Genomic DNA, 47,225 nt, shown 5'->3' with positions numbered 1-47,225 from the left:
CGCGCTTGACTGCGAGACAGACACGTCGAGCAGGTACGAAAGTAGGTCTTAGTGATCCGGTGGTTCTGTATGGAAGGGCCATCGCTCAACGGATAAAAGGTACTCCGGGGATAACAGGCTGATACCGCCCAAGAGTTCATATCGACGGCGGTGTTTGGCACCTCGATGTCGGCTCATCACATCCTGGGGCTGAAGCCGGTCCCAAGGGTATGGCTGTTCGCCATTTAAAGTGGTACGCGAGCTGGGTTTAGAACGTCGTGAGACAGTTCGGTCCCTATCTGCCGTGGACGTTTGAGATTTGAGAGGGGCTGCTCCTAGTACGAGAGGACCGGAGTGGACGAACCTCTGGTGTTCCGGTTGTCACGCCAGTGGCATCGCCGGGTAGCTATGTTCGGAATAGATAACCGCTGAAAGCATCTAAGCGGGAAACTAGCCTCAAGATGAGATCTCACTGGGATCTTGAATCCCCTAAAGGGCCGTCGAAGACTACGACGTTGATAGGTGGGGTGTGTAAGCGTTGTGAGGCGTTGAGCTAACCCATACTAATTGCCCGTGAGGCTTGACCATATAACACCCAAGCAATTTGCTTAGCGCAAATTGACGGTGTGAAGACGATACAAACCGAAAATTCGGCAAACACACAAATTACCCGCAACACCATCACATACCCAATTTGGAGCTGCGCTAACGCGACGCTCCACCCGAATTGCTTGACGACCATAGAGCGTTGGAACCACCTGATCCCATCCCGAACTCAGTAGTGAAACGACGCATCGCCGATGGTAGTGTGGGGTCTCCCCATGTGAGAGTAGGTCATCGTCAAGCTTAAATTCCAAACCCCCTACTCGTGAAAACGGGTAGGGGGTTTGTTTTTGGGCGCGGAAAAGTGAAGCGGGGGCGACGGCCCCGATAGGCGCCTCGTTTCCAGTAAGGAACTGAGGAATAGAACCAGTCGTGCTTTCGACCCCAACTGCGCAGAACTCAGCAGTTCTGCCACCCTATCGGTCCAAAGACACAACGCAACGGTCGCCGCGCTCACCTTATTGCGTCTACGATTGCCAGCAACCGTTCGTAATCGTTCATATCCCATTGTTTGGCACGTTCACTAGAGCTCTTTCATGTCTGATGCTGCAGATGCTCGCGAGTTGCCCGAGATGCCATTGGAGGCGTTAACCGCCTGCCATGAATGTGATTTGCTGATGCTCAAACCCGAGCTCAACGTCGGCGACAGCGCGCATTGTCCGCGCTGCGGCTTTGAGCTGTACATGAGTCGCCCCAAAGTGGTGAAGCGCAGCATGGCGCTCGTGATCGCGGCGTTGCTGTTGTATTTCCCCGCGAATTTTTTGCCGATCATGGAGCTCAGCTTGCTCGGCCAGCGCAGCGTCGACACAGTTTGGAGCGGCGTACTCGCGCTCTACAATTCCGGCATGCAAGGCGTCGCCGTGGTCGTGTTCCTCTGCAGCATGGCGGTTCCCCTGCTCAAGCTGCTTTGCCAATTTCTAGTCCTGCTCTCCATCCAACTGAAGTTCGGCCGCAGCTACGGCCTGCTGCTCTACCGCATTTATCACCATATGCGCGAATGGGGCATGCTCGAGGTGTACTTGATGGGCACCCTCGTTTCCATCGTCAAACTCATCGGCCTGGCGGATGTCACGCTCGGGTTTGGTCTTGCCTGTTTCGTTGCCCTGTTGCTGATACAAGTCTGGCTTGAAGTCACCATGACGCCCCATCAAATCTGGGAAGCGCTGTCCGGGGAGAGCGACCATGCGAGCCATTGATGCCGGCATCCTGGTGTGCCACGAATGCCAACAGCTCAATAGAGAAGAGCCCGACACCCACTCTCAGTTCTGCACCCGCTGCGGTGCTAGCGTCCACGCCCGCAACCCCAACAGCCTGAAGCGCACCTGGGCGCTGTTGGTGACATCGGCAATCTTGTACATCCCGGCTAATCTTCTGCCGATCATGACCGTCAGCACCCTCGGCAAAGGCGAGCCCGACACCATCATGTCTGGCGTGATCTCCCTGGTGCAGTACGGCATGATCCCCATCGCCGCCGTGGTATTTATCGCCAGCATTCTGGTGCCCACCTTCAAGCTGGTTGGCATTGGCTTGCTGCTCTACTCGGTGCAGCGCCGCCTGCCGATGACGCCCCGCCAGCGCATCGTGATGTACCGCTTTATTGAATGGATAGGCCGATGGTCGATGCTCGACGTGTTCGTCATCGCCATTCTGGTGGCCTTGGTCAACTTTGGCAGCCTGGCCAGCATCGAGCCTGGTTACGGCGCCGCTGCTTTTGCCAGCGTGGTGATTCTGACCATGCTGGCCGCTCACACCTTCGACCCGCGCTTGCTCTGGGACAACACGGAAACGGATGACAATGACGATGAATGATCTGCCCAAAGCCAAAATCCGGCCGGCCTCAAATTGGTCTGCCATTTGGGTGCTGCCCCTGATCGCACTGTTGATCGGCGGCTGGCTGGCCTGGCGCGCCTATGAACAGGCGGGCATCGACATTCAGATCATTTTCGCGTCCGGCGATGGCATTCAGGCTGGCAAAACCGAGGTCATCTACAAAGGCATGCCAGTCGGCAAGGTAAAGACCCTCACCCTGGATGACACCGGCGCCCGGCGTGGCGTTATTGCCACGGTCGAAATGGACAAAGACGTAGAGCAGTTTTTGCGCACCAACACGCGCTTCTGGTTAGTTAAGCCGAGCGTGAGTCTGGCCGGCGTCACCGGGTTGGAAACCCTGGTGTCAGGCAACTACATCACGGCAGCGCCAGGCGACGGCGAGCCCGAGCGCAAATTCACGGCACTGAACGAAGTGCCGCCAATCGCCGACTCTGTGGCCGGTCTGCATCTGACCCTGAAGGCCGAGCGCCTGGGCTCGCTCAATCGCGACAGCCCGGTGTTCTACAAGCAAATCCAAGTCGGCGTGGTGAAGAGCTACAGCCTGGCCGCCGACCAGACCACCGTTGAAGTGAAGGTGTTTATCCAGCCGCAATACGCTTCATTGGTGCGAAAACACACGCGCTTCTGGAACGCCAGTGGCGTGACCGTGAATGCGGATCTGGGCGGCTTCAAGCTGCGAACCGAATCGCTCGCCAGCATCGTTGCTGGTGGCATCGCGTTCGCTACACCGGAACATCGCAAAGACAGCCCGCCCACCGACCCAAGCCTGCCCTTCCGCCTGTATGAAGATTTTGATGCCGCCCAGGTCGGCATCAAGGTCAATGTGAAACTCAGCGATTTCGAAGGGCTGCAAGCGGGTCGCACACCGATTATGTATAAGGGCATTCAGGTCGGAACGCTGAAAACCCTGAAGATGAACGACGACCTTGCCACCGCTTCCGCCGAGCTTGCTCTGGACCCGCGCAGCGAGGACTACCTGGTGGAGGGCACCGAATTCTGGGTGGTCAAACCGGTTATCTCCCTGGCTGGCATCACCGGTATCGAAGCCTTGGTCAAAGGCAACTACATCGCCGTGCGCCCGGGCGAGAAGGGCAACCCGCCGGCCCGTGAATTCGTTGCCCGCGCCAAGGCCCCACCGCTGGACCTCAGCGCCCCTGGCCTGCATCTGGTGTTGTACAGCGATGTACTCGGCTCGCTCGAAGTCGGCAGCCCCGTGCTCTACAAACAAATCAAAGTCGGCACCGTGCAAAGCTATCAACTGGCGCGCGACCGCAAGCGCGTCGCCATTGGCGTCCACATCGAACCGGAGTACGCCAATCTGGTGAACAACTCCACCCGCTTCTGGAACGCCAGCGGCATCACCCTGAGCGGCGGCCTCTCTGGCGTCACAGTAAAAAGCGAATCCCTGCAAACCCTGCTCGCCGGTGGCATCAGTTTTGAAACGCCAGACCCCAAAGCCGCGCCGACCAAACGGGTACAGCGCTTCACCCTGCACCCCGACCGCGAAAACGCCTTACAGAAGGGTACCGTCATCAACATCCGCGTCGACTCCGGCGATGGCCTGAAGCCCGGCACCCCCATTCGCTACAAAGGCATAGATCTAGGCAAAGTCGAAACCGTGGCCCTCACCGACGACCTGCAAGCTGTTCAGTTGACGGCACGAATCACCGAAAGCGCCGACAAAGTCGCCCGCGTCGGCTCGCAGTTCTGGGTCGTCAAACCCGAGCTCGGCCTGATCCGCACGGCCAACCTCGACACCCTGGTCAGCGGCCAATACCTGCAAGTACAGCCGGCCGCCAAAGCCACTGCGGCGCAGACCAACTTCGTCGCGTTGAACGAGCCGCCGGTGTTGGCGACCCAGGAAAGCGGTTTGAAACTGACCCTGAGCGCGCCGCGTCGTGGCTCGATCAAAGCCGATGTGCCCGTCACCTACCGGGAAGTTCAGGTGGGCAAAGTCACCGGCATCGAACTGGGCGCTACGGCGGACCGCGTGTTGATCCGCATCCTGATCGAACCGCGTTATGCCGCCCTGGTTCGCGGCGGCAGCCGCTTCTGGAGCGTTAGTGGGTTCTCAGTGGATTGGGGCTTGTTTAAAGGCGCCAAGGTGCGCACGGAATCGGTGGAATCGTTGCTGCAGGGCGGCATTGCATTCGCTACGCCGGAGGGCGATCAGATGGGTGCGCCAGCGAAGGCGGAGCAGACGTTTGTCCTCAACGAAGAGGCGAATGATGAGTGGCTCAAGTGGGCCCCCAAAATTTCTGTGGGGAAATAAGCGATCGGCTGCGCGTCGGCATAGCTGCGTTGAAAACGTTATTTGAATGCTCATTGGCTTGAGCCAACTCCGCTTCAAAGAACGTTTTCGCCTTGCTCTGCTCTAGCTCGCTCGATCTGGATTTGTGGTCGGGCTGAAAAAAAGAAGGGCCGCTTATGCGGCCCTTTTTTGGGTCAAGAGCATCGCGGCTGAAGCCGCTCCTACAGGACTGTGCAATTTGTAGGAGCGGCTTTAGCCGCGATTGGCCCTCAATCCAATCACAATTTCCGACGCCTCAAGCCGGCTCAACCACCGCCTCAACCTTCACCACCGGCTCATGCCGGCGGATGTATTTCCAGTCCGCTTCATCAATGTAAATCCCGTTCGGCCCGCTACCGCCTTCCAGGTCGATGGCTACATGTGCGCACACCTGCGGTTTAACGCTGGCCAGAATCGGCACGAAGCCTAGCTGAAGGCTGGTTTCGATCAGGGCTTGCTGGTTGCGTTCGTCGATGTCGGCGGCTTCGTCGAGGTAATACGGCAGGCGCACTTTGCCGGCTTGTTCGCGGTCCATCAGGTGCAGCAGCAGGTACATGTTGGTCAGCGCTTTGATGGTCATGGTCGTGCCGTTCGAGGCGGCGCCGTCGATGTCGGTGTGCACGATTGGCTGGCCGCCGACTTTGGTGATTTCGAACGCCAGCTCGAACAGGTCTTTGAGCCCCAGCTGGTTGTGGTTGGCGGCTACCAGGCGAGCCAGGTATTCCTTGGCTTCCTCGTTGCGCACGTCCTGATCGGCCGACTGGTTGAGGTCGAACACCGACAGGGTTTCGCCTTCTTCGTACTGGCCGGCGCTGTGGATGATCTGGTCGATGTGTTTGAGCGCGTCTTTGTTTGGCGCCAGCACGATGCGGAAGCTTTCGAGGTTGGAGACCTGACGGCGGTTGATTTCGCGGTTGAACAGGGCCAACTGGTGTTCGAGGTTGTCGTAGTCGCTGCGGATGTTGCGCAGGGTGCGGGCGATATCGGTGACGGCTGCACGACGGGCTTTGGCCAGGGTCAGCGCTTCATCCTGACGGTGCGCGTAGGCGTTGATCAGCAAGTGCAGGCGCCGCTCCACGTCATCTTCGCTGTCGAACTTGGCCACGCCCTTGAGGCGAATCTGCGCGTACAGCGCGTCAATCTGCCCGTCGATGCGCTGCAGGCTCTGCCACGCATCCTGATAGTCGTTAAGCAGCGGCAGCAGGTTGTCGAGCGAGTCGTCCACCGGCTCCATAAACGGCGTGCCGAAGGGCAGGTTGGCCGGCAGCAATTGGCGACGACGCAGGGCGTCTTCCAGGGTGCGTTCCTTGGCTTCCAGATCGGCCAGCTGACGGCCGACCAACTGCAGCTTGGCCGAGAGTTGCTGCACGCGCTCGGTAAACGCATCGCTGGCGCGCTTGAGGTCGTCCTGCGCGGCTTCGGCCTGGGCCAGTTGTTCAAGCTTGCTCGGTTCTTCGACGGCCAGGGTCTGGCTGCGGCGGAAGTCTTCCAGTGCCTTCTGGGCGTCAAGCACCTGGTTGTACAGGGTCTCCGCCTGGGCTTTGCTGGCGGCGCGGTCGGAGGCCACGCTCTGTTGCGTCTTGAGCTGTTTCAGCTCTTTTTCCAGACGCTCTTTCTGATCGCGTAACGCGGCGCGGTCGGCCAAGGCTTGCAGCGCAGGCGGTTCGATATGGCTGAGGTCGATGCTCAAGCCCGGCACTTCAAAACGCTCGGCTTTGAACCCGTCGAGAATCACTTCCAGCGACTTCACCCATTTGCCGTCTTCGTCCAGGCCGATGCCATGCTCGCCCAACGGCAGGCTGAACAGCGCGCCGTTGAACAGGCGCATCAGGCGCTCGACGTCTTGCTGGCTGAACTCTTCACGTAAGCGCGCGTAGCTGTTGTTGTCGGCGTGTTCCAGTTGTTGGCGCACGGACTTCAAGCGTTTTTCCAAGTCGCGCAGACGTTCGTCCAGGTCTTCGCTGGAGAACTGCCGCGACTGCGCCAGCGCGCCGGCCAGTTCATCGTGGGCATCTTTGGCAGCGAGCAATTGTTGCTCCAACACCTGAGCGTTCTCGACCAGCGCGAAGCGATGTTTCAGTACGCCGAACTCGCCGAGCCAGCGCTGAATTTCGCTGATCTCACGTTCCAGGCGCATCAGCTCCTGGGTGCCACCGCGCTGTTCGTGTTGCAAGCCGTCTTGCTCGCCACGGTAATGCTCGGCCTGAATCACCAGCTCTTCGCGGCGGGCGCCGGCATAGTCTTGCCACGTGCCGAGCAGCGAATCGAGCAACGGCGAAATGCGGTGCAGCTTACCGCGCAGCACTTCACGTTGCGCCACGCCGGCGCTCAGCGCTTCCACCAGCGGCCCGGCCGCGACCAGTGATTGGTAATCGGCTTCCATGCGGCGCACGTCGCGGAAGGCTTCTTCGCACGCGGCAATGTAATCGACGCTACCCGAACGCAGGCTGTGTTCGAACGCATCAAGGAACAATTGCTTGAGCTTGGCCGCGGTGATTTCGCGCATGTGCAGCAGGTTGATAAAAAGCGCGCGGAAGGTCTTCAAACTCTGCTCGCTGGTGGAGCGCAGCGGGATCAGGGTCAGGTCCAGCGGAATCGAGGTGTGGCCGCCTACGAGCAACCGGCGCAGTTCTTCCGGCTTCAGTTCATAAGCCTTGATGTTCTCCCGCTCCAGATTGGCAAACAGCTCGCGCTGGCGCAGGCAGGTGCCGTTCTTCTGGTAATGCTCTAGGTGCAACTCGCCGGCATAGGCGAAGAACTGGTGGCCGAAGCCGCCACCCGGACCGCGCCCGGCAACGCCGATTACCTGCGGGCCGTGGGGCAGAGCCACTTCAACGAGGATGTAACTGGTGTCGCTGGCGAAGTAGAACTTGCGCGACGCTTCGAGGCTGTATTTGCCGAAGCTCATGTCTGACATACGCGCCAGAATCGGGAATTGCAGGGCGTTGATCGAGGCGCTTTTGCCCAGGTTGTTGGCGCCGTACACCGACAACGGTTGTTCCAGCGGGAACAAACCCAGGCTGTAACCGGCGGTGTTTAGCAGGGCAAAGCGGCGGATACCGTAGCGTTCCTGGCTCATGCATCGATCTCCTGATTGGCACGCTCTTCAGCCAAGGCGCGGGCCAGGGCTTGTTCTTCGCTTTCTTCTTCAACAGCTACCGGCGCGTCGACGATGGCGGGCAGCGGCGGAATGTCGTCGTCCTGCTCGCCGTCGATCAGCAGAATGTCGTCGCCGCTGTCGTCGTCAACCAAGGCCGGCGTTGGCAGCGGCAATACGCTGTGCAGGCTGGCGGCCAGGTCGCGGTCTTGTTGCACCGAGAGGCACACGTCGAGGAAGCGATGCATCGGCGGCAGGAAGCGGTACACGCCGTTTTCTTCGTTGGCGAAACCCAACTGCGTCATGCGGCGCATCACCTTTTCTTCCAACTCTTCCTGGGTGGTGACCTCGGCCTGCACAAACAGGTCGCGGTATTTCTCCAGCAGCGGTGGCAACTCATCGCGGCCCAGGCTGCCGCCGTCGAGGACGGCCAGCGGGTCACGGCCCTGGTCGGCCAGGTGCTCCACCAGAATGAAGGTGAACAGCGCCAGGCGCTGGGCGGTTTTGTTTACCTGCGCGCCCATTTGCTCGGGCACGAAATAGTAGAAACCACGGGTGTCGCACACCAGCTCGAAACCCAGCGCGCGGAACAACGCGCGGTAGGCGTCCTGCTGGTTGGAGAGTTGGCTGTACAGCTCGGCGTCGCGGTGGCTGACGTGATAACCCTTGAACAGCTCGCGGAAAATCGGCGCCAGGTGGCTGAGTTCGGACAGGTCGATATTCATGCGCAATAGTCTTCAAAAAGAGTGGCGACGGGCTCAAGCATGGGTGCTGGCCACCAACGCAAAGGAGCACAGGCTGACCTGGTGCTCGGCGGTGTAATAGTCGCGGCGCTCAAGGCGCTCACGCTGGAAACGGCCGTCGCGCGACAAGCGCGAAAACCAGTACAGCAATTCGTCGGTGGCGCCTTCGGGCTCCTGCTCCAGCAGCCACACCATGAGGTCGGGCATCGGCAAGGCGCTTTGGCAGCGCTCGAGCATTTCCCGTGCGGTGCGGGGCGCTTTTGGCGCTTCGCCTTTGCGCGCGCCGCTGGCCTTGGGGAACTGCGTGGGTTTGGGCTCGAAGCGAGCCAGGGCGTAAACGTACGACTCCACCTGACTGGTGCTGCCGAGGAAGGTGCTCTGCGGGCGTGTGAAAAGCGGCAGCGCCGCCTGCGGCACGGCATCCAGCCCTTTGCGGCGGATGGCCGACAACGCCAGCGCGGCGCCACGGGTTACGGCGTTATGCCGGCGCGCTTCTTCACGCAGCGGCAGCAGCAATTCGCGGGCGCGGCGCAGCGTTAGCTGGGCGGTGGTTTGCATTTCCAGAATGCGCGCGTGGGTGCGCAGCAGCAGGTCGTCGTCCACCAGTTGGCCGAGGCGATGCTGTTCGCTCAGTAACCGCAACAACACTTGCTCAACGCGGCGCACGCCTTGCTCGAACGCGCCGTCGGCGTTTACCAGTTGAATCATCGGCTCGACGTATTCGTCCCAGGTCGCCAGCACTTCGGCATAGCGCTGACGCAGCGGAATCTGCCGGTCGCTGGTCTTGGCGCGGTCGGCCACGCCCACCAGTGCCTGCTCGTCGTTGGCGAGTTTTTTCAGCACGTCGCGTACACGCATGTCGAGCAGGCGCAGCTGGCGGGCCAGGTCGTTGGCGTCGCGAATCTCGAAGGCGTCCTGAATGTAGCCAGCCAGGCGTTCGAGGTGGCGCAGGTACGCTTCAATTTCCAGGCACAAGCCCAGGCGGTGCTCGCGGCGCAGGTAGGCGAGAAAGTCGTGGATTTGCGCGTTGAGCTCGAAGCGGTTCGGGCTCTTGGCCACTGGCACCAGAATGTCCAGGCGGATCCAGGTGTCCAGCAGGCCGGTGATGTCGGCGGGGGTGCTTTGCACCAGTTGCACCGCCAGTTGGGCGCGCAATTCGATCAGGCTCATGGTGCCTTGGTCGAACCGTTCGCAGAGCGGCTCGAGTAACGTCCAGTGTTCAGCGAGGGCGCGCAGTACGCGCTTGGGCTCGATCATGTGGGCTCAGTCAAATCAGGTTTAGGCAGTCAGGCGCCGGGCAAAGGTCGCGATTGTACTGCATGCACAGCGGTGCGTTTCATTCTCGGCTGATCAAAGGCAGGCCACGGTTTTCGAGCGAAACCACGGCGAATCGAATGTTCGATAATCGAACGGATAGTCGATTATCGGATTGTTCCGCCACCCCTCGCGGCGTACTGTTTTCTCACCCGGCGCCTACCCCCTTTCCGAGGCGCCCCGGATAACAAGACGAGATCGAACATGGCTGAACTCCTGTCTCTACGCGAAGCGGTCGAGCGCTTTGTCCATGATGGTGACACCGTCGCCCTCGAAGGTTTTACCCACCTGATTCCGACTGCCGCGTCCCATGAATTGATTCGCCAGGGCAAGAAAGACCTGACCCTGGTGCGCATGACCCCCGACCTGGTCTACGACCTGCTGATCGGCGCCGGCTGCGCCAAGCGCCTGGTGTTCTCCTGGGGCGGCAACCCCGGCGTGGGTTCGCTGCATCGCCTGCGCGACGCCGTGGAAAAAGACTGGCCGCACGCCCTGGAAATTGAAGAACACAGCCACGCCGACCTGGCCAACTCCTATGTGGCCGGCGCGTCCGGTTTGCCGTTCGCGGTGCTGCGCGCCTACGCCGGCTCCGACCTGCCCAAGGTCAACCCGCTGATCAAATCTGTTACCTGCCCGTTCACCGGCGAAGTGCTGGCGGCGGTGCCGTCGGTGCGTCCGGACGTAACCGTGATCCACGCGCAAAAAGCCGACCGCAAAGGCAACGTGCTGCTGTGGGGCATTCTTGGCGTGCAGAAAGAAGCAGCGCTGGCGGCCAAGCGCTGCATCGTCACCGTTGAAGAAATTGTCGACGACCTGCAAGCGCCAATGAACGCCTGCGTGCTGCCGACCTGGGCGCTGACCGCCGTGTGCCTGGTGCCAGGCGGCGCACACCCGTCGTACGCCCACGGCTACTACGAGCGCGACAACCGTTTCTACCAAGCCTGGGACCCCATCGCCCGCGACCGCGAAGCCTTCACCGCGTGGATCGACGAATACATCCGAGGCACCGAAGACTTCGCCGCGTTCCAGCACAAGCTCGCCAGCAAGCACCACGCGGAGGCCAAATAATGAGCGACTACAGCACTAACGAAATGATGACCGTCGCCGCCGCCCGCCGCCTGAAAAATGGCTCGGTGTGTTTTGTCGGCATCGGTCTGCCTTCCAAGGCCGCTAACCTTGCGCGCCTGACGTCATCGCCCGACGTGGTTCTGATTTACGAGTCCGGCCCCATCGGCGCCAAACCCACCGTATTGCCGCTCTCCATTGGCGACGGCGAGCTGGCCGAAACCGCTGACACCGTGGTGCCCACCGGCGAGATTTTCCGCTACTGGCTGCAAGGCGGGCGCATTGACGTCGGCTTCCTCGGCGCCGCCCAGGTCGACAAGTTCGGCAACATCAACACCACCGTCATCGGTGATTACCACAAGCCGAAAGTGCGCCTGCCCGGTGCCGGTGGCGCGCCGGAAATTGCCGGCTCGGCCAAGTCGGTGCTGATCATTCTCAAGCAATCGCACCGCACCTTTGTCGACAAGCTGGCCTTCGTGACCTCGGTCGGTTTCGGTGAAGGCGGCGACCATCGCCAGCGCCTCGGCCTGCCGGGCAAAGGCCCGGTCGGCATCATCACCGACCTGTGCATCATGGAGCCGGAAGCCGGCAGCAATGAATTTATCGTGACCTCGCTGCACCCGGGCGTAACCCGCGAGCAGGTGGTGGAAGCCACGGGCTGGGCGATTCGTTTCGCCGACCAAGTTGGCGTCACCCAAGCGCCGCAAGCCCACGAGCTGGAAGCGCTGCGTGCGCTCGAAGCACGCACGGCGGCCGCCCATGGTCAGGCCGGAGGTGAGGAATGACCCGCGACGTCTTTATTTGCGATGCCGTGCGCACCCCGATTGGTCGCCTCAACGGCGGGCTGTCGCCGGTGCGTGCCGATGACCTGGCGGCGATTCCGCTGAAGTCGCTGATCGAGCGCAATCCGCAGGTCGACTGGAACGCTGTGGACGAAGTGTTCATGGGCTGCGCCAACCAATCGGGCGAGGACAACCGCAACGTCGCGCGCATGGCCGCGTTGTTGGCGGGCCTGCCCGAAAGCGTGCCCGGCGTAACGCTCAATCGCCTGTGTGCCTCGGGCATGGAAGCAGTGGGCGCGGCGTTTCGCGCCATCGCCACGGGTGAAATGGAACTGGCCATTGCCGCCGGCGTGGAGTCGATGACCCGCGCGCCCTATGTGATGGGCAAGGCCGCCGGCGCCTTTGGCCGTGGCCAGAAACTGGAAGACACCACCCTCGGCTGGCGCTTTATCAACCCGCTGATGAAAGAGCAGTACGGCGTCGACCCCATGCCGGTCACGGGCGATAACGTCGCCGAAGACTACAGCGTCAGCCGCGCCGACCAGGACGCCTTCGCCCTGCGCAGCCAGCAGCGCGCCGCCGCCGCACAAGAGGCAGGCTTCTTCGCCGAAGAAATCGTGCCGGTGGTCATCAAGGGCAAAAAGGGCGACACCACCTTCAGCGTCGATGAGCACCCGCGTGCCGACACCTCGGCCGAAGCCCTGGCCAAATTGAAACCGGTTAACGGCGCGGATAAAACCGTGACCGCCGGCAACGCCTCGGGCCTCAACGATGGCGCGTCGGCGATGATTCTTGCCTCGGCCGACGCCGTGAAAAAATTCGGCCTTACGCCGCGCGCCAAAGTGCTGGGCATGGCCAGCGGCGGGGTGGCACCACGGGTGATGGGCATCGGTCCGGTTCCCGCCGTGCGCAAATTGCTCGAACGCCTGAACCTGTCTATCGACGCTTTTGACGTCATCGAACTCAACGAAGCGTTTGCCGCGCAAGGGCTGGCGGTAGTTCGCGAGCTGGGGTTGGCTGACGACAGCGCCAAGGTGAATCCCAACGGCGGCGCCATCGCTCTGGGTCACCCGCTGGGCATGAGCGGCAATCGTTTGGTGCTGACGGCGGTGCATCACCTGCAGAAGACCGGCGGCAAGCTGGGCCTGGCGACCATGTGTGTAGGCGTGGGGCAGGGGTTGGCGATTGCCTTTGAAGCGGTGTAACGGCTGCAAATATCGCGGCTAAAGCCGCTCCCACAGGGATGCGGTTCTTGTGGGAGCGGCTTTAGCCGCGATGGCCATTGCACAACCACCGCTGCGCTTAGGTTTGAACGGGGCGCTGTTACGTGGGTCTAGACTCACGCATACACCCAAACGAGTAACAAGATATGACCACCATGCATTACACCGGCGAAGAACGTCGCAAACGGATCTTCGCCATTGTCGGTGCCTCCTCGGGCAACCTGGTGGAATGGTTCGACTTCTACGTCTATGCCTTCTGCGCCATCTACTTTGCCCCTGCGTTTTTCCCCTCGGACGACCCCACGGTTCAACTGCTCAACACGGCCGGCGTCTTCGCGGCTGGGTTTTTGATGCGGCCGATTGGCGGCTGGCTGTTCGGCCGGGTTGCCGACAAGCACGGGCGCAAGAACTCGATGATGATTTCGGTGCTGATGATGTGCGCCGGCTCACTGGTCATCGCCTTTCTGCCGACCTACGCCAGCATCGGCGCCTGGGCACCGGCGCTGTTGCTGATGGCGCGCCTGTTCCAGGGGCTGTCGGTAGGCGGCGAGTACGGCACCACGGCTACCTACATGAGCGAAGTGGCATTACGCGGCCAGCGCGGCTTCTTCGCCTCGTTCCAGTACGTAACCCTGATCGGCGGGCAACTGTTGGCGGTGTCGCTGGTGGTGGTGCTTCAGCAGTTGCTCACTGAAGAAGAACTGCGTGCCTGGGGTTGGCGTATTCCGTTCGTGGTCGGTGCCGTGGCGGCGGTGATTTCCCTGTTGCTGCGTCGCAGCCTTGAGGAAACCACCACCGCCGAGCAGCGCGCCGACAAAGACGCCGGCAGCATGGCCGCGCTGTTCAAGCACCACAAAGCCGCCTTCATCACCGTGCTCGGTTACACCGCTGGCGGCTCGCTGATTTTCTACACCTTCACCACCTACATGCAGAAGTACCTGGTGAACACCGCCGGCATGCACGCGAAAACCGCGAGCTACATCATGACCGGCGCGCTGTTCCTGTACATGTGCATGCAGCCGCTGTTCGGCATGCTTTCCGACAAGATCGGCCGCCGCACGTCGATGCTTTGGTTCGGCGCGCTGGGTACGTTGTTCACCGTGCCCATTCTGCTCACGCTGAAAACCGTCAGCAGTCCGTTCCTGGCGTTTGTGCTGATCACCCTGGCCTTGGCCATCGTCAGTTTCTACACCTCGATCAGCGGCCTGGTGAAAGCCGAAATGTTCCCGCCGCAAGTGCGCGCCCTGGGCGTGGGCCTGGCTTATGCCGTGGCGAATGCCATGTTCGGCGGCTCGGCGGAATACGTGGCGCTGGGGCTGAAAAGCATCGGCATGGAAAACACTTTCTACTGGTACGTCACCGCCATGATGGCCGTGGCCTTCCTGTTCAGCCTGCGGTTGCCTAAGCAGGCGGCGTATTTGCATCACGATCACTAGGTAAGATTGGGCACTTGTTATGTAGGAGAGGCTTTAGCCTCGATGCTTTTCGATCGAAAGCATCGAGGCTGAAGCCTCTCCCACAGTTACCCTGCGCGCTTCCCTTTCTTGCCCCCGACGGTGATCTTTTAAGGACGATGTATGAGCAACAAGTTGTTCGACACCTACTTCACCCAGCCCGCCATGCGCGCGGTTTTCTCCGACGCCGGGCGGCTGCAGGGCATGCTCGATTTCGAGGCGGCGCTGGCCCGCGCGCAAAGCAGCATTGGCCTAATTCCCGCTGAAGCCGTGGCGCCCATCGAAGGCGCCTGCCGCGCCGAATTGTTCGACGTGGATAACCTAGCCACCGCCATCGCCACAGCCGGCAACTCGGCGATTCCGCTGGTGAAGGCGCTGGGCAAACAGATTGCCGGCGTCAGCCAGGAAGCCGAGCGCTACGTTCACCTCGGCGCCACCAGCCAGGATGTGATGGACAGCGGCCTGGTGCTGCAACTGCGCAGCGCCATCGAGCTGTTGGAAGCTGACCTCGCGCACCTGGGCAACGCCCTTGCCAGTCAGGCCAGCCTGCACTGCACCACGCCGATGGCCGGGCGCACCTGGCTGCAACACGCCACGCCCGTAACCTTGGGCATGAAAATCGCCAGCACGCTGGGCGCCATTACCCGCCATCGCCAACGCTTGGCCGAGCTGAAACCGCGCCTGTTGGTGCTGCAATTTGGCGGCGCCTCGGGCAGCCTCGCGGCGCTGGGCGACCAGGCCATGCCCGCGGCCGAAGCGCTCGCTAGCGAGTTGAACCTGCGCCTGCCGGAACAGCCCTGGCACACCCAGCGTGATCGGCTGGTGGAGTTCGCCAGTTGGCTGGGCCTGCTCGCCGGCACCCTGGGCAAACTCGGGCGGGACCTGAGCCTGCTAATGCAAACCGAAGCCGGCGAAGTGTTCGAACCGTCGGCGCCGGGCAAGGGCGGGTCCTCGACCATGCCGCACAAACGCAACCCAGTGAGCTGCGCCGTGCTGATCGGCGCCGCCACCCGCGCGCCGGGGCTGGTCGCAACCATGCTGGCGGCGATGCCACAGGAACACGAGCGCAGCCTCGGCCTCTGGCATGCCGAATGGGAAACCCTGCCGGAACTGTGCTGCCTGGTCTCGGGCGCGCTGCAACAAGCCCTCGTGGTGGTGCCGGGCCTGGAGGTGAATGCCGAACGCATGCGCCAGAATCTGGACCTCACCCAAGGGCTGGTGCTGGCCGAAGCCGTGAGCATCACCCTGGCCCAGCGCATCGGTCGCGATGCGGCCCATCATCTGCTCGAACAATGCTGCCGCCTGGCGGTAGAGCAGGGCGTGCACTTGCGCCAAGTGCTCGGCGAAAACGCCGAAGTCAGCGCCCAACTCAGCAGCGACGAACTCGACCATTTGCTCGACCCCGCCCATTACCTTGGCCAGGCGCGTTTGTGGGTGCAGCGCGCCATTGCCGACCATCAAGTCCTCAGTGTTTAGGAGCGTTTCATGCCTGCCGTAACCCTCGCCGATGGCGAACTCCACTACCGCCTGGATGGCGACGCCGCGTTGCCGGTGCTGGTGCTGTCCAACTCGCTAGGCACCGACCTGCACATGTGGGACGCGCAGGTCGATGCGTTCAGCCAGCACTTTCAGGTGCTGCGTTACGACACCCGTGGCCACGGCAAATCGCTGGTCACCGAAGGCATTTACAGCATCGAACAGAACGGCCGCGACGTGCTGGCCTTGCTCGATGCGCTGAGCATTGAGCAGGCTTACTTCTGCGGTCTGTCCATGGGCGGCTTGATTGGTCAGTGGCTGGCGATCAACGCCCCCGAGCGCCTCAAACGCGTGGTGCTGTGCAACACCGCCGCGAAAATTGGCAGCCCGGATGTGTGGAATCCGCGCATCGAAATGGTCCTGCGCGACGGCCCGGCCGCGATGCTGGCGCTGCGCAATGCCTCCATCGCCCGCTGGTTTACACCCGAGTTTGCCGAGGCTGAAACCGCCAAGGTTGAAGCAGTGGTCGGCATGCTCGCCGCCACCTCGCCGCAAGGGTACGCGGCTAACTGCGCGGCCGTGCGCGACGCCGATTTCCGCGAGCAACTGGGCAGCATCACGTTGCCGCTGCTGATGGTCTGCGGCACCGAAGATGCCGTGACCACACCGGCTGACGGACGCTTTATCGTCGAGCGCGTCGCTGGCGCGCAGCTGGTCGAATTCCACGCCGCGCACCTTTCCAATGTTGAAGCCGGCGATGCCTTCAGCCAGGCCGTACTCGACTTCCTCACCCACTGAATTTGGCGACCCATCCAATGGACGAAAAACAACGCTACGACGCCGGCATGCAAGTACGCCGCGAAGTATTGGGCGACGCGCACGTCGACCGCAGTCTGAAAAACCTCACGCCGTTCAACGAAGAATTCCAGGAAATGATCACCCGCCACGCCTGGGGCGACATCTGGACCCGCCCCGGCCTGCCGCGCCACACCCGCAGCCTGATCACCATCGCCATGCTCATCGGCATGAACCGCGAAGGCGAACTGAAACTGCACCTCAAGGCCGCCAAGAACAATGGCGTGACGCGAGAGGAAATCAAGGAAGTGCTGATGCAGAGCGCGATTTACTGCGGGATTCCAGCGGCGAATGCGACGTTTCACTTAGCCGAAGAAGTATGGGATGAAATGGGGGTTGAGTCTTTGGGGTGACCGGTCTCCGGGTCGTCGGCCAGGCTGCGTTGCGTCCTCGCTTTAAATGCTCACGTACTTGAGTACGCTGCGCTTTAAAGCTGCGGGGCGCCTTGCCTGGCCTTAGCCCCGGAAACCTTGGGTTGTGGGAGGCCGTAGAGCAAAACCCTCTCCCCAGCCCTCTCCCGCAAGCGGGCAGGTCGGGGTTGTTTCGGTTCACTCGGTAAGGCTCCCCTCGCCCGTTTACGGGAGAGGGGCTGGGGGAGAGGGCAGCGGCCAACGCAGCGCCCTCAATCCCAAACCGGCGCAAACGCCGGGTTCACAATCCGCACATCCTTGGGCAACGCGGCAATCGCTGCCCGATCCTCATCGTTCAGCCTGACCTTCAACGCCTCCAGATTCGCACGCTGGTTTTCCAGGCTGTTGGATTTGGGAATCGCCGCCACGCCGTCCTGTTCCAGCACCCAGCCCAAGGCGATCTGACTCGGCAGCACGCCATGCTTCTCAGCAATGCGTTGCACCGTCTCGGTGTCGGCGCCTTTGCCGCGCGCCAACGGTGTGTAAGCGGTGAGCGCCATGCCGTGCTGGCGGGCGAAGTCGAGCACCGGTTGCTGGTTGAGCAGCACGTGGTATTCCACCTGCACCACCGACAGCGGCGCGCCCATTTCCACCACGGCGCGTTTGAGCAGGGCGACGTTGAAGTTGGCCACGCCAATCTGTTTGGTCTTGCCTTCATCACGCAGCGCCACCAGCGTTTCGATGCTGCGTTCAAGGTTCCACCCGGCGTTTGCATCGCCAGGCCAATGAATCAAAAACAGGTCGAGGCAGTCATCCCCGAGGGCTTTGCGGCTGGCGTCCAGGGACTGGCGCATGGCCTGTGGTTCGAGTTTGTTCCACCAGACCTTGGTGGTGACATGAAGCTGCTCGCGGGGAACTGCGGTGCGCGCCAGGGCTTTGCCGATGGAGGCTTCGTTGTCATACGCGGTGGCGGTGTCGAGGTGGCGGTAGCCCAGCTCCAGCGCCTGCTCCACGGTGCGCGTGCATTCATCGCCGAGCATTCGCCAGGTGCCAAGGCCGAGCTTTGGCAGGTGCAGGCCGTGGCGAGTGGTAATGGCTTCCATAGAAGGCCCCTTAGTGATGGCTGTTGAGGTTGGACTGTGCTTGTGAAGGGGTGTTCGGTCTGGGAAATGTTGGGCTTCGCCTGCGGCTCAACCCAACCTACGAGCTGATCGCGCGTTCGCCGCCGTCATCCTCGCGAACGCGGGGATCCAGGCTCGTTCAGTAGACGGCGATGTCACCCGCGCCGCGTATCGGCATAAAAAAGCCCGTCACAAGGACGGGCTAACGTGTTTTCACACGAGGAGTCAGTAGCGCGTTGGGCTCGGCTTACAGCAACGACAACGGGTAGCTAACGAAAATACGGTTCTCGTCAAACTCGTTGGCGTTGAAGTCGCGGCGCATGGAAGAGTTGCGCCATTTGAAGTTGAGGTTCTTGAACGTGCCGCTCTGCACGGTGTACGCCAGCTCGGATTCACGACCCCATTCCTTGCCGTCGGTGACGGTGCCGACGTGCACGTTGTCGCCGCTGATGTAGCGGTTCATCAGGGTCAGGCCGGGCACACCGACAGCGGTGAAGTTGAAGTCATGCCGCAGTTGCCAGGATTTTTCCTTAGCGTTGTCGTAGCTGGAGTTGTAGCTGTCGTTCGCCAGGGTGCCGCCGCTGGTGCCGTTGACGCGCATCCACAAATCGTCGCCGCTGACCTTTTGCAGGCCTACATAAAACGTGCTGCCGCCGTATTTGGCCGAGAGCAGGGCGAAGGCGGTTTTGTTGTCGAGGTCGCCGGCCAGTTGGCTGCCGTCTTCCTTGCCGATGAAGTAGCCGAGGTTGGCCCCGAGGGTAACGTCGCCCACCGGTTGGCTGTGCAGCACGTTGAAATATTGCTGCTGGTAGATGTCTTCCAACTCGGCGTACCAGACGCCGACGGTGGTGCGTTTTTCGTTGAAGGAATATTCGCCGCCGGCAAAGTTGAAGCGGTCCGAAAGGAAAGTGCCGCGCCCGTTCATGGACATGTCTTCCATGCTCGCGTCGTTACGCGGGCTGTTCTGCCGGAACTGGCCGCCGTACAAGGTCAAGCCGTCAATTTCCTGCGAGGTCACCTGGCCGCCACGGAAGGTTTGCGGCAGCGAGCGGCCATCGTCGGAACGCAGAATTGGCAGCACCGGCATCCACTCGCCGACCTTCAATTCGGTCTTCGACAGCTTGGCTTTTGCCGCTACGCCCAGGCGCCCGAAATCGTCGGCCGGGCGACCGTCACTGTGTACCGGCAGCAGCTGGGTGTTGGCGGTGCCCCGGCCGCCATCCAGTTTCAACGAGTACAGGCCCAGCACATCCACGCCAAAGCCAACCGGGCCTGGGGTGTAGCCGGATTTCACGTCGAGAATGAAGTTTTGCGTCCACTCTTCAGCCTTCGCCTGCGCGTTGTCAGGGTTGGTGAAGTTGCGGTTGAAGTAGGCGTTACGAAAATTCAGCGTGGCCTTGGTGTCGTCGAGAAACCCTTCGGCCTGGCTCACTTGGGTGAACCCGGCGACGGCCAGCGCGATCAGAGCAGGAGCGTGAACAGAGCGCAGCGCGCCCTTGGACGAGATGTGCAGCATCGAAGTAGACCTTTTTTGTATTTATCGGTCATCGCAGCGCCGGTCCGCTTGGCGGTGGCGTTCAATGTGCAGGCATAGTGGAAGGAGCCTGCGGAGGGTTCAATTCGGTAAAGGCCATTTTGGGCGATTATCGAACGGTAATTAACCAGGTAGTACATTCGTGAGCGGCGGCCGTAACTCCTATAGTTGCAGCGGCCTGTAAGCTAATTCGACGTTTGATCGCAGCCCTCTCGGAGCCCCATGAGTTTGCCCAGCTCCCCGCTGACTACCGCCCAGCAGCCGTTTCGCGGCATTGCCCTGATTCTTCTGGCCACGTTTCTGTTTGCCAGCCACGACGCATTGTCCAAATACCTGTCCGGGTTTTACCCCGTGGTGATGGTGGTGTGGGCGCGTTATGTGGTGCACACGCTGTTGATGGCGGGCATCTTCCTGCCGCAATCGGGCCTGCGCGTGTTGCGCAGTAAGCGCCCCGGTTTGCAGATTATTCGGGCGTTGTGTCTGCTCGGCACGAGCTTGTTATTCACCACCGGCATCCGATACATCCCGCTCGCCGAAGCCACGGCGGTGAACTTTCTGGCGCCGTTGCTGGTGACCGCTTTATCGGTGCCGCTGCTGGGCGAGCGGGTGACGCGCGGCCAATGGGCGGCGGTGTTGGTGGGGTTTTCCGGGGTGTTGGTGATCGTCCATCCGGGCGGCGAGCTGTTCACCCCCGCCGTGCTGCTGCCGTTCGGCTCGGCGCTGTGTTTTGGCGTGTACCAGATCCTCACGCGCATTCTCGCCAATTACGACAGCCCGACCACGAGTAACTTCTTCGCCGGCCTGTGCAACACCGTGCTGGTCAGCTTGCTGGTGCCGTTCTTCTGGCAAGTGCCGACCTGGGGCCACGCGCTTTTAATGATTGCCCTCGGCACCTGCGGTATGACGGCGCACCTGATGCTCACCCAAGCCTTCCGCTACGCCGCACCGGCCTTGCTGGCGCCGTTTGGCTACTGTCAGATCGTGTTCGCCGGGCTGCTGGGGTTTGTGGTGTTCAGCCATACGCCTTCATTCAGCGCCTTGCTCGGTATCGCCATTATTTGCCTGAGCGGGCTGGCGGCGGCGTGGTTGCAGAAGCGGCGGTAAATCAGTCGCGAAAAAAGGCCCCGTAGGGCCTTTTTTATTGCGTGCCAGTTAGGCCGGCTTAACGTCCGGCACCTTTCTCGGCGCCATGAAGTACAGCCATACGAGCGCCAGGAAATACATGGTCGGAATCATCGTGAACAACACCGCGTAGTTGTTGTTCGTCACGGTCAGCACGTAACCCACCAACTGCGTCATAAACATCCCGCCGACCGCCGCGCACATGCCGCCAAAGCCGAACACGGTGCTCATCATGTGCTTGGGCGTGAAGTCCATGACCAGGCTCCAGATGTTGGCGGTCCAGGCCTGGTGCGCGCCAACGCCCAGGGCGATGGCCAGTACGGCGATCCACAGGCCACTGGCATGGGCCGCGAAAATCACCGCGACGATGGCGCACGCGCAGATCAGCATCGACAGCAACCGCGCCTTGATCGCGTTCATGCCACGACCAATCAGCCACGACGACAGGATGCCGCCACCAATGCTGCCGAAGTCGGCGGTCAGCCAGATGAGAATCAGCGGAATGCCCATCTGCGACACGCTGATGCCCAGGTTGTATTGCTGGTTCAGAAACGGCGGCAGCCAGTACAGGTAGAACCAGAACACCGGGGCGGTCATCGAGAACGCCAGGGCGAAGGCCCAGGTGCCGCGCATGCGCAGAATTTCGCGCAGTGGAACGCGCGCTTGGGCCGGTTCGTCGGTGTGCTGGATGTAGTCGAGTTCGCTCTGTTTCACGCTCGGATGGTCTTCCGGGTTGAAGTATTTCAACCCCCAAAACACCAGCCAGATCGCGCCCAGCGCGGCCATGCACAGGAACACCGCTTGCCAGCCCCAGGCCACCAGAATCAGCGGGAGCAGAGCGGGGGTGAGCATGGCGCCGACGTTGGTCCCGGCGTTGAAAATACCGGTCGCCACGGCGCGCTCGCCGGCCGGGAACCAGATGCGCGCGGTTTTTACGCACGCCGGGTAATTCGCCGCTTCGGTGAGGCCAAGAATAAAGCGGCAGACCATAAAGCCGACCGCCGAGGTCGCCAGGCCGTGAGCGCCGGTGGCCAGGCTCCAGAGAAGCACGGCAAAGAAGAAGGCGCGTTTCACACCGACGCGGTCGATAAAGCGCCCTTGCAGCAAAAAGCCGACGGCGTAGCCGACCTGGAACCAGAAGTTGATGTTGGCGTAGTCCATCGCCGTCCAGCTCATTTTTTCCGCCAGCACCGGCTGCATCACGCCGAGCGCGGCGCGGTCGATGTAGTTCAGCGTGGTGGCGAAAAACACCAGGGCGAGCATGCCCCAGCGGGTTTTGCCGACGGCCATGGCGCCGCGAATTTTGTCGCCGATACCGGCGTGAGGGGAGGTCGGCGCGGCGGAGGTGGTCGCGGCGACGGGTGTGCTGTGTGACTGACTCATGGGGTGCCATCCGTTCAAAGACTGCGCGGGCAGTCGAGACTTCGACTCAAGGCAGGCAGCGTGCGTTGCGCACCGGCTCATCGCAAGCGCGAGGCGGTTCAAAGGCGCGGCGGTGTCTGCGGTTAAGGACGTTTGCCGGGTTAAGCCGGTCAGCCTGATAACGGCGGCGAGGTGAGGGGAGCGGTTGCGGTGAACATGAGAAGTACCCGTTTTCTTGAAGTTGTCAGGGTTTCGCGCGCCGATTTCTCAGCGCCACGTTGCACGTAAACGGCCACCGGGAAACTGCGTTGCAAGGCGAGGCGGCCGGTTAGGACATGCAAGGTGGGACCGATGGTGGGCCATGGGCGAAAAAGCCGTCAATTCGATAAACGGCCAACTGGTCGATAATCGAACAGAAAACTAACCAGTTGGTACAAAGTCGCTTTCCGCCCGGCAGGTGATGGCGAATACTCCAAAACACCCTGATCCGTGTCGCGCGGCGGTGTTCATACGCTCGCGGCGCGCGCCAATAAAAACAGGAGCACCTGCATGCAGCGTTCGATTGCCACCGTGTCCTTGAGCGGCACCCTGCCGGAAAAACTCGAAGCCATCGCCGCCGCCGGTTTCGACGGTGTGGAGATCTTCGAAAACGACTTGCTCTACTACGCCGGCAGCCCGCGCGAAATTCGCCAGATGTGCGCCGACCTCGGCATCGCCATCACCTTGTTCCAACCCTTCCGCGACTTCGAAGGCTGCCGCCGTGATCGGCTGGCGCGTAACCTCGACCGCGCCGAACGCAAATTCGATTTGATGCAGGAGCTCGGCACCGACCTGGTGTTGGTGTGCAGCAACGTGGCCGCCGACTCCCTCGGCGACACGCAGATTCTGGTCGACGACCTGCGCCTGCTCGGTGAGCGAGCCGGCGCCCGTGGCCTGCGCATTGGTTACGAAGCGTTGGCTTGGGGCCGCCATGTGAACACCTATCAGCAGGTGTGGAACATCGTGCGTCAGGCCGACCACAGCGCCGTCGGCGTGCTGCTCGACAGCTTCCATACGCTTTCGCTCAAAGGCGACCCCAGCGCTATTGCCGAGATTCCTGGCGACAAGATTTTCTTCGTGCAGATGGCCGACGCGCCGATTCTGGCCATGGACGTGCTGGAGTGGAGCCGTCATTTCCGCTGCTTCCCCGGTCAGGGCGAATTCGATTTGGCCGGCTTTCTCGCGCCGATCATTCGCAGCGGCTATACCGGCCCGCTGTCGCTGGAAATTTTCAACGACGGTTTTCGCGCCGCGCCGCCTCGCGCCAACGCCGCCGATGGCTTGCGCTCGTTGCTCTATCTCGAAGAGAAAACCCGCAACCTGCTCGAGCGCCAGACCGCCGATGGCACTGCGCCGGCTGTGCCGCAGACCAGTCTGGATAGGCTGTTCTCGCCACCCGCGGCCAGTCGCCTGGACGGTGTCGAATTTATCGAGTTCGCCGTCGATGGCGAGCAGGGCGTCAAGCTCGGTGGTTGGCTGGAACGCCTGGGCTTCGCCCGCGCTGGGCAGCACCGCTCCAAAGACGTCAGCCTGCTGCGCCAGGGCGATATCAACATCGTGCTCAACGCCGAACCCTATTCGTTTGCACACAGCTTTTTCGAGGCCCACGGCCCGTCGCTGTGCGCCACCGCGTTGCGGGTCAAAGACAGTCACAGCGCCTTCGAGCGCGCCCGCGAATTCAAAGGCCAGCCGTACCGTGGCTTGGTCGGCCCCAACGAGCGGGAAATCCCCTCGGTGCGCGCACCGGATGGCAGCCTGATTTACCTGATCGACGAAGCTGAAAGTGGCCAAACCATTTACGACAGCGACTTCATCCTCAACGCCAACGTCCAGCCCAGCGGCAACTTGCAACGCATCGACCACATGGCCATGGCGCTACCGGCCGAGAGCCTCGACAGCTGGGTGCTGTTTTACAAAGCGCTGTTCGATTTCGAGGCCGACGACGAAGTGGTGCTGCCCGACCCCTACGGTCTGGTGAAGAGCCGAGCGCTGCGCAGTCGCTGCAGTTCGGTGCGCTTGCCGCTGAATATTTCCGAGAACCGCAACACTGCGATTTCCCATGCGTTGTCCAGCTATCGCGGCTCGGGCGTGCACCACATCGCCTTCGCCTGCGACGACCTGTTTGCGGAAATAAACCGCGCCAAGGATGCCGGCGTGCCGTTGCTGGATATTCCGCTGAACTACTACGACGACCTCGCCGCGCGCTTTGATTTCGACGATGAATTTCTCAGCGAGCTGGCGTACTACAACGTGCTGTACGACCGCGACGCGCAAGGCGGCGAGCTGTTCCACGTGTACACCGAACCGTTCGAGGGGCGTTTTTTCTTCGAACTGCTGCAACGCAAAAACGGCTACGTCGGTTACGGTGCGGCGAACGTGGCGGTGCGTCTGGCCGCCATGGCCAAAGTACGCAGCGGCTCGGGTCGGCAGACGCGGCTGTAACCTGGCGTCACCCTCAACAAGCCCGGCCGAAATCTTCTCGGGGCCGGGCTTTCTTCGGCCTGCGGCCAAGACCATAATCGCCGCTACCGTTGCCGACTCCCGGCTGTGAGCCTTGTATGACCATTACCCAAGAACTTCCCGAGGCGCCCGCAGAAGCGCCCCGCAAAAGTCGTAAGAACAACCCGGAAAAAACCCGCGAAAGTATCTTGCAGGCGGCCATCATCGAGTTCGTGCAGCAGGGGCTTACCGGCGCCCGGGTGGACGCCATCGCCGAGCGCACGCACACCTCCAAGCGCATGATTTATTACTACTTCAACAGCAAAGAGCAGCTCTACGTTGAAGTGCTGGAAAAACTCTACGGCGACATCCGCCGCACCGAAGCGCAGCTGCATTTGGCCGAACTGGAACCGGTGGCGGCCATTCGGCGGTTGGTGGAATTCACCTTTGATCACCACGACCGCAACGTCGACTTCGTGCGCATCGTGTGCATCGAAAACATCCTCAACGGCGCCAACGTTAAACAGTCGCCGACCATTCGCTCGCTGAGCCACACCGTGCTCAATCTGCTCGACGAAACCTTGCGCCGTGGCGAAGCGGCGGGCGTGTTTCGCAGCGGACTGCAAGCCATCGACCTGCATTTGCTGATCAGCTCGTTCTGCTTTTATCGCGTGTCCAACCGCAACACCTTTGGCGAGATCTTCCAGATCGATTTGCCGGATGAGCAGGTGAAACAGCGGCACAAAGCGATGATTTGCGAATCGGTAATCGCCTATTTGCGGCAATAAAAAAACGCCTCGGTCAGAGGCGTTTTTTCACATCGCGCAAACGGTTATTTACTGCCGCGTACCTTCTCTACCGCGTCGTACATGGCCTTGACCAACGCCGGGTCCATGTCTTTGGAGAACTGCGCAATCACCGGTTTTACCTTCTCGCGAAAGCGCTCCATTTCAGCAGGGCTGATGGCGTTGGCTTCCATGTCTTTCGACAGCTCGGTGTACGCCTCTTTCTGGGCGGTGGCGGTAATTTCACGCTGATACGCGGTCGCTTCCTTGGCGGCGTCGGTGATCACCGCTTGTTCTTCTGCGTTCAACTTGCCCCAGCTTTTCGCCCCCATCACAAACGACTGTGGGTTGTAGATGTGCTGGGTCACGCTCAGGTATTTCTGCACTTCGTTGAACTTGCTGCCCTTGATAACGGTGAAGGGGTTTTCCTGGCCGTCGACAGTCTTTTGTTCCAGGGCGGTGTACACCTCAGGGAAGGGCATTGGCACCGGGTTGGCGCCGAGGGCTTTAAAGGTTTCGAGGTAGATCGGCGACTGGATCACCCGCACTTTCAGGCCAGACATGTCTTCCCATTTGGTTACGGGCGTTTTGCTGTTGGTCAGGTTGCGGAAACCCAGGTCCCAGTAACCGAGGCTACGCAGGCCTTTGCTGTCCAAACGCTTGGCCAGTTCCTGGCCCACTTCACCGTCGATCACCGCTTGCGCTTCCTGGGTGTTGTTGAACAGGAAGGGGAAGTCGAGCAGGGCGAATTCTGGAACCTGCGCGGCGAGAATGCCGGAGTTGAGCACGGTTAAATCGAGGGTCGAACCTTGCAGCGCCGACACGGTTTGCAGATCACCGCCCAGCACACCACCGGGGAACAAACGCACGGTCATTTTGCCGCCGCTTTTCTCTTTCACCAGGTCAGCAAACTTCTGCGCACCCTGGCCTTGCGGGTGTTCTTTTACGTTCTGAAAAGCGAACCGCAAGGTGTGTTCGCCAATTTCCGCTTGGGCCGTCAGGCCGTTGAGCAGCAGGCCTGCGGCGCAGGCGGAGGTCAGTAAAGGTTTTAGCCATTTGTTCATTTCAGTGCGCTCCGTTTTGTTGTTGTTTGCGAGACATCGGTTTACAGCAGCCGGCTAACCGGCGAAGAACTTCAGGGGTACCAGAACCAGTTGCGGGAACATCACCAGCAGCGCCAGCACCAGCAGCTGTGCCAGCAGGAAGGGCCATATGCCGCGGGTGATTTCATCGAGCCGCAACTTGGCCACGCCACACACCACGTTGAGCACCGTGCCCACTGGCGGGGTGATCAGGCCGATGGAGGTGTTCACCAGAAACAGCACGCCGAAATACACCGGATCAATGCCAGCCTGCTTCACCACCGGCATCAGCACCGGGGTAAGAATTAGGATGGACGGCGTCATATCCATGACCATGCCGACCAGAATGATCAACACCATAATCATCAGCAGCAGCGTGGTCGGTGAGTCGAGGAACGGTTGCAGCACATCGGTGAGCTGGCCGGGCAGATCGGCGATGGTTACCAGCCATGACGACACCATGGCAGCAGCCACCAGCAGCATCACCACCGACGTGGTTTTCGCCGCCGACAACACCACTTCATAGAGCTGGCTGAACTTCAGTTCGCGGTAGATAAACAGCGACACGAACAAGGCGTAAACCGCCGCCACCACAGCCGCTTCGGTGGGCGTGAAAATGCCGAACTTCAAACCAAAAATGATGATCAGCGGCAGGCCCAGCGCCCAGCTGCCGTCCAGCAGGGTTTTGAGAATTTCCGCACGGCTGGCCTTGGGCGGCGTGGCCACGTTTTCGCTACGCGAGACGAACCACCAAGCCACCGCCAGCGACGCCCCGAGCATGATGCCCGGCACGATGCCGGCCAGAAACAGCTTGGAAATCGACACGCCAGAGGCCACGCCAAACACGATAAAACCGATGCTCGGCGGAATGATCGGCGCCAGGATGCCACCCGAAGCGATCAGCCCCGCCGCGCGTTCGCGGTTGTGGCCAGCCTGGACCATCATCGGAATCAGCAACGCAGCCAGAGCGGCCGCGTCTGCCACGGCCGAGCCGGACAACGAGGCCAGCAGGCACGAGGCAATAATCGCCACGTAACCCAGGCCGCCGCGCTTGTGGCCAACCATGGCCATGGCAATGTTGACGATGCGCCGCGACAAGCCGCCGGCATTCATGACCTCACCGGCCAGCATGAAGAACGGCACCGCCAGCAGGGGGAAACTGTCAGCGCCGTTAAGCAGGTTCTGGGCAATGATCTGCGCGTCGAACAGGTCGAGTTGCCACATCAGCACCACACTCACCAGCAGCAGCGCAAAGGCAATCGGAATACCCAGGGCCATGGTGCCCAGCAGGGTGCCGAGGAAGAGGATCAGCGTCATTAGCGGTTCCCCTCAGTGCTTGGCAGGTGCACCGATTCGACGCCGGCTTTGCCTTGCGGCAACCGACCGCGCAGGGCCAGCACCAATTCGCCAGCAATCACCGGGATGGCAGTCAGGCCGAACAGCACGCCGATGCCGTAGAACCAGGCCATCGACAGGCCCGAGGCGGGGGCGACCACATCCAGGTTAATGCGCGCCTGCTGCCAACTGCCGCTGAGCACCAGCCAGGCGATAAACAGCATCAGCAAATGGCCGACGGCCAGGCACAGATTGCGCCCGAACGGCGGCAGCTTTTTGATCAGCAGGTCGAGGCCCAGGTGGCTGCGCTCGCGCAAGGCGATCAGCGAGCCGAGGAACACCATCAGCACAAACAACCAGCGCGACAGTTCTTCCGACACGGTGATGCCCGAGTTGAAGGCGTACCGCATGACCACGTTGCCGAACACCATGAGCACCATGCCCAGCATGCACAGCACGACGATCAGCTTCAGAAAGCGGAAATACAGATCGATCATTTTTGTCATTGTTGTGATCTCGTAAGCGCCAACGCTGGGCGCCATGTTAGGGGTGTCGTTTGGTCGTGATCGTTAAGCGCCCATCGCCGAAAAATGCGCCTGCATGCGCGAGGCATCTGCCGCCGCGCCGCTGAACAATTCAAAAGCTTTTACTGCCTGGAACACCGCCATGGTGCCGCCGTCGAGCGTGCGGCAACCCAAGGCGCGGGCTTCGCGAAGCAGTTCGGTTTCCAAGGGGAAATACACAATTTCCGCCACCCACATCGGCGCACGCAGCAGGGCTTTGGGCACCGGCATACCGGGCAGTTTGGCCATGCCCATCGGCGTGGTGTTCACCAGGCCGTCGGCGCTCGCCATGGCGGCTGCCAGGTCGGCGCCAGCGCTCGCGCGGTTGCCTGGGAAATGCGCGTTGAGGTTCGCCGCCAGGTCGCTGGCGCGGCCGGCGTCCACGTCAAAAATAGTTAACTGTTCAACACCTTCAATCAACAAAGCATGGGCCACCGCTGCGCCTGCACCGCCTGCGCCCATTTGCACCACCTGCGCGCGGGCTACATCGCTCAGCCCACGGCGGAAGCCTTCGGCGAAACCCAAGCAATCGGTGTTGTGGCCGATGCGCTTGCCATTCTCGAACACCACCGTATTCACCGCGCCGATGCCGCGCGCTTCCGGCGACAACTCATCGAGCAGCGGGATCACCGCCTGCTTGCACGGGAAGGTGATGTTCAGGCCGGTGAAGCCGGTGTGCTGGGCGGCGTCGAGCAGGGCGGGCAGGTCGTCGAGGTCCATCTTCAGGGCGTCGATGTCGATCAGGCGATACAGGTAGCGAATGCCCTGAGCGTCGCCTTCATGCTCGTGCAAGGCCGGCGTGCGCGAGGCCTGAATGCCGGCGCCAATCAGGCCGGCCAGAATGCTGCGGGTGCGGGACATGGTCAGGCCTTGAGCAGATGAGCAACGTGTTCAACAGCCATGCGATAGCCGTTGCTGCCGAACCCGGCGAGCACGGCCACGGCGATGCCGGACACGTATGAGTGGTGACGGAATTCTTCGCGCTTGTGCACGTTGGAAAGGTGTACTTCGATCACCGGCAATTCGCTGGCGACCAAAGCGTCGCGAATGGCGACCGAGGTATGCGTCCAGGCGCCCGGGTTAATCACGATGGCGGCGCAGCGGCCGCGGGCCTGGTGGATCCAGTCGATCAACCGGCCTTCGTGATTGGTTTGTTCGAACTCGACGCTGAGGTCCAGGGCGCTGCCGGTACGGCGGCACAGTTCAGCGATATCAGCGAGGGTTTCGTGGCCGTAGGTGGCCGGTTCGCGGGTGCCGAGCATATTGAGATTGGGGCCGTTAAGCACCAGCACGGTACGGGGCATACAAGCGTTCTCCATTTCTTATTGTTGTTCTGGCAGGCGAGCGGCCAAAAGCGTGTAGGAGAAAATGTACTAACCGGTTAATTCGGTCAATGGGCGCTGTGTGCGCCGTTCGATAATCGACCACTTTTGCATCGGCACCGCAGTCGGCAGCAGTGCCAGTATCAGGGCGCCAAATGTTCCTTAAGGTTGCGTCGGATAAGTCGATATATTGCGCAGGAGCCAGCCGACTAGAGCTGGCCGCCTCTGCCTCGTTTTTCTGGAGACTCCCATGTTTGGATGGCTTACTCAGGCGCTGAGCAATATCAGTGTCGGCGCAAAACTGGCCCTTGGTTTTGCATCGGTGCTGCTACTCACGCTGTTAATCACGCTGGCCGGTTGGCTGGGGTTGAGCTCGGTGCTCGAGCGCGGCGACAAGCTGGCGGCCATTTCCAAACTGGGCGCCATTGCCCGCGACGTGCGTATTGCTCGCCTGACCTACGCGCAAAACAGCGACGCCGCGCATAACGCCGCCGTGGTCGACAATCTCGACAAATTCGACGCCGGCGTTCAGAGCGCCAACCAGATCATGAAGTCGCCGAACGACCTGGTGTTGCTCAAGCAGGCGGGCGATGCCAGCAGCCAGTATCGCCAAGCCTTCAGCCAGATGACCCAGGCCGTCGCCACCCGCGAAGCCCTGCGCGGCCAATTTGGCAAGTTCGCCGACGCGGCAGTTGCGGAGGTGGGCAACGTTTCGACGGCGGTTCGTGCCGAGACCGTCAGCGAAGAAAACGCCGAGCAACACCAGCAAGTGCTCGACGCCCTGATCGCGCAGAACAGCCTGATTCAAACTGCACGTTTCGAGCTGCGCGGCTTTACGTACAGCGGCCGGGTTGAGCTGCAACAGCCGGCGCTCGCCGCCATCGATCAGGCACTTGGCAACCTGAAAACCCTTTCTGACAAAGTTTCCAGCGAGCAGGCCGCCGGCTTGCAAAAAGCCGCCGACGCACTGAACGGCTATCGCGCTACGGTCGGCCAGTTCGCTGCGGCGCTGGCCAATATCGCGACGGCGCAAACCATTCTGGATGTCCAGATCAAACAGATTTTCGACGCCTGCGCGCAGCTCACCGTGAGTCAGAACACCAAGCGCGACAAGGAAGAAGCCGAGGCGAAAATTGTGCTGCTGGTGGCCTCGTTGATTGCAGTAGTGCTGGGCCTGATCGCTGCGTTGTTTATCACCCGGCAAATTGTCGGCCCGTTGCAAACCGTGCTGCGCCGTGTGGAACGCATCGCCTCGGGCGACCTCAGCCACGACATCGAAACCCGTCGCGGTGACGAGCTGGGTCAGCTGCAAACCAGCATGCAGAACATGACCTTGGGTCTGCGTGAATTGATTGGCGGCATTCGCGATGGCGTTACGCAAATCGCCAGCGCGGCAGAGCAGCTATCTGCCGTGACTGAACAAACCAGCGCCGGTGTGAACAACCAGAAAATCGAGACCGACCAGGTCGCCACCGCCATGCATGAAATGACCGCCACCGTTCAGGAAGTCGCGCGTAATGCGGAGGAAGCCTCTGAAGCGGCGAAGGCGGCGGACTTGCAAGCCCGTGACGGCGACCGGGTTGTCGGCGAAGCCGTGGCGCAGATCGAGCGCCTGGCCGTTGCCGTGGGCGACTCCACGGACGCCATGAACGAGCTCAAGCGCGAAAGCGACAAAATCGGCAGCGTGCTCGACGTGATCAAATCCGTGGCCCAGCAAACCAACCTGCTGGCGTTGAACGCCGCCATCGAAGCCGCCCGTGCCGGTGAAGCCGGTCGGGGTTTCGCCGTGGTTGCCGACGAAGTACGCAGCCTGGCGCAGCGCACCCAGCAATCCACCGAAGAAATTGAAGACCTGATCAGCGGCCTGCAAAGCGGCACTCAGCAAGTGGCGAGTACCTTGGAAAGCAGCCGCGAGCTCACCGACAGCAGCGTGCAACTGACCCGCAGCGCCGGCGATGCCTTGGGCAGCATCACCCGCACGGTATCGGCGATTCAGGCCATGAACCTGCAGATTGCCACCGCTGCCGAAGAGCAAACCGCCGTGGCCGAAGAGATCAACCGCAGCGTATTGAACGTGCGCGACGTCTCCGAACAAACCGCCGCCGCCAGCGAAGAAACCGCCGCCTCGAGTGTTGAACTGGCGCGCCTGGGTGGGCATCTGCAAAGTCTGGTGCAGCGCTTCCGGGTTTAAAGCAGAAGCTTCGCGAGCAAGCTCGCTCCTACAGGGCACCGAAATCCTGTGGGAGCGGCTTCAGCCGCGATGGCCGGGCCTGGAAATGGCGATACCTGGGCTGAGATCAAGAGCTCGCGGCTAAAGCCGCTCCTACAGGACAGCGGAATTCTGTAGGAGCGGCTTTAGCCGCGATTGGCCGGGCCTGGAAATGGGTTTCTGATCTGGGGAAAAGCTCGCGGCTAAAGCCGCTCCTACAGGACAGCGAAATTCTGTGGGAGCGGCTTTAGCCGCGATGGCCGGGCCTGGAAATGGCGATACCTGGGCTGAGATTAAAAGCTCGCGGCTAAAGCCGCTCCTACAGGTTAGCCGCCCGCTATTTACCACCCACCGCCACCGCCACCCCCACCGCCGCCACCTGACGATCCGCCGCCGGAAGAACTGCTGCTGCCCGAGCTTGAGCTCGAACCAGAAGACGGGCTCGGCGGCGGTGTCGAGGCGCTGCTGGCGGCGGCGAGCAGGGCGCCGCTCATGGCGGCCGGCGTGGTAAAGCGGCTGCTGTCGCGGTACCACGAGGGTCTGTAGGTCGGCTCGCTCCACTGCACGGCGCCGCTTTCTATGGCTTCACTCAGTCGGGCGGTCCATTGCTCTTCCACGCCCAGCGCCATGGCGTACGGCAGGTGCCGCTCGTACAAGGCGATGCTCATGGCTGGCGCATCGGCGGCGCGGGCCAGGCTGTCGCTTTCGGCCAGTTGTAGGTAGTCGCGGTAGCCTTCCAGTGCATCGAGTGTGGCGCGGCCTTCTACGGTCGGCGCTTCCAGCCAACCTCGGAACAGTACGATCAACACCAGCATCGTCACCACGCTGACCGTGGCGATGGGCGAGGTGGTGTTGAACATCAGCACCAGCAGGCTCAAACCGCCAAAGCCAAATGGCAAACCGAACAGCAGCGGCACCACGCCGATGAATTGGCGCGGCGTGCCCGTCAGCATGCGCCAACCCCAAACGCTCAAGCCGACACCGACGGAAATCAGCACGATCGGAAAAATACTGAACAGCACCACCGGGTCGCCGAGCAGCCCCATCGCCACAAACGCTAGCAGGGCGCCCAACAAGCCGAGCCACCACGGTTTGCGGTTTTTGCTGAACAGCGTGTCGCCCCATTCGCGGAGCTTTTCGCTGTGGGCATCCAGCGCATTGCTCAAGGCTCTGACGTACTTCTCACCAACACGAATCTTCTTCGCTCCGCCGTCAAACAGCTTGTCGAACAGCGCCTGCTCGTGGGGCTGCGCCTGCGCATCCAGCTCTCCTTTGCTGACAATAAACGCGCGCCCGGTGGGTGAGTCGGCAATGCTCAGCACCTTGCGCCGCGCCAGGTCCGTCACGGTGATGGTCATGGCTTCGAGGTTGCTGAAGTCTGTGCTGAAGCCTTTGTTCCAGACGTAACCGGCAGCGGCCGGGCTGAGGCCTTTCGGCGCGTCATAGCGGGGCACGATGATGCCCTTGGCGGGGTCGCGACCGACCTTGTTCCACCAGCGGTAGTAGTAGGCAAACAGCCCCAGCGCAGCGAGCACGGCGATGAGTACGTTGAGGTTGTCCCACACCAGTCTGGCCGCGCGCATGAACGCATTGGGGCGCTTCACCAGGCCCGCTTGCCAATCCAGCGCGACGGTAAACCCCTCTTCGGCTGCGAGCGGCTGGGTGGTCGCCAATTTCACAACGTTGTCGCGCTGGCTCACCACCTCGTAAGCGCGGCCGCTGCGGTTACCGGTATAGCCGGTGTAGCCCGTCATCTGGTCGATACGCGCGCCTTCCGGCAGTTCCACCGTGGCGGTGGCCTGCATGATCGGAAACTTCCACTGATTGCCGGTGAGGTTCCAATACAGCTCGTCTTTGTTCGCGGTGAAATGCAGCTGCGCATCCATGCGGTATTGCAGCTCGTACACGTGCTGGCCGGGCTCGACATATTCCTCCGGCGAACCCAGGTAATAACGCACGCCCCAGCGCTGGCGCTCTTTTTTAAACGGCTCGCTGACGCCGTCGCGCGTCACGCTCAGCAGGTCCACGGGCGTTTTGCGCACCAGCTCCATTGGCAAGCTGTAGGTGGTGGGAATGTCGCGGTAAATGCCGTGGCGAATTTCGTCGCCCGTGGCGGTCACTTGGATGCGCTCGGTGATCAGCAGGTTGCCGCTGGGCTCGACCTTGACGGTGATGTCGAAATGATCGATGCGCTCTTTGTCGACGCGCGAGCTGCTGTCGAAAAGGCTTTGCGCTGATACCTCTTGCTCGGCGTCGACAACAATCGTGTCGACCTCCTCGTCAGCGGCGAACAACGGGCTAAAGGGCAGCAGGCAGCAACTCAGTGCGAGTGCGCGCAACAGGCGGGCAGGCATATCAAAACTCCATTTTTGGCGGCTGGGCCTGGCTGGCGTCGTCCAACGAAAAATACGCGGCGCCGGTAAAACCGAATGCCTTGGCGATCACATTGCTGGGCACCGACTCCACCAACACATTCAATTCGCGCACCGCGCCGTTGTAGTAGCGGCGGGCCATTTGAATGTGCTCTTCCACTTCGCTGAGGCTGCGCTGCAAATCCAAAAATACGGCGTCGGCCTTGAGATCGGGATACGCCTCGGCGCGGGCAAACACCTGCTTGAGCGTGGCCGACACCTGGCTCTCCGCCGCGCCACGCTCCGGGGCGCCAGCGGTCTCGGCGCGTTGCGCCTGGCTGCGCTGCTCGGTGAGGGCGGCTAGGGTGCCGCTCTCGTAGGCCATAAAGCGTTTTACGCAGTCGACCAATTGCGGAATCAGGCTGGAGCGGCGTTTGAGTTGCACGTCAATGTCGCTCCACGCGGCGGCCACCCGAGCCCGGTTGAATACCAGGCGGTTGTAGCCGTAAATCACGCCGGCGGCCAACACCCCCAGCGCCGCGATTACGACCCACATCATCGTTCCCTGCATTGCCTCATTCCTCGTTGCGCGCTGGCGCGTATCTGGCTGGCGATCCTACTGCAAAAACGAGCGCAGTCGCTGGATTTACGAATCGACCTACGCCATGGCGCTCCGCGTCGTAACGCCTCGTCTTGGCCTTGTCCGTACGGTCTTGCTCCTGAAATTTCACGCGTCGAGCGGACACAGGAGAGCAACTACGATGAGCAAAGTTGAAGTGATGTTGGTGGTGGCGGGCGTGCTGCTGATGGCCTTGGCGGCAGCGTTGCTGGTGGTGCATCGGCGCACGGCCGATTGTGTCGATGTGGCCACTCAGCATTGCCACGACGCCGCGTTCGTTTATCAGGGCGGCGGCAAGCTGGCGCTGCTGCTGGCCTTTTCAGTTTTTCTGATCGCCGCGTTGCTGGGGCTGCTTCGTCATTCCGAAGGCCCACGGCGCTAGTCTTTAACCGGCACCGGAAATGAAAAACCCCGGCGCGTGGGCCGGGGCTTAAGGGTTTCACTGCGCGGTTCTTATTCGACCGCTTTAACCATATCTTCGATTACTTTCTTCGCGTCGCCGAACACCATCATGGTCTTGTCCAAGTAGAACAGTTCGTTGTCCAGACCGGCATAGCCGCTGGCCATCGAACGCTTGTTGACGATGATAGTTTTGGCTTTGAACGCTTCCAGAATTGGCATGCCGGCAATCGGCGAATTCGGATCGTTCTTCGCCGCCGGGTTGACCACGTCGTTGGCGCCCAACACCAGCACCACGTCGGCCTGACCAAACTCGGAGTTGATGTCTTCCATCTCGAACACCTGGTCGTATGGCACTTCGGCCTCGGCCAGCAGTACGTTCATGTGGCCAGGCATACGACCGGCAACCGGGTGAATCGCGTACTTCACGGTCACGCCACGGTGCGTCAGCTTCTCGGTCAGCTCTTTCAGCGCGTGCTGAGCACGAGCCACCGCCAGGCCGTAGCCGGGAACGATGATCACGGTGTCGGCGTTGGTGAGCAGGAAGGTGGCGTCATCAGCCGAACCGGATTTCACCGGACGCGCTTCTTTCGAACCGCCTGTGGCTGCCGCGTCGGTCGCGCCGCCGAAGCCGCCGCCAATCACGTTGAAGAACGAACGGTTCATCGCCTTGCACATGATGTACGAGAGGATCGCGCCGCTCGAACCCACCAGCGAACCGGCAATGATCAGCATCGAGTTGTTCAGCGAGAAACCGATACCGGCCGCCGCCCAGCCCGAATAGCTGTTGAGCATCGAAACGACTACCGGCATATCCGCGCCGCCAATCGGGATGATGATCAGCACACCCAGAATGAACGCCAGCGCCAGCATCACAGCGAATGCCGTCAGGTTGCCGGTGAACATAAAGAACAGACCCAGCCCCAGCGTGCTCAGACCCAGAATCAGGTTGAGTTTGTGCTGGCCGGCAAACACCACCGGCGCGCCTTGGAACAGACGGAACTTGTATTTGCCCGAGAGCTTGCCGAACGCGATGACGGAACCGGAGAAGGTAATCGCACCGATGGCCGCGCCGAGGAACAGCTCCAAACGGTTACCGGCCGGAATGGCGTCGCCCAGTTGCTTGACGATACCCAGCGACTGCGGCTCAACCACAGCAGCAATGGCAATGAACACCGCCGCCAGGCCGATCATGCTGTGCATGAAGGCAACCAGCTCCGGCATTTTGGTCATTTCAACGCGCTTGGCCATGATCGAACCGGCGGTGCCGCCGACCAGCAAACCAACGATGACGTAACCGATGCCTTGGGTGGCGATGTCGGCGCCGAGCTTGTAGATCAAGCCCACGGTGGTCAGTACGGCCAGGGCCATACCGAGCATGCCGAAAAAGTTACCGCGACGCGAAGTAGTCGGGTGCGACAGGCCCTTGAGCGCTTGGATAAAGCAGATCGAAGCGATCAGATACAGGGTCGTTACCAGATTCATGCTCATTACTTGTCACCCTCTGCTTTGGCCTTGGGCGCTTTTTTCTTGAACATTTCCAGCATGCGGCGAGTTACCAGAAAACCACCGAACACGTTCACGGCAGCCAGGGCCACCGCCAGGGTGCCCATGGTTTTACCCAGCGGCGTCACGGTGAGGGCGGCGGCCAACATGGCACCGACGATCACGATGGCGGAGATGGCGTTGGTCACCGCCATCAGCGGGGTGTGCAGCGCAGGCGTCACGTTCCAGACCACGTGGTAGCCCACATAAATGGCCAGCACGAAGATGATCAGGTTGTAGATACCGGGGGAGATCAGCTCTTCCATTTTTCTTGTCCTCAGCCGTTCTTACGGACGACTTGGCCGTCGCGGCACATCAGGCACGCGGCGACGATGTCGTCTTCGAGGTTGACGTGGAACTTGCCTTCGCTGTCGATGACCAGCTTGAGGAAGTCCAGCAAGTTACGGGCGTACAGGGCCGAAGCGTCTGCCGCGACCAGCGCCGCCAAGTTGGTGTGGCCGACGATGGTTACACCGTGCTTGACCACCACTTGATCCGCTTCAGTCAGCGGGCAGTTGCCGCCTTGGGCAGCCGCGAGGTCGATTACCACGGAGCCGGGCTTCATCTGCTCGACGGTCTCGGCACTCAACAGCACCGGCGCCTTGCGGCCTGGAATCAGTGCGGTGGTGATGACGATGTCGGCCTGCTTAGCGCGCTCGTGCACGGCCACGGCTTGACGCTGCATCCACGACGCTGGCATCGGACGGGCATAACCGCCAACGCCTTCGGCGCATTCGCGCTCTTCGTCGGTTTCGTACGGCACGTCAACGAACTTGGCGCCGAGCGACTCAATTTGCTCCTTCACCGCCGGACGCACGTCCGAGGCTTCAATCACCGCACCCAGGCGCTTGGCCGTAGCGATGGCCTGCAGCCCGGCAACACCAGCGCCGAGAATCAGCACGCGAGCGGCCTTCACGGTACCGGCAGCGGTCATCAGCATCGGCATAAAGCGCGGATAGTGATGAGCCGCGAGCAACACAGCCTTGTAGCCGGCAATGTTGGCTTGCGAACTCAGCACATCGAGGCTTTGCGCGCGGGACGTACGCGGCGCGGCTTCGAGGGCGAACGCGGTGACGCCGCGTTCAGCCATCTGCGCGATGTTTTCGCTGTTGAAGGGATTGAGCATGCCGACCAGCACCGCGCCGGACTTGAGCTGAGCCAGCTCGGCGGCATTGGGAGCCACGACCTTGAGCACCAGGTCGGCGCCCAGGGCTGCGGCGGCGTCGCCAATGCTGGCGCCAACGGCTTGATAGGCACTGTCGGGCACGCTGGCGCTAACGCCGGCACCGCTTTGTACAGTCACCTGATGGCCTTGGGCGATCAGCTTTTTAATGGTTTCCGGCGTTGCGGCAACCCGCGTTTCGCCAGTAAAGGTCTCGAGAGGAACACCAATGTGCACTTCAAATCTCCTGCGTGATCGTTTTTCAAAAAAACCAGAGCACTGCGGGTGGCGCACTGGGGTGGATCAGCACAATCCCTACTTGGCACCTCTTCGGGCAGCCTTGCGGTAGCGGGGCGCGGCATTTTGCAGGTGAACCGTAAGGCCATCAAGGAGTTCTGAAGGCCACCCTGGAGATAACTACAAGTCACGTCGTGACCCATCATTCCGTCTATCTCGCCGAAAGCAGCGGGTAATGCGGCTTGCAGCTTGTCGCCAGGCCGTTTGCGGCGGCATTGGCATCCCTGATGTGAATAACCGTTCATCAGGTCAAGACGGGTTAATGGCGGATCCGTTGCGTAGCTTGCTTTGTATCTCTAACTATCTGTTTGTTATAAGAATTATCGGTTTTAACGACGGCTAAGCCGCTGCAAACTGTAGCTATTGGGTTTGTTGACTACGGGGTCAGCAAATGTTCACGGTTCCCTGCATAAATCGCTGAAAGCCACGGGGTTATTGGTCTGCCGCCAATTTTCCACGCAACGTCGCGCATGCTTTTTATCAGGCTTATGTCGCTTTTTCGACTTTTTTTATCGCTACGTGAAGGTTGGAGGGCCAAAACGGCTGGTTTTTGGCTTTATTACCGGGTTAATTACCTGGCTGAATCGTAGGCAATAAGAGGTTTTGGTAGTGCGGTGGGTTCGAACTGCCCCATTTCGTGTGGGAGCAGCTTTAGCTGCGAGATTTTGAAATCCCTGCGCTGCTGCCCAACGCAGGGGTGGCCGGCTAAACGCCCGAACTCGCCTCCCGATATTCCTTCGCCTGCCCCACCAACCAATCCCTAAACGCCCGTAACGCAGCCGTCTCGGTTTTGCGTTCAGGAATCATCAGGTGATACGCCTTATCACTCACGCAGGCGTGCTGCATCGCCACCACCAAGCTGCCTTCAGCCAGCTCCCGTTGAATCAAAAACGGCGGTATCAGCGCGATGCCCATTTCGTGCTGCGCCGCCTGCGCCAGCATCGAAAACAGTTCATAACGCGGCCCAGTCATGTCGCGCGGCACGCTCATGCCAAGGGAGCCGAACCAGTGGCGCCAGGCGTATGGCCGGGTGGTTTGTTGCAGCAGCGGCAAGGTGGCGATGCGCTCGGCGGTGAGCGTGCCGTCGCTCGGCAACAGGGCCGGGCTGCACACGGGAAGGGAATTTTCCGGCATCAGAAAATGCGCTTCGGTGCCGGACCACACCGCATCGCCGAAGTACACGGCGGCGTCGAATTCGGTGTCGGCAAACAGGAATGGGCGCGTGCGATTGGTGAGGTTCACGGTCACTTCCGGGTGCAAGGCCTGGAAATGTTTCAGGCGCGGCAGCAGCCATTGCGTGCCGAAGGTCGGCACGATGGCCAGTTCCAGGCTGTTGGTGCCGTGCTGGCCCATTACCGACAGGGTGTCGCGTTCCACAGCATCCAGCTGCGCGGCGACTCGGCGGCCGTAGCTGAGCCCTGCTTCGGTGAGCTGAACGCCGCGTCGGGAGCGGCGGAAGAGGGCGATGCCGAGGAAGTCCTCGAGGCTGGCGATCTGTCGGCAGATGGCGCTTTGCGTCAGCGAGAGTTCTTCCGCTGCTTTGGTAAAGCTCTGATGACGAGCGGCGGCGTCGAAGGCGACGAGGGCGGCGGTGCTGGGAATTTTGCGGCGCATTGGCGGGCTCGTATGCGTTATGTGCACGATGAAACGGTTGAAAAAGCCGTTATTGCCTGTTCGGAGTGATAAATTAGCACAGGTCTGTGCAAAAACCTCGTTTGCGCCATGTGCGCCCGGCTGTCTAGAGTTAACCCATCGCCAGCCTCGCGCTGGACCGCACCCAACTCTTGAGGATTTCGCACATGGCTGCCAACGCTCGCTTCAACTGGGAAGACCCGCTGATGCTCGACCAGCAACTGACGGAAGAGGAGCGAATGGTGCGCGACAGCGCCCAGCAGTTCGCTCAGCAGAAGTTGGCGCCGCGCGTTATCGAAGCGTTCCGCCATGAGCAGACCGATCCGAAAATCTTCCGTGAAATGGGCGACGTCGGCCTGCTCGGCGCCACCATCCCCGAGCAGTACGGTGGCAGCGGTTTGAATTACGTGAGCTACGGTCTGATCGCCCGTGAGGTTGAGCGTGTGGATTCCGGCTACCGCTCGATGATGAGCGTGCAGTCGTCGCTGGTGATGGTGCCGATCAACGAGTTCGGCAACGAAGCCACCAAGCAGAAATACCTGCCAAAGCTGGCCAGCGGCGAATGGATTGGCTGCTTCGGTTTGACCGAGCCGGACCACGGTTCCGACCCGGGTTCGATGATTACCCGCGCCAAGAAAGTCGACGGCGGCTACCGCATCAGCGGCGCGAAAATGTGGATCACCAACAGCCCGATCGCCGACGTGTTTGTGGTCTGGGCAAAGGACGACGAGGGCGCGATTCGCGGCTTCGTGCTGGAGAAAGGCTGGCAAGGGCTGAGCACCCCGGCGATTCACGGCAAGGTCGGCCTGCGTGCTTCGATCACTGGCGAAATCGTGATGGACAACGTGTTCTGCCCGGAAGAAAACGCCTTCCCCGATGTGCGCGGCTTGAAAGGCCCGTTTACCTGTTTGAACTCCGCCCGCTATGGCATCAGCTGGGGTGCGCTGGGTGCCGCCGAGTTCTGCTGGCACACCGCCCGCCAGTACACGCTGGACCGCAAACAATTCGGCCGGCCATTGGCAGCCAATCAGCTGATTCAGAAAAAACTCGCCGACATGCAGACCGAAATCACCATGGCCTTGCAAGGCTGCCTGCGCCTGGGCCGCATGAAAGACGAAGGCACTGCGGCGGTGGAAATCACCTCGATCATGAAGCGCAACAGCTGCGGCAAAGCCCTGGATATCGCCCGCCTGGCGCGCGACATGTTGGGCGGCAACGGCATCTCCGACGAGTTCGGCGTGGCGCGGCATCTGGTGAATCTGGAAGTGGTGAACACCTACGAAGGCACGCACGACGTGCACGCCCTGATCCTCGGCCGCGCGCAGACCGGTATCCAAGCCTTCTTCTGATTGCCGTAAACCTGTAGGAGCGGCTTCAGTCGCGATGCTTGTGATCTTCAAGAGCATCGCGGCTAAAGCCGCTCCTACGGTACTTAATATCCTGCTGCGAGATTCCCATGCCCGGCGCTCTGTCTCATCTGCGTGTTCTGGATTTATCCCGCGTACTGGCTGGCCCGTGGGCCGGGCAGATTTTGGCGGACCTTGGCGCCGAGGTGATCAAGATCGAGCGCCCCGGTGTGGGCGACGACACCCGCCAATGGGGCCCGCCATTTTTGAAAGACGCAGCGGGTGAGAACACCAGCGAGGCCGCCTATTACCTGTCGGCCAACCGCAACAAACAGTCGGTGACGGTGGACTTCACCCAGCCTGAGGGCCAGCGCCTGGTGCGTGAGTTGGCGGCGCAGTCGGACATTCTGCTGGAGAACTTCAAGGTCGGCGGCCTGGCCGCCTATGGCCTGGATTACGCGTCGCTAAAAGCCATCAACCCGCGACTGATTTATTGCTCCATCACCGGTTTCGGCCAGAACGGTCCTTACGCCAAACGCGCCGGCTACGACTTTATGATTCAGGGCCTCGGCGGCCTGATGAGCCTGACCGGCAAGCCGGATGACGAAGCGGGCGGCGGGCCGGTGAAAGTCGGCGTGGCGCTGACTGACATCCTCACGGGCTTGTATTCCACCGTGGCAGTGCTCGCCGCACTCGCCCACCGCGACAGCGTTGACAGAGAAAGCAGCGGCAGCGGCCTCGGCCAGCATATCGACATGGCCTTGCTCGACGTTCAGGTCGCCTGCCTGGCGAACCAGGCGATGAACTACCTCACCACGGGCAACGCGCCGAAACGTTTGGGCAATGCCCACCCCAATATCGTGCCGTATCAGGATTTCCCCACGGCCGATGGCGACTTCATTCTCACCGTCGGCAACGATGGCCAGTTCCGCAAATTCTGTGAGGTGGCGGGCCATGCCGAATGGGCCGACGACCCGCGCTTCACCAACAACAAACAACGCGTCGCTAACCGCGCGGTGCTGATTCCATTGATCCGCCAGGCCACCGTTTTCAAAACCACGGCCGAATGGGTAAGCGCCCTGGAGCAGGCCGGCGTGCCCTGCGGCCCGATCAACGATCTGGCTCAGGTGTTCGCCGACCCGCAGGTGCTGGCGCGCGGGTTGCGCGTGGAAGTGCCGCACAGCCTGGGCGGCACGCTGCCGCAAGTGGCCAGCCCGATTCGCTTGTCCGAAACACCCGTGGAATATCGTCAGGCGCCGCCATTGCTGGGCGAGCACACCGAGGCGGTGTTGCAGCGGTTGCTGGGCTTGAGTAGCGCAGACATCGACGCGTTGCGCAAAGCCAGCGTGGTCTGAAACGTCCTGCGCGATCTGCGTTTGCTAGGTCTCGGCGAGTTGCGCTGGGCGGACCTGCCGAGTCTGCAGCAGGAAAGCCCGCAAGAGCGGCGCTGGCGCGAACGCATCGCCTGAACACCCGCTCGCTAACGGTTAGTCGCGGCGGTTTTTCGCTTCAATCCACTGCGCCATGTACTTGGTGCTCTTGTGCTGATGGTGGCGCAGCATCGCGCCGGTGAAATTGCGCAAACGGTGCTCGGGCAAATTAGCCTGACACGCTTCGATGCGCTGCATCAGCAACTCGCCAAAACGGTCGCGCTCATAGCGCGCGGCAAGCAGCGTCCAGCCGTGGTCCTGCGCTTGCTGCCAGTGTGTTTCGTCGCGGTACAGACGCACCGCCGCATCGGCAAAGGTGGCGGCGCTGGTGGTGATTTCACCCGGCCATGGCCACTCGCCGTGCATGCCTTCCGCGCCAATCGGCGTGGTGACGTTCGGCGTACCGCAGAGCATGGCGTCGGCGATTTTGCCTTTGATGCCGGCGCCGAAACGAAGTGGCGCCACGCACACACGCGCCGCTTCCATCACGGCCAACGCATCCGGCGCCCAATTCATCACGTGGAAACCCTGCGCCGGGTTGTGCAAGGCGGTGGCCTTGGGCGGTGTGTACGAGCCGTAAACACGCAGCTGGGCCTGCGGCAATTGCTGGCGAATCAGCGGCCAGATGCTCTGTTTCAACCAGAGCACGGCGTCCCAGTTCGGCGCATGGCGAAAGTTGCCGATGCTGATGAAATGCGCCCGCTCAGTGAACGGCAGCACCCGGCGCGGTGTTGCATCCAGCAGCAACGGACAATGCACCAGCAGCGCGGCGGGTAGGTGGAACTGCTCGCGCAGCAGGGCGATTTCGGCATCGGAAATCATCAGGTTGAGGTCGCAGCGATACAACGCGGCAATCTCCCGTTGCGCGGTATCGCTGGCTGCCATGTGCCGATAAATTTCGTCGGCGTTCAGGGCGAAAAGCTCGCCGCACTCGTCACCTTTTCCGGCAGCTATATGAGCTTTTAACAGCTGCTGGCGCGCATCACGTAGTGACTGCAAATCAGACGTTTCGAGCACCCGTAACGCCTGCGGGCATTGTTGCTCCACGCGCCAGCCGAATTGCTCTTCCATCATGAACCGGTCAAACAGCACCGCCGCAGGGTTCAGCTCGCGCACAAACACATCGAAGCTTTCGTTGTTCAGCTCGATCACCTGTTCGGCGATGCCCAGCGCTTGCAGGTCGGCTTTGTGCTCGCCCTCGTTGGCGGGGCTGGCAAAGGTGATGTGCCAACCGCGCTGAACGAACAGCTCGAGCAGCTGCATCATGTGCCCGCCGGCCGCCGAGGAACGGGGTTCCGGCCAGACATAGCCGATAACCAACAAGCACTTGGGAGTAGGCGGGCGGGGCACGGCGAAATTCCTGGGCAGGCGAAAACGACGGCCATTATGCGGCATCGCAACGGGGCGCTCTATTGGACCTGGCGATGGTATCCGACCGACCCCACTATCGGGCTTTAATGCAAGACATTATCATTTGCGCATTATTCTGATCGCACGACCTCCCGCCCGCATGGCCGACCCCATTTCCCAACACGATCCGCACCCTGCTGCGCCGATTACGGCTGAGCCGGCGCTGCGTGCGGATTTTCTACGGGTGTTTTTGTCCGAACGCTCGCGGATGGAAGCGTTGGTCAGCCGCCGAGTCGGTTGTCGGGCTACGGCCGCCGACCTGGTGCAGGACTTGTTCTTGCGCTTTTGGCGGCGTCCGCACGTTCAGGTGGAGGAACTCAGCACCTACCTGCTGCGCTCGGCGCGCAACATGGCCATCGACCACCTGCGCAGCGAAACCTCGCGCACCCGCAACGAAACCGGCCTGCTGGCCGAGCAACTGGCCGAACCCAGCCCGCCGGAAACCGCCCTGGACGCCAGCTACGACCTGCGCCAGGTCGACCTCGCGTTGCGTGCCTTGCCTGAGCGCACGCGGCATATTTTCCTGCTTAACCGCGTGCACGGGCGCACCTACGGTGAAATCGCCAAAGCTATGCAGGTGTCCCAGAGTGCCGTGGAAAAACATATGATGCGCGCCCTCGACGCCTGCAAGGCGAGCCTGGAGTCGCCCGCCCCATGAGCCGTTCACACCCGCTGCGCGTTGCTGCCGACGACGCGCCATCGACCGATCAAGTAGCCCTGAACTGGCACCAGCGCCTGCTTGCGCAGCCCAGTGCGGCCGAGCGTGCGGCCTTTGACCGGTGGCTATACGCCGAGCCCGCCCACGTGCAGGCCTACGCCAATGTGCAAGCGCTGTGGGCCGCCACCGAGCAACCGGCGCAGCGCCTGGCGGCCGAAGAAGCGCCGACCCTTGCGCAGTACTTGCGCGCCATGGATGCACCGCCGCGTGCGCGGGCAAGCCGTTGGTGGCTGGGTTCGCTGGCAACCGCCGCCAGCGTGCTGCTGATGCTCGGCCTGCTGGGCTGGCAGCCGCAGCGGTGGCTGGACTCGGTGCGCGCCGACTACGTTTCGGCGCCGGGGCAATTGCGGCAAATCACCCTGGCCGACCAGACCGTGGTTTTACTGGACGCCGACAGCGCCGTGCAGGTGCGTTTTACCGACCAGCAACGGCGTATCGAGCTGCTGCGTGGCGCGGCGTATTTCCATGTCAGCCACACCGGCCAGCCCTTCGTCGTCAGCGCGGCCGATGGCGAAGCGCAGGTGCTCGGCACGCAATTCGAAGTGCGCCTGCAAGAGCAGGGCGCCCAGGTGACGGTGCAGTCCGGCCGCGTCGGCGTTACCGCGCATCCCGGCGACACCGCCCAGGTGCTCAGCGCCAATCAGCAAGTGAGCTACCAACACGGGCAGGCCGGCGCGGTGCACGGCATCGACAGCGATGCCAGCCTGGCCTGGCGCCAAGGCTGGCTGACCTTCTACCAAACCCCGCTCAGCGACGTGCTCGACGACGTGCAGCGTTACAGCCCCAACCGCATCGTGCTGCTCAACCCGGCCCTCGGGCAGCAACGCATCAGCGGCAGCTTCCCCAGCCAAGACGCGGACAAAGTGCTCGACTCGCTCGCCAGCGTGGTCGGCTTCCAGCGTCAAACCGTGCTGGGGCTGACGCTGTTGCGGTAAGCGGGAAAAATAATTTCAGCCGACGGGTGAGGTAATCCCCGTCGGCATCCGTGTAGTGCATGTAATTGCGAATTGATCGCAGCAAGCCCGGTGTCGGGTCACTTTCACGGATTAGGTGCTCATGACGTACGTAACGGTAGGCAAACACGGCCTCGGTCTTTCCCTGCTTCTGGCAGCCAGCGCGCCCGTGCTGGTGCAGGCAGCCGATGCGCCACCCGCCGCCACACAAGCGCGCTACAGCTTCGCCATCAGCGCACAGCCGTTGCCGCAAGCGCTGAGCGCCTTCAGCCGCGTCACCGGCTTGAGCCTGGTCTACAGCGACGACGCGCCCTACAGCCTGCAAGCGCCCGCCGTGAATGGCCAACTCAGCGCCGAGCAGGCACTGAGCCAACTGCTGCAAGGTTCCGGCTACACCTTCCGCCACAGCGACGCGCGCACCATCACCCTGCAACGGGTACGCAGCAGCGATGGCGCCATGAACCTAGACGCCGTCAACATCGACGCCAGCTCGCAGCAAGCAACCAGCTACCAACCGCCGCCCACCAGCAAAATCATGCGCAGCGAAGCGCCCTTGCTGGAGATTCCGCAAGCCATCGCCGTGGTCCCGCGCCAAGTGCTGCAAGACCAGCAACCGCGCAACCTCGACGACGCATTGATCAACGTCAGCGGCATCACCCAGGCCAACACCCTCGGCAGCACCATGGACGCCGTAATGAAACGCGGCTTTGGCGACAACCGCGACGGCTCGATTCTGCGCGACGGCATGCGCACCGTGCAGGGCCGCAACTTCACCGCCAACGTCGAGCGCGTAGAGGTGCTCAAAGGCCCGGCCTCGATGCTGTACGGCATTCTCGACCCGGGCGGCGTGATCAACCTCGTCAGCAAAAAACCGCAACTGCAGGCGTACAACGCCATCACCGCGCGCAGCTCCACTTACGGCGATGGCAAAAACGGCAGCGGCGGCCAGCTCGACAGCACTGGCGCCATCGGCGACACCGACCTGGCCTACCGCCTGGTCGCCGACTACGACGACGCCGACTACTGGCGCAACTTCGGCAACAGCCGCGAGAAAACCATCGCCCCCTCGCTCGCCTGGTTTGGCGACGACACCACCGTGAACCTGTCGTGGGAACACCGCGACTACGTCACCCCGTTCGACCGCGGCACCATCCTCGCCAAAGGCAGCACCAAACCCCTGGACGTCTCGCGCAAACAGCGCCTGGACGAGCCCTACAACAAAACCGAAGGCCGCTCCGACCTGGCGATTTTCGACGTGGAACATCGCCTGAACGACGACTGGAAAACCCACTTCGCCTACAGCTACAACCGCGACCGCTACGACGACTACCAAGCGCGCGTGACCGGCTATGCAGCCGGCAGCTCGACACGCCTGGTGCGGCGCCTGGA

General features: G+C 61.6%; 38 protein-coding genes and 2 rRNA genes (2 of these 40 running past the window's edge). 22 read left to right on the top strand and 18 right to left on the bottom strand.

All coding sequences use genetic code 11. The features are described 5' to 3' along the window. From ACZZZU_RS12125 to ACZZZU_RS12105, 5 genes are all read left to right on the top strand, one after another. Positions 1–567 (top strand): 23S ribosomal RNA (locus tag ACZZZU_RS12125) (it extends 2,323 nt beyond the left edge of the window). A gap of 142 nt (positions 568–709) precedes the next feature. Then, a 5S ribosomal RNA gene (gene rrf / locus ACZZZU_RS12120) occupies positions 710–825 on the top strand. A gap of 293 nt (positions 826–1,118) precedes the next feature. Next, positions 1,119–1,778 carry a paraquat-inducible protein A gene (locus ACZZZU_RS12115; RefSeq protein ID WP_122493386.1) on the top strand — a complete coding sequence of 220 codons (660 nt, stop codon included), beginning with the start codon at positions 1,119–1,121 and terminating at the stop codon, positions 1,776–1,778. Continuing rightward, positions 1,765–2,391 carry a paraquat-inducible protein A gene (locus ACZZZU_RS12110; protein ID WP_463550726.1) on the top strand — a complete coding sequence of 209 codons (627 nt, stop codon included), beginning with the start codon at positions 1,765–1,767 and terminating at the stop codon, positions 2,389–2,391. The genes ACZZZU_RS12115 and ACZZZU_RS12110 overlap by 14 nt, the downstream gene beginning before the upstream one ends. Continuing rightward, positions 2,384–4,684, top strand: coding sequence for a PqiB family protein (locus ACZZZU_RS12105; protein ID WP_463552134.1), 2,301 nt, complete (start codon positions 2,384–2,386; stop codon positions 4,682–4,684). Before ACZZZU_RS12110 ends, ACZZZU_RS12105 begins: the two co-directional genes overlap by 8 nt. A 274-nt stretch (positions 4,685–4,958) precedes the next feature. Here ACZZZU_RS12105 and mksF read toward each other — a convergent pair whose 3' ends face one another. The 3 genes from mksF to mksB are packed head-to-tail and all read right to left on the bottom strand — an operon-like array spanning position 4,959 to position 9,799. Next, positions 4,959–7,781: an Mks condensin complex protein MksF gene (mksF, locus tag ACZZZU_RS12100; RefSeq protein WP_463550725.1), complete on the bottom strand. Its 2,823-nt coding sequence runs from the start codon at positions 7,779–7,781 to the stop codon at positions 4,959–4,961. Then, entirely contained in the window at positions 7,778–8,524 is a 747-nt protein-coding gene (gene mksE, locus ACZZZU_RS12095; RefSeq protein ID WP_463540279.1) for an Mks condensin complex protein MksE, read from the bottom strand. Before mksE ends, mksF begins: the two co-directional genes overlap by 4 nt. Before the next feature lie 33 nt (positions 8,525–8,557). Further along, complete coding sequence (gene mksB, locus ACZZZU_RS12090) at positions 8,558–9,799, bottom strand: Mks condensin complex protein MksB (RefSeq protein WP_463550724.1); 1,242 nt, start codon at positions 9,797–9,799, stop codon at positions 8,558–8,560. A 261-nt stretch (positions 9,800–10,060) separates the two neighbouring features. Here mksB and ACZZZU_RS12085 point away from each other — a divergent pair, with 261 nt between their 5' ends. The 7 genes from ACZZZU_RS12085 (at position 10,061) to pcaC (ending at position 17,064) form a co-directional block, all read left to right on the top strand. Beyond that, a complete protein-coding gene (locus ACZZZU_RS12085; RefSeq protein WP_463550723.1) occupies positions 10,061–10,924 on the top strand; it encodes a CoA transferase subunit A in 864 nt (287 codons plus the stop codon). Then, entirely contained in the window at positions 10,924–11,706 is a 783-nt protein-coding gene (locus ACZZZU_RS12080) for a CoA-transferase subunit beta (protein WP_463383998.1), read from the top strand. The genes ACZZZU_RS12085 and ACZZZU_RS12080 overlap by 1 nt, the downstream gene beginning before the upstream one ends. Beyond that, positions 11,703–12,908 carry a 3-oxoadipyl-CoA thiolase gene (gene pcaF / locus ACZZZU_RS12075; protein WP_463550722.1) on the top strand — a complete coding sequence of 402 codons (1,206 nt, stop codon included), beginning with the start codon at positions 11,703–11,705 and terminating at the stop codon, positions 12,906–12,908. Before ACZZZU_RS12080 ends, pcaF begins: the two co-directional genes overlap by 4 nt. A 164-nt stretch (positions 12,909–13,072) precedes the next feature. Beyond that, a complete protein-coding gene (locus ACZZZU_RS12070) occupies positions 13,073–14,362 on the top strand; it encodes an MFS family transporter (protein ID WP_463540276.1) in 1,290 nt (429 codons plus the stop codon). A 141-nt stretch (positions 14,363–14,503) separates the two neighbouring features. Then, a complete protein-coding gene (locus tag ACZZZU_RS12065) occupies positions 14,504–15,856 on the top strand; it encodes a 3-carboxy-cis,cis-muconate cycloisomerase (RefSeq protein ID WP_463550721.1) in 1,353 nt (450 codons plus the stop codon). 9 nt (positions 15,857–15,865) lie between these two features. Then, a complete protein-coding gene (gene pcaD, locus ACZZZU_RS12060; protein WP_463550720.1) occupies positions 15,866–16,654 on the top strand; it encodes a 3-oxoadipate enol-lactonase in 789 nt (262 codons plus the stop codon). Positions 16,655–16,671: 17 nt separating this feature from the next. Beyond that, positions 16,672–17,064: a 4-carboxymuconolactone decarboxylase gene (gene pcaC / locus ACZZZU_RS12055; protein ID WP_463550719.1), complete on the top strand. Its 393-nt coding sequence runs from the start codon at positions 16,672–16,674 to the stop codon at positions 17,062–17,064. A gap of 269 nt (positions 17,065–17,333) precedes the next feature. On the opposite strand, the gene ACZZZU_RS12050 is transcribed toward pcaC, so the two are convergent. Then, positions 17,334–18,164, bottom strand: a complete 831-nt coding sequence (locus ACZZZU_RS12050; RefSeq protein ID WP_463550718.1) for an aldo/keto reductase — start codon at positions 18,162–18,164, stop codon at positions 17,334–17,336. A gap of 265 nt (positions 18,165–18,429) precedes the next feature. Beyond that, a complete protein-coding gene (locus tag ACZZZU_RS12045; protein ID WP_463550717.1) occupies positions 18,430–19,698 on the bottom strand; it encodes an OprD family porin in 1,269 nt (422 codons plus the stop codon). A gap of 240 nt (positions 19,699–19,938) precedes the next feature. Between ACZZZU_RS12045 and ACZZZU_RS12040 the strand changes: the two genes are divergently transcribed. Further along, on the top strand, positions 19,939–20,820 hold the full coding sequence (locus ACZZZU_RS12040) for a DMT family transporter (RefSeq protein WP_122493372.1): 882 nt from the start codon (positions 19,939–19,941) through the stop codon (positions 20,818–20,820). Between the two features lie 48 nt (positions 20,821–20,868). On the opposite strand, the gene ACZZZU_RS12035 is transcribed toward ACZZZU_RS12040, so the two are convergent. Further along, positions 20,869–22,221 (bottom strand): MFS transporter, encoded by a 1,353-nt coding sequence (locus tag ACZZZU_RS12035; protein ID WP_463550716.1) that lies wholly within the window; start codon positions 22,219–22,221, stop codon positions 20,869–20,871. 528 nt (positions 22,222–22,749) lie between these two features. Between ACZZZU_RS12035 and quiC the strand changes: the two genes are divergently transcribed. Both quiC and ACZZZU_RS12025 read left to right on the top strand, forming a co-directional pair. Next, positions 22,750–24,681 carry a 3-dehydroshikimate dehydratase QuiC gene (gene quiC / locus ACZZZU_RS12030; RefSeq protein ID WP_463550715.1) on the top strand — a complete coding sequence of 644 codons (1,932 nt, stop codon included), beginning with the start codon at positions 22,750–22,752 and terminating at the stop codon, positions 24,679–24,681. A gap of 116 nt (positions 24,682–24,797) precedes the next feature. Further along, the gene (locus ACZZZU_RS12025; protein WP_463550714.1) at positions 24,798–25,466 is read left to right on the top strand and encodes a TetR/AcrR family transcriptional regulator; all 669 of its coding nucleotides are present in this window, start codon (positions 24,798–24,800) and stop codon (positions 25,464–25,466) included. A gap of 44 nt (positions 25,467–25,510) precedes the next feature. Here the strand turns inward: ACZZZU_RS12025 and ACZZZU_RS12020 are convergent, their stop codons facing one another. The 5 genes from ACZZZU_RS12020 to aroQ all read right to left on the bottom strand — a co-directional run bounded on the left by ACZZZU_RS12020 (position 25,511) and on the right by aroQ (position 29,747). Continuing rightward, complete coding sequence (locus ACZZZU_RS12020) at positions 25,511–26,527, bottom strand: TRAP transporter substrate-binding protein (RefSeq protein ID WP_463550713.1); 1,017 nt, start codon at positions 26,525–26,527, stop codon at positions 25,511–25,513. A gap of 54 nt (positions 26,528–26,581) precedes the next feature. Next, complete coding sequence (locus ACZZZU_RS12015) at positions 26,582–27,862, bottom strand: TRAP transporter large permease subunit (RefSeq protein WP_463540267.1); 1,281 nt, start codon at positions 27,860–27,862, stop codon at positions 26,582–26,584. Beyond that, positions 27,862–28,386, bottom strand: coding sequence for a TRAP transporter small permease (locus ACZZZU_RS12010; protein ID WP_463383987.1), 525 nt, complete (start codon positions 28,384–28,386; stop codon positions 27,862–27,864). The genes ACZZZU_RS12015 and ACZZZU_RS12010 overlap by 1 nt, the downstream gene beginning before the upstream one ends. Positions 28,387–28,449: 63 nt before the next feature. After that, positions 28,450–29,304, bottom strand: coding sequence for a shikimate dehydrogenase (locus tag ACZZZU_RS12005; RefSeq protein ID WP_463383986.1), 855 nt, complete (start codon positions 29,302–29,304; stop codon positions 28,450–28,452). A 2-nt stretch (positions 29,305–29,306) separates the two neighbouring features. Beyond that, complete coding sequence (aroQ, locus tag ACZZZU_RS12000) at positions 29,307–29,747, bottom strand: type II 3-dehydroquinate dehydratase (RefSeq protein ID WP_463383985.1); 441 nt, start codon at positions 29,745–29,747, stop codon at positions 29,307–29,309. 268 nt (positions 29,748–30,015) lie between these two features. On the opposite strand from aroQ, the gene ACZZZU_RS11995 reads away from it, so the two are divergent. Beyond that, positions 30,016–31,956 carry a methyl-accepting chemotaxis protein gene (locus tag ACZZZU_RS11995; RefSeq protein WP_463550712.1) on the top strand — a complete coding sequence of 647 codons (1,941 nt, stop codon included), beginning with the start codon at positions 30,016–30,018 and terminating at the stop codon, positions 31,954–31,956. Positions 31,957–32,315: 359 nt separating this feature from the next. Here the strand turns inward: ACZZZU_RS11995 and ACZZZU_RS11990 are convergent, their stop codons facing one another. Then, positions 32,316–34,328, bottom strand: coding sequence for a DUF2207 domain-containing protein (locus ACZZZU_RS11990; RefSeq protein WP_463550711.1), 2,013 nt, complete (start codon positions 34,326–34,328; stop codon positions 32,316–32,318). 1 nt (position 34,329) lies between these two features. Then, positions 34,330–34,881: a LemA family protein gene (locus tag ACZZZU_RS11985; RefSeq protein WP_463550710.1), complete on the bottom strand. Its 552-nt coding sequence runs from the start codon at positions 34,879–34,881 to the stop codon at positions 34,330–34,332. A gap of 205 nt (positions 34,882–35,086) precedes the next feature. Here ACZZZU_RS11985 and ACZZZU_RS11980 point away from each other — a divergent pair, with 205 nt between their 5' ends. Further along, positions 35,087–35,326, top strand: coding sequence for a hypothetical protein (locus tag ACZZZU_RS11980; protein WP_463550709.1), 240 nt, complete (start codon positions 35,087–35,089; stop codon positions 35,324–35,326). A gap of 71 nt (positions 35,327–35,397) precedes the next feature. Here ACZZZU_RS11980 and ACZZZU_RS11975 read toward each other — a convergent pair whose 3' ends face one another. The 4 genes from ACZZZU_RS11975 to ACZZZU_RS11960 form a co-directional block, all read right to left on the bottom strand. Further along, a complete protein-coding gene (locus ACZZZU_RS11975; protein WP_122449483.1) occupies positions 35,398–36,834 on the bottom strand; it encodes an NAD(P)(+) transhydrogenase (Re/Si-specific) subunit beta in 1,437 nt (478 codons plus the stop codon). Continuing rightward, positions 36,834–37,154, bottom strand: coding sequence for an NAD(P) transhydrogenase subunit alpha part 2 (locus ACZZZU_RS11970; protein WP_108099125.1), 321 nt, complete (start codon positions 37,152–37,154; stop codon positions 36,834–36,836). Before ACZZZU_RS11970 ends, ACZZZU_RS11975 begins: the two co-directional genes overlap by 1 nt. A gap of 11 nt (positions 37,155–37,165) precedes the next feature. Further along, positions 37,166–38,287: a Re/Si-specific NAD(P)(+) transhydrogenase subunit alpha gene (locus ACZZZU_RS11965; protein WP_122449484.1), complete on the bottom strand. Its 1,122-nt coding sequence runs from the start codon at positions 38,285–38,287 to the stop codon at positions 37,166–37,168. Positions 38,288–39,052: 765 nt separating this feature from the next. Continuing rightward, a complete protein-coding gene (locus ACZZZU_RS11960) occupies positions 39,053–39,961 on the bottom strand; it encodes a LysR family transcriptional regulator (RefSeq protein ID WP_463383979.1) in 909 nt (302 codons plus the stop codon). Between the two features lie 185 nt (positions 39,962–40,146). Between ACZZZU_RS11960 and ACZZZU_RS11955 the strand changes: the two genes are divergently transcribed. Next, positions 40,147–41,328 (top strand): acyl-CoA dehydrogenase, encoded by a 1,182-nt coding sequence (locus ACZZZU_RS11955; RefSeq protein WP_463383978.1) that lies wholly within the window; start codon positions 40,147–40,149, stop codon positions 41,326–41,328. 107 nt (positions 41,329–41,435) lie between these two features. Then, entirely contained in the window at positions 41,436–42,680 is a 1,245-nt protein-coding gene (locus ACZZZU_RS11950) for a CaiB/BaiF CoA transferase family protein (protein WP_463550708.1), read from the top strand. Positions 42,681–42,812: 132 nt separating this feature from the next. Here ACZZZU_RS11950 and ACZZZU_RS11945 read toward each other — a convergent pair whose 3' ends face one another. Next, positions 42,813–44,105 (bottom strand): glycosyltransferase, encoded by a 1,293-nt coding sequence (locus ACZZZU_RS11945; RefSeq protein WP_463550707.1) that lies wholly within the window; start codon positions 44,103–44,105, stop codon positions 42,813–42,815. Positions 44,106–44,265: 160 nt separating this feature from the next. Here ACZZZU_RS11945 and ACZZZU_RS11940 point away from each other — a divergent pair, with 160 nt between their 5' ends. From ACZZZU_RS11940 to ACZZZU_RS11930, 3 genes are all read left to right on the top strand, one after another. Then, positions 44,266–44,823, top strand: coding sequence for an RNA polymerase sigma factor (locus ACZZZU_RS11940; protein WP_463550706.1), 558 nt, complete (start codon positions 44,266–44,268; stop codon positions 44,821–44,823). Continuing rightward, positions 44,820–45,818 carry a FecR family protein gene (locus ACZZZU_RS11935; RefSeq protein ID WP_463550705.1) on the top strand — a complete coding sequence of 333 codons (999 nt, stop codon included), beginning with the start codon at positions 44,820–44,822 and terminating at the stop codon, positions 45,816–45,818. The genes ACZZZU_RS11940 and ACZZZU_RS11935 overlap by 4 nt, the downstream gene beginning before the upstream one ends. A 121-nt stretch (positions 45,819–45,939) precedes the next feature. Next, positions 45,940–47,225, top strand: the 5' portion of a protein-coding gene (locus tag ACZZZU_RS11930) for a TonB-dependent siderophore receptor (RefSeq protein WP_463550704.1). It continues 1,138 nt past the right edge of the window; 1,286 of the gene's 2,424 nt are visible here — the first part of the coding sequence; its start codon is at positions 45,940–45,942; the stop codon falls past the right edge of the window.

This window comes from Pseudomonas sp. AC136 (assembly GCF_979258585.1).
The sequence above is the reverse complement of the archived record's forward strand: the minus strand, read 5'-3'. Positions and strand labels throughout refer to the sequence as shown.

Coding starts and splice junctions, on each gene's coding strand:
- mksB (WP_463550724.1), bottom strand. CDS start 9,799: ATGATCGAGCCCAAGCGCGTACTGCGCGCCCTCGCTGAACACTGGACG.
- ACZZZU_RS11970 (WP_108099125.1), bottom strand. CDS start 37,154: ATGGAAGAGCTGATCTCCCCCGGTATCTACAACCTGATCATCTTCGTG.
- ACZZZU_RS12015 (WP_463540267.1), bottom strand. CDS start 27,862: ATGACGCTGATCCTCTTCCTCGGCACCCTGCTGGGCACCATGGCCCTG.
- ACZZZU_RS11950 (WP_463550708.1), top strand. CDS start 41,436: ATGCCCGGCGCTCTGTCTCATCTGCGTGTTCTGGATTTATCCCGCGTA.
- mksF (WP_463550725.1), bottom strand. CDS start 7,781: ATGAGCCAGGAACGCTACGGTATCCGCCGCTTTGCCCTGCTAAACACC.
- ACZZZU_RS11980 (WP_463550709.1), top strand. CDS start 35,087: ATGAGCAAAGTTGAAGTGATGTTGGTGGTGGCGGGCGTGCTGCTGATG.
- pcaC (WP_463550719.1), top strand. CDS start 16,672: ATGGACGAAAAACAACGCTACGACGCCGGCATGCAAGTACGCCGCGAA.
- mksE (WP_463540279.1), bottom strand. CDS start 8,524: ATGAATATCGACCTGTCCGAACTCAGCCACCTGGCGCCGATTTTCCGC.
- ACZZZU_RS11985 (WP_463550710.1), bottom strand. CDS start 34,881: ATGTGGGTCGTAATCGCGGCGCTGGGGGTGTTGGCCGCCGGCGTGATT.
- ACZZZU_RS12085 (WP_463550723.1), top strand. CDS start 10,061: ATGGCTGAACTCCTGTCTCTACGCGAAGCGGTCGAGCGCTTTGTCCAT.
- ACZZZU_RS12045 (WP_463550717.1), bottom strand. CDS start 19,698: ATGCTGCACATCTCGTCCAAGGGCGCGCTGCGCTCTGTTCACGCTCCT.
- ACZZZU_RS11940 (WP_463550706.1), top strand. CDS start 44,266: ATGGCCGACCCCATTTCCCAACACGATCCGCACCCTGCTGCGCCGATT.
- ACZZZU_RS12020 (WP_463550713.1), bottom strand. CDS start 26,527: ATGAACAAATGGCTAAAACCTTTACTGACCTCCGCCTGCGCCGCAGGC.
- pcaF (WP_463550722.1), top strand. CDS start 11,703: ATGACCCGCGACGTCTTTATTTGCGATGCCGTGCGCACCCCGATTGGT.
- ACZZZU_RS12040 (WP_122493372.1), top strand. CDS start 19,939: ATGAGTTTGCCCAGCTCCCCGCTGACTACCGCCCAGCAGCCGTTTCGC.
- ACZZZU_RS11960 (WP_463383979.1), bottom strand. CDS start 39,961: ATGCGCCGCAAAATTCCCAGCACCGCCGCCCTCGTCGCCTTCGACGCC.
- ACZZZU_RS12005 (WP_463383986.1), bottom strand. CDS start 29,304: ATGTCCCGCACCCGCAGCATTCTGGCCGGCCTGATTGGCGCCGGCATT.
- ACZZZU_RS12025 (WP_463550714.1), top strand. CDS start 24,798: ATGACCATTACCCAAGAACTTCCCGAGGCGCCCGCAGAAGCGCCCCGC.
- quiC (WP_463550715.1), top strand. CDS start 22,750: ATGCAGCGTTCGATTGCCACCGTGTCCTTGAGCGGCACCCTGCCGGAA.
- ACZZZU_RS12035 (WP_463550716.1), bottom strand. CDS start 22,221: ATGAGTCAGTCACACAGCACACCCGTCGCCGCGACCACCTCCGCCGCG.
- aroQ (WP_463383985.1), bottom strand. CDS start 29,747: ATGCCCCGTACCGTGCTGGTGCTTAACGGCCCCAATCTCAATATGCTC.
- ACZZZU_RS11995 (WP_463550712.1), top strand. CDS start 30,016: ATGTTTGGATGGCTTACTCAGGCGCTGAGCAATATCAGTGTCGGCGCA.
- ACZZZU_RS11975 (WP_122449483.1), bottom strand. CDS start 36,834: ATGAGCATGAATCTGGTAACGACCCTGTATCTGATCGCTTCGATCTGC.
- ACZZZU_RS11935 (WP_463550705.1), top strand. CDS start 44,820: ATGAGCCGTTCACACCCGCTGCGCGTTGCTGCCGACGACGCGCCATCG.
- ACZZZU_RS12010 (WP_463383987.1), bottom strand. CDS start 28,386: ATGACAAAAATGATCGATCTGTATTTCCGCTTTCTGAAGCTGATCGTC.
- ACZZZU_RS11990 (WP_463550711.1), bottom strand. CDS start 34,328: ATGCCTGCCCGCCTGTTGCGCGCACTCGCACTGAGTTGCTGCCTGCTG.
- ACZZZU_RS11955 (WP_463383978.1), top strand. CDS start 40,147: ATGGCTGCCAACGCTCGCTTCAACTGGGAAGACCCGCTGATGCTCGAC.
- ACZZZU_RS12105 (WP_463552134.1), top strand. CDS start 2,384: ATGAATGATCTGCCCAAAGCCAAAATCCGGCCGGCCTCAAATTGGTCT.
- ACZZZU_RS12065 (WP_463550721.1), top strand. CDS start 14,504: ATGAGCAACAAGTTGTTCGACACCTACTTCACCCAGCCCGCCATGCGC.
- ACZZZU_RS12110 (WP_463550726.1), top strand. CDS start 1,765: ATGCGAGCCATTGATGCCGGCATCCTGGTGTGCCACGAATGCCAACAG.
- pcaD (WP_463550720.1), top strand. CDS start 15,866: ATGCCTGCCGTAACCCTCGCCGATGGCGAACTCCACTACCGCCTGGAT.
- ACZZZU_RS12115 (WP_122493386.1), top strand. CDS start 1,119: ATGTCTGATGCTGCAGATGCTCGCGAGTTGCCCGAGATGCCATTGGAG.
- ACZZZU_RS12070 (WP_463540276.1), top strand. CDS start 13,073: ATGACCACCATGCATTACACCGGCGAAGAACGTCGCAAACGGATCTTC.
- ACZZZU_RS12050 (WP_463550718.1), bottom strand. CDS start 18,164: ATGGAAGCCATTACCACTCGCCACGGCCTGCACCTGCCAAAGCTCGGC.
- ACZZZU_RS12080 (WP_463383998.1), top strand. CDS start 10,924: ATGAGCGACTACAGCACTAACGAAATGATGACCGTCGCCGCCGCCCGC.